Here is a 56,150-nt window from a genome sequence, read left to right on the forward strand (position 1 = left end):
GGCGCAGTCCGACTCGGAACGACATGGTCGACGTCGTACGACACCGGCGATGTCGTTCCAGCGCGCGCGCAACGGTTGCGTCCGCTCGGTTGCGACATGGTCGACGTCGTACGACACCGATGATGTCGCCCGTTGCGCACGCATCGGGCGTGCTTCACCCTCCACAAGCCAGGAGGTGCGGCTCGCCCTCCACAGTTCGACGCACCGCCGACACGCTCCGCGTCCACCGCCGGGAGGCTGTGCCCATGCCGTTCCGTCATCCAGTCCCCGCCGTCGCCGTCGGCGCGGTCGTGGTGCTCGTCGTGTGGCTGCCGTCCGCGGGCACCCGGCGGGCGGCCGGCGCACCGCTGGTCGAGCCCGGCCGACTCGTTGCCGGACTCGTCGCCGGCCAGATCGCGGTGGATTGGACTGTCCTGCCGCCGCTCGAGGATTCCCGCGCCGACCTCGGCCGCGCGTCGGCGGAGGCACCGTGGGTGTGGCCGACCGGCAGCCGGGTGGTCGGCCGGCCGTGGGAGGCCCCGGCGGACGACTACGCAGCGGGCCACCGCGGGATCGACGTCGGGGCACCGCTCGGGACCGTGGTGGTGGCCGTCGACGACGGGACGGTGACGTTCGCCGGGCAGGTCGCCGGACGCGGGGTCGTGACGATCGACCACGGCGGCGGGGTCCGGAGCACGGTGGACTCCGTCGCACCCAGGGTCGCGACGGGCGACACCGTGGCGCAGGGTGACGCGGTGGGCACGGTGTCGGTCGGCCACTGTCCGGCAGCGGACCCGTGCCTGCACCTCGGCGCACGGCTCGACGACCGGTACGTCGATCCGACGCCGTACCTGCCCGCGGCGGCGTGGCCGGTGCTGCTGCCCGAGTCCGCCTGGACGGGGTGAGTCCGGTCAGGCGCGGGGGTGTGCCGTGCGGTAGACCTCGCGCAGCCGTGCGGAAGAGACGTGCGTGTAGATCTGGGTCGTCCCGAGGCTGGCGTGCCCGAGCAGCTCCTGCACGGCACGGAGGTCCGCTCCCCCGTCGAGCAGGTGCGTCGCCGCCGTGTGCCGGAAGGTGTGCGGACCGCTCGGGCCCTCGCCCGGCAGGTCCTGCAGGAGCCGAGCGACGATCCGGTACGCGCCACGGACGCCGAGCCGACCACCGCGGTCACCGAGGAACAGCGCGTCCGCCGCCGGCGCGGCGTTCCGGGCACCGCCGCCCGCCGCGTGGCCGTCGCCCGCCGCGCGGCCAGCGCCCGCCTCGCCAGCGCTCGCCGCGCGGCCATCGCCCGGCGCGTGGCCGTCGCCCGCCTGCGCGCTGGCGAGCAACGCCGGGCGACCACGGTCGAGCCATGCCTCGAGCGCATCGCGTGCGGGCACCCCGAACGGCACGACGCGCTCCTTCCCGCCCTTGCCGAGCACCCGGACGGTCAGCCGGCCACGGTCGAGGTCCCGCACGTCGATGCCGACGAGTTCGCTCACCCGGATCCCCGCCGCGTACAGGAGTTCCACGACCGCGAGGTCGCGCAGCGCGCCGGGATCATCGGTCGCAGCCCGAGCGGCCAATCCGTCGAGCATCGTCCGGACCTGGTCGGACGACACCACGCGCGGGAGGTGCGACGCCCCCTTCGGCGCCCGGAGCCGCACGCCCGGGTCGGACGCGATCCACCCGGACTCGCTCGCCCACCGGGTGAACGCCCGGACCGACGACGACCGGCGAGCGATGGTGGACCGAGCAAGGCCCCGGTGGTCCGCATCCCACAGCCAGTCGCGCAGCAGCTCGAGGCCGAGGTCCGACAGCCGATCGACTCCGCGGGCGGTGGCGAACGCGACGAGCTGCTCGAGGTCGTTGGCGTAGGCGCGGACGGTCTGCTCGCTGAGTCCGCGGCCGTGGCGGGCGTGCGCGAGGAACGCGTCCACCGCCACTGCGAGCCGTTCCCCGGTGCGTTCCGTCACCCGCCCAGCGTAGGTCCGACGTCCGTCATCGACGGCACCATCCCTCGGCCAGTGCCACCACCAGCCCCTCGAGCTGCGCCAGGGCGAGGGCGTCCGCCGTGTCGTCGACGGAGAGCCCGCTCCGACGGGCGATCTCCTCCACCGGGAGCGGCCGCCGGTCGAGTGCGTCGAGCGCCCGCGTGACGTGCGGATCCGACCGGGTCCCGAGGACGAGCACCTCCGCCACCGGCGGCGCGTCGTGGACGACGACCGCGGACACCGCTGCGACCGGGTCGCGGGGCTGGACGACGATCTGCGCGGTGCCGTCGGCGATCAACCGGTGGCACCCGACCGAGGCGGCCGACGCGAAGGGTCCGGGCACGGCGAACACCGGACGACCGAGGTGCAACGCGTGGTGGGCGGTGTTGAGCGCCCCCGACCGAGCAGCGGCCTCGACGACCACCGTCGCCCCGGACAGCGCGGCGATCAGCCGGTTGCGGTGCAGGAAACGCCACCGCGTCGGCCGGGTCCCCGGTGGCGACTCGGACAGCACCCGGCCCCGTCCGAGCACCTTGCGCAGCAGGTCGTGGTTGCCCGCCGGGTAGAACTGGTCGACCCCGCCGGCGAGCACCGCCGTCGTGGGGGTCCCGGCGGCGACGGCGACCCGATGGGCCACGGCGTCGATGCCGTACGCGCCGCCGGAGACGATCTCGACGCCGTCGTCCGCCGCGACGGAGGCGATCTCCGCCGTGGCCTCGGCTCCGGCGACGGTGTTCGCCCGGCACCCGACGATCGCGAGCGCGCCGCGGCAGCCGGCTGCACCGACCGGGTCGTCCAGGTCCGAACGACTCCACAGCACGAACGGCGTGTGCGGCCCGAGGTCCTCCAACCCGCTCGGCCACTCGGGCGTGCCCGGGACGAGGAGGCGCGCGCCGACCGCCGTGGCGGACGCCATGGCCGCGACGGCGCGGTCGCCCGCTCCCCCGAGTCGCGGTCGCCACCGGTCGAACGCCGACTCGAGTGCCGCGCGGACCCGGTCGGGTCCGTCGGCGAACGACGCGTCCGTACCGACCTGCTCGAGGAGTTCGCTGGCACCGCCCACGGCCGCACGACGGACCAGCGCGAGGGACTCGTCCGGTCCGAGCGCCGCGACGAGTTCTCCCGCGACGGCGTCGCCCGGTTCGGCGAGCACGCTCCAGACGACCCGGGCGAGGGTGTCGTCGCCGGACGGCGCGGTCACAGCGCGCTCCGCAGTGTCAGCGCGCGCCGGACCTCGGCGGAGCCCGGACGCTCGACGTCGTCGAGGTCGGCCATCGTCCACGCCAACCGCATGACCCGGTCCCACCCCCGCATCGTCAGCGTGCCGAAGTCGAGTGCCCGGTCGAGGGGTGCCGTCGCGCCCGGCTCCGCGCGGCCCTCAGACCGGAGCCACGGCCCGGTGACCTCGGCGTTGCAGACCCAGCCGGTGCCGTGCAGCCGATCGGCCATCCGACGTCGGGCTGCGGCCACACGCGCTGCCGCCTCGGCCGTGGTGGGCGCGGTGCCCTCCGCCGAGCGGATCGTGCCCGTCGTCACCCGGGGCACCGCCACGCGGATGTCGATCCGGTCGAGGAGCGGGCCGGAGAGGCGTCCGAGGTACTTCCGCACCGTGCTCGGGCTGCACGAGCACAGCGGGCCGCCCCGGGTCCCCGCGTTGCCGCACGGGCAGGGGTTCGCCGCGAGCACGACCTGACACCGTGCGGGGAACTCGGCACTGCCGACGCTGCGGTGGATCGTGATCCGACCGGACTCGAGCGGCTGGCGGAGTGCGTCGAGGACCGCTCGGGGGAACTCGGTCGCCTCGTCGAGGAAGAGCACCCCGCGCGTGGCCCGCGACACGGCACCGGGGCGCAGGAGCCCCGAGCCCCCGCCGATCAGGGCCATCGCCGACGACGAGTGGTGCGGCGCTTCCCACGGCGGTCGCACGCTCCACGACTGGTTGCCGAGGCCACTGACGGAGCGGACGGCCGCGACCTCGAGCGCTGCCTCGGGGTCGAGGTCCGGCAGGAGGCCCGGCAGCCGCTCGGCGAGCATCGTCTTGCCGGCACCGGGCGGGCCGAGCAGGAACACGTGGTGCCCTCCGGCCGCGGCCGCGATGACCGCCCGGACGCCCACGGCGTTGCCGATCACGTCAGCCAGGTCGTGCACGTCCGGACGGACCTCTGCCACGGCGGGCTGCAGGACGGGGTCGGTCTCGACCGGCGGCAGGAGCGCACCGGCGGTGATCGCGCTCGCCCGGAGCGACGGTGTGCCGATCACCTCGACGCCCGGCACGATCCGGGCTTCCTCGACGTTGCCGAACGGCACGACGACCGTGTGGATGCCGGCGTCCCGCGCGGCGATCACCATCGGGATGACCCCGGGCACGGGCCGGACCCGCCCGTCGAGTCCGAGCTCGCCGATGTACGCGACGTCGCGGGAGACCTGCGGCGCGATGCTCTCGGCCCCGAGGACCGCCATGGCGATGGCGAGGTCGAACCCGGAACCACGCTTCGGGATCGACGCAGGGGTGAGGTTCACGGTGATCCGCCGTGCCGGGAGCGGACAACCGGCGACGGCGCTGGCCGACCGGACCCGCTCACGCGCTTCGCCCAGGGCCGCGTCCGGAAGACCGATGATGCTGAAGCCGGGCAGCTGGCTGGTGAGGTGCGCCTCGACCTCGATCACGCGCCCCTGGACCCCGACGAGCGCGATCGCCGACGCGCGCCCGATGTCCGTCGTCACAGCACACCCGCCACGTGCTCGACCCCGACGCGGTCACCGTCGACGTGCACGGCGACGGCATCGATGCGGATCATCCGCGCCGAGACCTCGGGATGGTCCGCGAACCATGCCGGCACGAGGCGGCGCAGTCGTGTGACCTTCGAGGCCGTGATCGCCTCGAACGGATGGCCGGTCGCGTTCCCCGACCGGGTCTTCACCTCGATGAAGCACAGCGTGCAGGACTGCCACGCGACGATGTCGATCTCCCCGCGGGCGCATCGCCAATTGCGTTCGACGACGCGGAACCCGTGGCGTTCGAGCCATTCCGCAGCCTGTTCTTCGCCGAATCGTCCGAGACTGCTGTTCCGCAGCGGTGTTCGTTCCATGTCGTTGCCTCCGCCACGACGATCCCGGGAATCGAAGCGCCATCACGTCGCACCTCGACGATTTGTGGACGGGAACCGGCGGACGACGACTTGTGGAGGACAAGGAAGGACCCCGGTCGGCCGAAGCCGTCCGGGGTCCTGCAGCAGGGGCACTCAGTGTGCGGCTGCGTACGCTTCCTGCACCTGGGTGGAGATACGCCCGCGGGTCGAGACCTTGTACCCGTTCTCCTTCGCCCATTCACGGATCTTGGCGAGCTCTTCCGAGTTGCCGCGCTTCGGCGCCGCCTTCGGAGCAGTCCCACCGGAACGGCGGCCGGAGACCTTGCGCGCAGCGGCGACGTAGTCGGAGATCGCCTCACGGAACTTGTCGACGTTGTCGTCGGTCAGGTCGATCTCGTACGACGATCCGTCGAAGGCGAATTCGACGGTCCGACCCGAGCCGGCGGTGATGGGCGTGTCGTCGAGATCGTCGACGAGTTGAACGGTGACCTTCTGTGCCATGACGTGCTCCTTGTGCAGGGGACGGGAAATCCCCTTCACATTAGCGGGCGGAATGCATTCCGGCACAATTGTCTCGGCGATTCTCAGATTCACCGAAAAGAAGTGAAGATCACTCGTCGAGCGCGAGTTCTTTCGGCAGCTCGAGTTCGCGGGAAGTGAGTTCCTCGACGTTCACGTCCTTGAACGTCAGCACCCGGACGGACTTCACGAATCGGTCGGAACGGTAGACGTCCCACACCCAGACGTCGTTCATCGTCAATTCGAAGTAGAAATCGTGTTCGGTGTCACGGCGGGCGAGTTCCACCTCGTTGGCCAGGTAGAAACGTCGCTCGGTCTCGACCACGTACCGGAACTGCGACACGACGTCGCGGTACTCGCGGTACAGGGCCAGTTCGACCTCGCGGTCGTAGTCGTCGAATTCGTCGTCATCCATCGCGCCCACAGTCTACGGCGACGGGAGCACCGACGACACACCGCGACCGACCCCACACCACAACGCGCGACCGCCCCGCAGCTCGACGCGCGACCGCCCCGCAGCCCGACGCGCGACCGAACGCGCTCAGCCCGCCAGCGCGTCCAACTCGGCGAACCCGTCCAGCGCCACGCTCGACGCCTGGTGCAACCAGCTCTTCCGGTGCAGCGCGTGCGCCCCCACCGACCGGATCGCGTCGTAGTGCGCCGTCGACCCGTACCCCTTGTTCGACGCCCACGCGTAGTGCGGCGCCTCGTCGTGCGCAGCCGCCATCAGCGCGTCACGAGCGACCTTCGCCACGACCGAGGCCGCAGCGACCGAAGCGCAGTCCCGGTCGGCCTTGACCCGCACGACGACCTCGAGCGGGTCGGACGGCAGCCGGAGCGTCACGGGGACGGCACGGGTGAGCCAGTCGAACGAGCCGTCGAGCACGACCACGGCGCCATCCAGCGAGAGGCCGTCCGCCACGAGGGCCCCGATCGCCGAGGCCCCGGCCTGGCCCAACGCCGGCACGATGCCCTGCTCGTCGACCACCGAGGCGGACGCCATCCCCACCGCGGTCCGGGTCCACCGGCGGACGACGGGGTCGAGGGCCTCGCGACGAGCGGCGGTGAGCAGCTTCGAGTCGGCGAGCCCCTGCGGCACCCGGCCGATGTCGAGCGTCACGGCAGCGACCCCGACGGCGACTGGTCCGGCGATCGCGCCGCGGCCCACCTCGTCCATCCCGATGACGGTCACCCGGCCGTCGGCCAGGAGCTTCTTCTCGAGCCGGAGCGACGGCCGGACGGCGGTCACTTCTCCCGCTCCTCCACGCCCGCGAACACCTCGGGGTGCTCGTCCAGCCAGGTCCACCGGCTCGACGGCCACGAGATGACGAAGGCACGGCCGGTCACGTCGGACAGCGGCACGAACCCCTTCGACGGGGTGTCGCCGTTGTACCGCGAGTCCTTCGAGTCGTAGCGGTTGTCGCCCATCACCCAGATGGTGCCCTTCGGCACGGTCACCGAGAAGTCGGTCCCCGAGGCGCGGGTCTCCCCCGTGGGCAGCTTGAGGTACGGCTCCTTGATCGGCACGCCGTTCACGGACATCTGCCCGAGGTCGTTGCAGCAGGACACCTTGTCGCCGGGCAGGCCGATGACGCGCTTGATGAGGTGGTCGTCGCTGTCGCCGGTGCCGAGGCCGACCTGGGTGAGGAGCCAGTCGATGGCCTTCGCCGGCTGGGTCGTCGGCGTCACGCTCGGCACCTCGGACCCGGTGAGCCACCCGCCCGGGTCCTTGAAGACGACGACGTCGCCGCGCTTGAGGGACACCACGTCGGGCACGAGCTCGTTGACGATCACCCGGTCGTTGATCTGCAGCGTGTTCTCCATCGACGCCGACGGGATGTAGAACGACCGGATCAGGAAGGTCTTGACGAGGAACGAGACGAGCAACGCCGCGATGAAGATGATGACGAGGTCGCGGAGGAAGGTGAGGACACCGTTCCGCTTCTTCTCGACACGGGGCCGGCGCCCGGTTTCGTCAGTCGTGTCCGTCATTTCCGCTCTCGTTCAACCACAGGATCCCGTCGCGGACCGCAGGAGTCCACGAAAAAGGGAAAGCCCCCCGTCGATGCACAACCGTACATGGACGAGGGGCCGACAGCGGCGTCCGGCTCGCGGACGCTCACTGTGAAGGCGATCAGGAGTCGCGCTTCTCCTTGATCTTGCGACGGGCAGCCTTGCCGCGGAGTTCGCGGAGGTAGTAGAGCTTCGCACGACGGACGTCACCCTTGGTGACGATCTCGATGTGGTCGATGATCGGCGAGTGCACCGGGAACCAGCGCTCGACGCCGACCTGGAAGCTCACCTTGCGGACCTTGAAGGTCTCGCCGAGGCCGTGACCCTGGCGTCCGATGACGACGCCCTGGAACACCTGGACACGCGAGCGCGTGCCTTCGATGATGTTGACGTGCACCTTGATGGTGTCGCCGGGGCGGAAGTCCGGGACGTCGGTGCGCAGCGACGCTGCGTCTACGTGGTCGAGGAGCTGGCTCATGATTGGGTCACTCTCTGCGGACGCACACGGGTCGCCGCGGATCGAATTCGGTAAGTGAAGGTGTGTGCCCGGTGTCGGCGACTCCCCCGTGGCAGAGTCCAGCCAGGGCACGGCTACCCATCTTGCCACAGCAACCCACGTCCGCAAAACGCGCGAGGATGGTCCCATGATCGAACTCCGCACCCCCGCCGAGCTGGACGGCCTGCGCGCCGCCGGTCGGTTCGTGGCCGACGTCCTCGACGAACTGCTCGACACCGTCGACGTCGGCGTGAACCTGCTCGACCTCGACCGGGTGGCCGCACGGATGATCGCCGACCGCGGCGCGGTGAGCTGCTACGTCGACTACCACCCCTCGTTCGGCAAGTCGCCGTTCGGCAAGAACCTCTGCACCTCGGTCAACGACGCGGCGCTGCACGGCCTGCCGTACGACCGTGTGCTCGTCGACGGCGACCTCGTGAGCCTCGACTTCGCCGCGAGCGTCGACGGCTGGGTCGCGGACTCCGCCGTCACGGTGCAGGTCGGCACCCCGCGCGAGGACGACCAGCGCCTGATCGACACCGTCGAGCGCGCGCTCACCGCGGGCATCGCCCAGTTCCGCACGGGCAACAAGCTCGGCGACGTCTCGTACGCGATCGGTCGCGTCGCGAAGGACGCCGGCTACGACGTGAACCTGCAGTTCGGCGGGCACGGCGTCGGCCGGACGATGCACGGCGACCCGCACGTCCCGAACGACGGCCGGCCCGGGCGCGGTCTGAAGCTCCAGAAGGGGCTGGTCGTGGCGATCGAGCCGTGGCTCATGCAGGGCACCGCCGACCTGTTCCAGGACGACGACGGCTGGACGCTCAAGAGCGTCGACGGCTCGCGCGCCGCGCACGTCGAGCACACCGTCGCCGTGACCGACGCCGGTCCCGAGGTCCTCACCCTGCGTCGCGCCCAGCGCGCCGACGCGACCGCCTGAGGGTCCGCAACCGGCGGCGCACCGAGCCCAGGTGGTCACGTCAGGGCCGGGAGGCGCGGTGCGGGCCGCTCCCGCGCCTCCCGTCTCGCAGTGCGCGGCCGGCGCCGAAGCCGCGAAAGCGACAGGTCACAGCCGTGCGGCGTGGTCCGTGCCGCGAGAGCGACAGACGCCCGCCAGCAGGTGGCGCACTGCTGTCGCTTTCGCGGAGCGCGCGTCCGACCGCCCGCGCGCAGCCGCCCGCGCGCAGCCGCGCAGAGCGCCAGCCGCGCGCAGCGCCAGCCGCGCGCTACGCGTCCGGCAGCAGATCCGGCCGGACGCGCCGCGTCCGCTCCACCTGCTGCTCGTGCCGCCACGCACCGACGCGGGCGTGGTGCCCACTGAGCAGCACGTCCGGCACGTCGAAGCCACGCCAGGACGCGGGCTTCGTGTACGACGGGTACTCGAGCAGCCCGTCTTCGTGGGACTCCTCGACGAGGGACTCGGGGTTGCCGACGACTCCGGGCACGAGTCGCCCGACGGCCTCGATCATCGCCATCGCAGCGACCTCGCCGCCGTTCAGCACGTAGTCGCCCAGCGAGAGCTCGACGACCGTGGCGTGCGCCGCAGCCCACTCGAAGACACGGGCGTCGATCCCCTCGTACCGCCCGCAGGCGAACACGAGGTGGTCCGACGTCGACGCGAGCGAGCGCGCGATCGACTGCGTGAACGGCGTGCCGGCGGGCGTCGGGACCACCAGGGTCGACGAGCCGTCGGGCCGGAACAGCGACTCGAGCGCCAGCGCCCACGGTTCGGGCTTCATGACCATGCCCGCTCCCCCGCCGTACGGGGTGTCGTCGACGGTGCGGTGCCGGTCGGTCGTCCACGAGCGGAGGTCGTGCACGTGCAGGTCGAGCAGGCCGCCGGAGCGGGCCTTGCCGAGCAGCGAGACGTCCAGCACGGAGAAGAACTCCGGGAAGATCGTGACGATGTCGATGCGCACGCGCGCTAGTCCGTCACGGTCTCGGGTCGGGACGTGTCCTCGGGGTCCTCGAACAGGCCCGTCGGCGGCGTCACGGTGACGGTGCCGGCGGCGATGTCCACCGCGGGCACGATCGCCGAGACGAACGGCACGAGGACCTCGCCCCGCGACGGGGTGTCGATGGCGAGGAGGTCCTGCGCCGGCAGGTGGTCGACCCGCGCGACGGTACCGACCTCGACGCCGTCGCGGAGGACCGTCAGCCCGACGAGCTGGTGGTCGTACCAGGCGTCGTCCTCACCGGTCTCGGCGTCGGCGTCCTGCTCGACCCAGAGGATCGCCCGCGCGAGCGTCTCGGCTGCGGTGCGGTCCCCGATGCCCTCGAAGAAGGCGACCGGGTGGCCGTTGTACCAGCGGAGCTCGTCGAGCGCGATGGTCTTGCCGGCCCAGGGCGAGTCGTCCGGGACCTGGAGCGTGAACACGGCTCCGGGCGTGAACCGACGATCCGGGTCGTCGGTGTAGAGCTCGAGCTTGATGCCGCCCTTGAGCCCGTGCGCCTTCGTGATGCGACCCACCCGGAGCTGGGTCGTCTCCCTAGGAATCGGTGTCGACCACGTCGACACGCACCCGCTTGCCGTCGGCGAGAGCCGAGACGAGGGTGCGCAGCGCCTTTGCGGTCCGTCCGGCGCGACCGATCACGCGGCCGAGGTCCTCGGGGTGCACACGCACCTCGAGGACCTCGCCCCGCGCGGAGGTGGAACTGGCGACGCGCACGTCGTCAGGGTGATCGACGATCCCCTTGACGAGGTGCGTCAGCGCGGATTCGAGCAAGGAATTACGCCTCGGTCGTCTCTGCGGTCTCGTCGGCCGACTCGGCCGGAGCGGCGGCGGGGGCCGTCTTCTCCGACTTCGGCTTGAGGACGGCCTTCTTGGAGGAGTCCACGACGAACGCCTGCTTGGGCTCGGCGACCTTGACCTTGGACTCGGTGTCCTTCTCGCCCTTGAACTTGGCCCAGTCGCCGGTCAGCTTGAGGAGGGCCGCGACCTGCTCGGTCGGCTGCGCGCCGACGCCGAGCCAGTAGAGCGCACGCTCGGACTCGATCTTGATGACCGAGGGCTCCTCGGTCGGGTGGTACTGACCGATCTCCTCGATGACGCGACCGTCGCGCTTGGTGCGCGAGTCGGCGACGACGATGCGGTAGTACGGCGCCCGGATCTTACCGAGACGCTTGAGACGGATCTTGACAGCCACAAATGCTCCTGTTGCGTGTTGTTGTGGTTGAACCGGACCGCGGGCGTGGGGGCACACACGGTGGAAGCTCGATGAGACCGTGATCCGCTGGATAGAGGGTCGAGCGGACACGATTCGACCGTTCATTCTTGCAGGTTTCCGAGCGAGAAGCGAGTCGGGACGCGCCGTCAGGGTGCGAGTCGTCGAACCGCTTCGAGCGCTTCGGACGTGGCACGCACCGCGTCGACGCTCCGGGCGTCGCGTGCGCCGCCCACGACGGCGTACGGTACCCCGGCTGCCAGGAGGCTCGGCTCGAGTCCGTCGGACGGCCCTGCGCCCGCCTCGGCATCCGTTCCGAGCGCCCGCTCCTGCCCGGCGCAGACCACCACGGTGTCCGCGGGGACGCCGCGCTCCTCGCCGTGCTCGTCGCGGATCCAGAGCACCCCGGGCTCGATGCGGAGGTACTCCTGCACGCCGCCGACCAGGTGCACGCCGGCGTCCCGGAGCCGGCCGATCGCCACCCAGCGGGAGGTGATGCCGATGCCCTGCCCGAACTTGCCCGAGCGACGGAGGACGGTGACGTCGCCGCCGGGTCGGAGCGTGCGGGTCGCCACGGGGAGCCGCTGCGGCACGTCCCCCACGACGGTGTCGGCGACGTCGAGGTCCCAGCGGACGCCGAACTCGGTGGCACGCCGGGCCTCGTCGGGCGACTCGACGAGGAACGCCGCCGTGTCGACGCCGATCCCACCGCCGCCGATGATCGCGACGGTCCCGGCGGGGACGCCCTCGCGGAGCGCCAGCTCGTAGGACCGGACGTGCGGCAGGTCGGCACCGGGGACGTCGATCGTCCGGGGCACGACACCGGGGGCGAGCACCACGGCCTCGCTCGCGGTGAGGTCCGCGGCCGTGGCGGCCCGACCGAGGTGGATCGTCGCGCCGCGGTCCTCGAGCTCGGCGCGGGCGGCGCGGACCGTCGCCGCGTAGTCCTCCTTGCCGGGCACCAGCGCGGCGAGGTCGAACTGTCCGCCCAGCCGGTCGGACGCCTCCCAGAGGGTCACGGTGTGGCCGCGACGCGCGGCGTCGACCGCGGCGGCGAGCCCGGCCGGGCCACCACCGACGACGTCGACGCGCTTCGGGTCGGTCGTCGGACGGGCGGGGAACGCGACCTCGCGGGCCGCGCGCGGGTTGACCAGGCACGACACGGGCTGGCCGACGATCGAGCGGTCGAGGCAGGCCTGGTTGCAGCCGATGCAGGTGTTGACGAGGTCGAAGGCGCCGGCGAGCGACCGGTTCACGATCGCGGGGTCGGCGAGGAACGGGCGCGCGAGGGCGACCGCGTCCAGGAGCCCGTCGGCCAGCACGGCCTCACCGTCGCGCAGGTCCGTCATCCGGTTCGACGCGATGACCTTCACGTCCGGGTACGCCGAAGCGCGGACGACGCCGGCGATGCGGGCGGCGTACGCGAGCCACGCGCCGTGCGGCACCGCGGCCTGCACGGTCGGCGTGCGGGACTCGTGCCAGCCGATGCCGACCGAGATCCCGTCGAGGCCGAGGGGCAGCAGCTCGTGCACGAGCGCGTCGACGTCGTCGTCGGTCGACGAGCCGGGCATCAGGTCGGCGCCGGAGAGCCGGATCGTCACGGCGAGGTCCGGTACCGCCCTGCGGACGGCGTCGACGACCGCCACCGTGAACCGACGACGCCGGACCGCGTCCCCGCCCCACTCGTCGTCGCGCAGGTTCGTCAGCGGCGACTGGAACTGGTTGATGAGGTAGCCCTCGGACGCCATGATCTCGACGCCGTCGAAGCCGATGTCCCGCGCGGACCGGGCGGCGTCCGCGAAGTCCTCGATGGTCCGCTCGATCTCGGCGGCGGTCAGCTCGACCGGCACCACGCCACGGGCAGCCGCCCACGGCAACGCGGACGGGGCCACCACGCGCTGGGGTTCCCCGTGCCGGTCGACCATGCCGGACGCGAGCGCGTACCGCCCGGCGTGGAAGAGCTGCGCGAGGATCACCGAACCGGCGTCGTGCACGGCGTCGACCGCGGTACGGAAGCGCTCGTCCGCTCCCCCGACGCCGAACACGGCGAAGTCCGGGCCACCACGGGCCTCGTCGCTCACCGCGATGCCGCCGGTGATGATGCACGCGGCACCGCCCGCGGCGCGCTCACGGTAGAACGCCGCCATGCCGGCCCCGCCGTCGTCGTGCACCTCGAGCCCGGTGTGCATCGACCCCATGACCACCCGGTTCGGCAGGGTCAGGGGGCCGAGCGTCCACGGCGAGGAGACGACGGCGAGGTCGGGCATGGCGACGGTGCTCATGCGCCTACTCTGCCGTGTCGGCAGCCGAGTCGGCAGCAGCGTCGGCCGGCGGCAGGACCGCGTCGCGCAGCGGGGACGTCGTGTCCGCCCAGAACGGCGGGGCGATCACGGTCAGGCCGCCGTCGACCGACAGCACCTGGCCCGTGATGTAGCCGGCCTTGTCGGAGAGCAGGAAGTCCACCGCGTCGGCCATGTCGTCGGCGGTGCCGGGACGCTGCAGCGGGAGCTTCTCGAACACGGTGTCGATCGGCGCCTGACCGGGCACCTTCGTGTAGAAGTACTCGAGCGAGTCGGTGTCGATGAGCCCGCCGTTGACCGCGTTCACGGTGATCTGACGGGGCCCGAACTCGACCGCCATGTACTTCATGTACGACTCGCTCATGGCCTTCGCGGCACCGAGCGCGGCGTACGTCGGGAACGCGCGGAGCGACCCGTACGAGGTGACCACCACGATGCGGCCGCCCCTGTCCATGAGCTGCGCGGCACGCTGCGCACCGAGGACGAACGAGCGGGCGTTCGTGGCGTAGCTGCGGTCGAGGTGGTGCAGCTTGAGGTCCGCGACGGGCTTGAAGGCGCTCGCGGCGGCGTTCGCGACGAAGTAGTCCAGACGTCCGTACGTGTCGCGGACGAGGTCGAACAGCGCGTCGATCGACTCGGGCTGCTCGATGTCGACCTGCGCCGTGATCCCGTCGCCGCCCGCGGCCTTGACGTCGGCGAGCGACTCCTCGGCCAGGTCGGCGTTGCCCTTGTAGGTCACGACGACGGTGACGCCGCGCTGGCCGAGCTTCTGCGCGAGCAGGCGGCCGATGCCGCGGGAGGCACCCGTGATGAGGGCGATGGGAGCAGTGGTTGCAGCCAATGTGTTCCTTGCGTTGTCAGGGCCTGGAGGCGCGGTGCGGGCCCGCACCGCGCCTCCAGGCCATGGAGTGGTTGCGGGTCAGAACCCGGCCTGGCCGGTCACGACGGCGCGGCCGACGACCAGCTTCTGGATCTCGTTGGTGCCCTCTTCGAAGCGCTGCGCGCGCGCGTCGCGGTAGACGCGCTCGATGGCGTTGCGCTTCCAGTAGCCCTGGCCGCCGTGCACCTGCAGTGCCTTGTCGGTGACGCGGGCGAGCATGTCGACGGCGACCATCTTCGAGGCGCTGGACAGCGTGCCGGCGTCCGGACGGCCCTCCTCGTAGGCGCGGGCCGCCTCGAGGACGAGGGCGCGCGCGGCGGCGATGTCGGCGTAGTTCTCCGCGACGTAGAACTGGATCGCCTGCCGGCTGGAGAGCTTCTTGCCGAACGTCTCGCGCTTGTTCGCGTACTCGACGGCGAGCTCGTTCGCACGCTCGGCGAGGCCGACGGCGCTCATCGCGACGGACACGCGACTCGGCAGCAGGAAGCCGCCGAGTGCGACCTCGAGGCCCTGGCCCTCCTCGCCCAGACGGGCGGACGCCGGGATCGGGGTCTCGGTGAAGCGGAGGATCGCGTGGTCGGTGCCACGGATGCCCATGGTGTCGGAGTCGTCGATCACCTCGGCGCCGGGCAGGCCGGAGTTCGGCATGAGGAACGCGACGGTGCCGTCCTGGCCCGTGGTGCCCTCGAGGCGCGCGGCGATGAGCCAGTAGTCGGCCTTCACGCCGAACGTGATGAGGTGCTTCTCGCCGTTCATCACGTAGGTGTCGCCCTCGCGGCGGACGGTCGTGCGGATGTCGGCACCCGTGCCCGCGGTCGCCTCGGTCAGCGTGAACGCGACGAGCTTGTCACCGGCGACGCTCGGCTTCACGACCTCGTCGAGCTGCTCCGACGTCGCGTACGGCTGCATGGCGCGCCAGGTGCCGTTGATGACGTGCACGAGCATGCGGATCGACGCGTGCGAGCGCGACACGATCTCCATGATCTCGAGGTAGCGCGAGAACGGGATGCCCCGTCCGCCGAGCTCGGCCGGGGCGGCGAGCGACAGCCACCCCTTGTCCTTGAGCTCCTGGAACAGCTCGGGCGCGACCTGGCCGGTGCGCTCGATCTCCTCCGCCCACTCCTCGCCGCGACCGCGGACCCACTCGGTCACCTCGGCCTTGAGCTCCTGGAAGGCGGCCTCGGTCTGCGGCTCCATGACCATCGTCATCTGTCAGTTCTCCTTCGTCGCGACGAGCGCGGCTGCCTGCTCGCGCAGGACGTTCTTCTGGACCTTGCCGACCGCGTTGCGCGGCAGCTCGGCGATGTACTCGAGACGCTCAGGCCAGTAGTACTTGCTCACGCCGGCCTTGTCGAGCGCGCGCTGCATCGCGGCGAAGTCGAGCTGCTCCGCACCGGCCGCCGGCACGACGAACGCGCAGGCGCGCTCCCCGAGGCGGGCGTCCGGCATCGCGACGATCGCCACGTCGGTGACGAGCGGGTGCTGGTAGAGCAGGTTCTCGATCTCGACGACCGGGATCTTCTCACCACCGCGGTTGATGACGTCCTTGACGCGGCCCGTGATGGACAGGAAGCCCTTGGCATCGACCTTCGCGAGGTCACCGGTCTTGTACCAGCCGTCCTCGGTGAAGACGTCGTCGGTGAGGTCCTGCCGGTCGAGGTACCCGTCGAACATCGTCGGCGAGTGCAGCTCGAAGTTGCCCTCGGTGTCCGCCGGCAGCTCGTGCCCCTCGTCGTCGACGATGCGGATCCGGATGCCGGGCAGCGCGCGACCGTCGTGACCGTAGGCGTCCGCCGGGTCGTCGGTCGGGCTGGAGAGCGCCCCGAGGCAGGTCTCGCTCGTACCGAACGCGCCGAGGATCGCGGTGCCGAGGACCGTCGCGGCACGCTGGGCCAGTGCACGGGGCACCGCGGCGCCCGTCGGCACGAAGATCCGGAGGGACTCGGGCTGTCCGGCCCCGGCCTCGACGAGGTCGACGAGGTCGGTCAGGAACGGCGTCGCGCACTGCACGAACGTGGCCTTCGCGGCACCGAACGCCTGCTCGAGCGCGACGGTGCCGTCCCACACGGGCTGGATGACCTGCGGTGCGCCGAGCCGGAAGGCCAGGAGCATGCCGTACAGGAACCCGGTCTGGTGGGCGAGCGGCGACGGGATGTAGATCCGGTCCTCGCTCGTCAGGCCGGACTGCGCGACGTGCATCGCGGTCGCCAGGCCGAGCGTCCGGTGCGGGTGCTGCACGCCCTTCGGCTCGCCGGTGGTGCCGGAGGTGAAGAGCAGCTGGCAGACGTCGTCCGGGCCGGGCGCGTGGGACAGGATCTGGTCGACGTCCACCTGGACCGAGTCGAGCGCGGTGTCGAAGTAGCGCCAGTTCCACTCGCTCGCGGCGACGCGGTCGGCGGCGTCGGCGGGCAGCGGCGGCTGGTTCGTCGGGCTGTCCGCCTGCCCGCGTGCCTCGGAGCGGAGCACGACCACGTGCTCGACCGACAGGCGGCGCTTCTGGGCCTTCGCCTCGTCGATGACCTCGAGCAGTTCGAGCGCCGGGCGACGCTTCCGGAAGACGTTCGGCAGGAAGACCACGCGGGCGCGGGACCGGGCCAGCGTCATCGTGGTCTCGCGGGGACCGAACACGGGCATGATCGGCGTCGCGACGGCACCGATCTGGATCGCACCGAGGGTGATCGCGACGAACTCGCGCCAGTTCGGCAGCTGCATCGCCACGGACTCGCCCGTGCGGACACCGAGCTCGAGGAGCAGGGCGGAGACCTTGTCGGCCTCGTCCTGCAGCTCGCGCCACGTCGTGTTCACCGGCTCGGGGCCGCCGACCTCGATCACGGCGAGGCCGTCCGGGTCCTGCTGGGAGAGTGCGCGGACCTTCTCGCTGAGGACGAGCGGGTCGGCGTCGACGCCGGCGAGCTCGGGCAGCGCGCTCGTCACCGTCTCCTGCTCATCCCCCAGGTCCGTGCTCTCCGCAGCGGCCTCGGCGGCGTCGATCCGGTCGTCGCGGGCGATCTGCGCCTCGGCGCCGTCGCCGACCTCCATGTCGAGGCCGACCGAGTTCATCGCCTCGAGGAACGTCGGGTAGGAGATCCGGTAGGCACGCGGGTAGGTGAGGGCGGAGACGCCGTCGGCCTTCGACGCGGCGACGGCCAGCGACATCAGCACGCGGTGGTCGTTGAACGAGGACATCGGCGACCCGTGCAGGTCACCCGGACGGACACCGGTGACGCGCAGCTCGTCGGCGCCCTGCTCGGCGCGGCCGCCCAGTCGGTTGAGCTGGAGCATCGCCGCGACGCGGTCGGACTCCTTCAAGCGGATGTGCGCGACGTTCCAGAGCCGGGTCGTGCCCTCGGCGAAGGTCGCCATCGTGGACAGGATCGGCAGCAGGTCCGGGATCGGCTGGCAGTCGATGTCGAGGGGGCGCAGCGGGGAGCCGTCGTGCTCGATGCGCACGAAGCCGGTCTCCTCGTCGATCCGCATCGGGACCCCCATCGCCGTGGCGAGGTCGAGGAACTCGCTCTCCGGGTGGTCGGTCTCGGCGGTGGTGAACGCCGTCATGCCGCGGAGCAGCACGTTCGACTCGCGGATGCCGGCTGCGGCGATGCCGAACGCGGCCGAGCCGATGTCCGGCGGGATCACGTAGTCGTGCGGGGTGGCCTGCTGGTTCGCCGGGATCCGGTACTCGAGCCAGTCGTCGGACACCTCGACCGTGAGGCCGAACTGGCGCATCATGCGCACGGTCAGCTCGACGTACGGCTGCTCGTTGAGCCGTCCGCCGGTGATGTGGATCCGGGTCTCCTCCTCCGCGAAGGGCGCGACGAGGAGCAGGCCGGAGATCCACTGCGACAGGGTGCCGGCGATCTGGACGTCGCCGCCGCGCGGACGCTTCGGCTGCACGGTGACCGGCGGGCAGTCGTTCGTGGCCTCGAGCTCGATGCCCATCTGGGTGAGCGAGGTGAGCAGGGCCTTGATCGGGCGGCGCTGGAAGTACTTCATGCCCGAGAGGGTCATCGGCTTGTCCGCCAGCGACGCGAGCCCCGTCATGAAGTAGAGCGTGGTGCCCGAGGAGCCCATGTTGAGGAGCCCGTCGGCGCCCCGGGAGCCGTGGTCGACGACGTCGGTGGCCTCGTACCGACCGCCGAGGCCGGTGACGTGGTACTCGTTCCCGCGACGCTTGACGTCGACGCCGAGGGCACGGAGCGTGCCCACGGTCCACTCGACCTGCCGGGTCGCACTGATGCCGGAGACGATGCTCGTCCCCTTCGCCAGCGACGCGAGCACCAGCGCGCGGTGCGCGTGGTACTTCGAGACCGGGATGTCGAGTTCTCCGACGAGCGGTGCGTTCGTCCCGCGCACGACCAGCTGCATGCCTACCTCTTCCCTGTTGAGCGTTACTACGGTACGCCCGGTGTGGATCGTCTGTGAATCGGATCCGCACGACCGGGAGTGCGGTTCCTTGTGCGTGTCCGACAAGGAGCCGGGCAGGATGTACAGCATGGACATCCGTTTCACCGAGTCCCGCCCGTCGACCATCGGCGTCGAGTGGGAGCTCCCCCTGGTCGACCGGGACACCGGCGACCTGACCCCGCGTGCCCCCGCCGTCATCCAGGCGGTGCAGCAGCGGCTCGGTGACCACGACCGGGTGACCGAGGAGCTCCTGACGAACACGGTCGAGGTCGTCACCGGCGTCCACTCGCGGGTGAGCGGTGCCACGAGCGAGCTGTCCGGCATCATCGGCGAGGTCGTCGACGCCGCCGAACCCCTCGACGCGCAGGTCATGTGCGCCGGCACCCACCCCTTCGCCGTGTGGGACCAGCAGGAGATCACACCGGACAGCGAGCACTACACGACCCTCATCGACCGCACCCGGTGGTGGGGCCGTCAGATGCTCATCTGGGGCGTCCATGTCCACGTCGGCATCGACGACCGTGACAAGGCGCTGCCGATCCTCGGCGCGATGCTCGCGTACGTGCCGCACCTGCAGGCCTTCACCGCCTCGAGCCCGTTCTGGGCCGGCACCGACACCGGGTACGCCTCGAACCGCGCCCTGATGTTCCAGCAGCTGCCGACCGGTGGCCTGCCGCCGGCACTCGGCGCGTGGGCGAACTTCGAGGAGGTCGTCGACGACCTCACCCGCACCGGCGTCATCGAGGGCGTCAAGGATCTCCGCTGGGACATCCGCCCGTCGCCCGGCTGGGGCACCCTCGAGAACCGCGTCTCCGACGGCATCTCGACCCTGCACGAGGTCGGGGCCGTGACCGCGCTCGTCCAGTGCCTCGTCACCGACATGTCCGACCGCCTCGACGCCGGCGAGACCCTGCCGACCATGCAGCCCTGGTTCGTCCGCGAGAACAAGTGGCGCGCAGCCCGGTACGGCATGGAGGCCGAGATCATCACGAACGCCGCCGGCGACGAGCGTCTCGTGACCGACGAGGTACACGACCTCGTACAGCGGCTCGATCCGGTGGCGGAGCGTCTCGGGTGCCAGCAGGAGCTGCACCACCTCGACACGATGATCGCGGACGGCGCCTCCTACCAGCGACAGTTGCAGGTCGCGCAGGAGAACAGCGGAGACCTCCGCGCCGTCGTCCGGCACCTGGTCACCGAGCTGCGCGACTCGCTCTGACCGTCACCGTCCGACGGACTGGAGGCGCGGTGCCGGCCGGCACCGCGCCTCCAGTCAGTCAACTGGTTGCGATCGCGAGCCGCGTCAGCGACCCAGGAACTTCTGCAGCGACGCGAGCTCTTCCTCGGTCGGCGCCTTGCCGCCCTTGCCGCCGCCGAGCCCGAGACCGGACCCCTTCGGCGCCTGCTGCGGCGCCGCGGCCGCACCCGCGGCGAGCGCCGCACGCTTCGCCGGGTTGCCGACCTTGGACTTCTTCTTGCCGCCCTGCTGCTGCTTCTTGCCGCCGTGCATGCCGGGGATCGGCCCCATGCCGGGCATCTGCGGGACCCCACCGCGCGCGACGGTCTTCATCATCTTCGCGGCCTGCTCGAACCGGTTCACGAGGGCGTTGACCTCGGTCACGGTGGAGCCGGCACCCTTGGCGATGCGGAGGCGGCGGGAGCCGTTGAGGAGCTTCGGCAGCTCGCGCTCCTGCGGGGTCATCGACTGGATGATCGCCTCGGTGCGGACGATCTCGCGCTCGTCGAAGTTGTCGAGCGCCTCGCGCATGCCCTTGGCGCCGGGGAGCATGCCGAGCATGCCCTTGATCGAGCCGGCCTTGCGGAGCTGCTGCATCTGCTCGAGGAAGTCGTTGAGCGTGAACGAGTCGCTCGCGATCTTCTCGGCGACCTTGCGCGCTTCTTCCTCGTCGAAGGCACCCTGCGCCTGCTCGATGAGGGAGAGGATGTCGCCGAGGTCGAGGATGCGGCTCGCCATGCGGTCCGGGTGGAACGGCTCGAAGTCGTCGAGCCCCTCGCCCGTGGAGGCGAACATGATCGGACGGCCGGTCACGCTGGCGACCGACAGGGCCGCACCACCGCGGGCGTCGCCGTCGAGCTTCGAGAGGACGACGCCGGTGAAGTCGACGCCTTCCTGGAAGGCACGGGCGGTGTTGACCGCGTCCTGACCGATCATCGCGTCGATGACGAAGAGGACCTCGTCGGGGTCGACGGCCTTGCGGATGTTCGCGGCCTGCTTCATGAGCTCGGCGTCGACGCCGAGACGACCGGCGGTGTCCACGATGACGGTGTCGTACTGCTGGTCGACCGCGGCCTTGATGGCGTTCTTCGCGACCTTGACCGGGTCGCCGACGCCGTTGCCGGGCTCCGGCGCGAAGACGTGCACGCCGGCCTGTTCGCCGACGACCTGCAGCTGCTGCACGGCGTTCGGACGCTGGAGGTCCGCCGCGACGAGCATCGGCGTGTGGCCGTCCTTCTTGAGCCACTTGCCGAGCTTGCCGGCGAGCGTGGTCTTGCCGGCGCCCTGGAGGCCCGCGAGCATGATGACCGTCGGGGGCCGCTTCGCGAACTCGAGACGCCGCTGCTGGCCGCCGAGGATGCCGACGAGTTCCTCGTTGACGATCTGGACGACCTGCTGCGCCGGGTTGAGCGCGCGGTTGACCTCGTCGGAGAGGGCCCGCTCGCGGACGGCTGCGGTGAACGCCTTGACGACCTCGAGCGCGACGTCGGCGTCGAGGAGCGCCCGCCGGATCTCGCGGACGGTGCCGTCGACGTCGGACGGAGTCAGCCGACCCTTGCTCCGCAGGTTGCGGAAGGTCTCGGTCAGCCGATCGGAGAGTGAACCGAATTGCGCCATGATCCGTCGATTCTACAAGGCCCCGCCCGGACGCTCTCGCCCGTTCACCGCAGGAGGACGCCCTCGGCCAGTTCCACCGTCGTGCCGAGCCCGAGATCGACCACCACCGGAGCCGACGACGGGGCCCGGTCGAGCGTCGGGAACCACTGCCGACCGGACGACACCAGGATGAGCAGCCCGTCGACGTCGCCGACGGGGGCGAAGTCGGGCCCCGCCGGGTCGGCGTAGGGGTCGAGTCCGTGCTGGCGGAGGGCCTCGACCGCCCCGGGGACGTCGGGGACGGCGATGCCGACCTCACTGACCGACACGAGCAGCGGGGCGAGCGGCGCGGGGTGCCCGTCGGCCGGCGCGGCCTGTCCCTCGGCCGGCGCGGCCCGCCCGGCGGCCGGCGCGGCGTCGCCGTCGGGGAGCTCCCTCCGCTCGATGAGCTCGAGCAGCTGCCGGTCGGGCCCCTCGAAGTACACCGACCGCGAGTCCCACCCCGCCGGCCCCTCGAACTCGTCGACACCGTCCGCCCCGAGTACTGTCGCGACCTCGGCCACCCGGCGCTTCGCGTCCGCGAACGTCCCGGTCGGGATCGTGAACGCGAGGTGGTGCGCCCCGGTCATCCCGTCGAGCACCCGGAAGACGAGCTGCGACGACCCGACGGTGACCCGGACCGAGTCGTCGTCGGCGAGCACCGCGCACCCGAGTTGCTCGTAGCAGCGGGCGGTGTCGTCGAGGGAGCGGGTGGCGAGCTGGATCTGGCGGATGTGCATGGCCCCACCCGACACCCTCAACCGCGCTTCAGGTCAAGGCCCGGACTACTGTCCGACGCATGCACCTCCGGGAGATCGACCTCGGCGGCTGGGCCCGTGCCGCTGCCGTCGCACTGCTCTGCGGGTTCGCCGCCGCCGTGTTCGCGTCACGGTTCGCGATCCCGGTGTCGACCGTCGTGGCCGTCGGCATCGGCGCAGGGTTGCTCGTGACCGTCCTCGTCGTCGTCGCCTGGGCCACCATCGGCGGGTACGCGACCCAGCGGGCGCTGCGGGAGTGGGTTCGAGGGGGTCCGGAGCCGGTCGGCGTCCCCACCCGACGGCGGGTCCGGTGGCTCGCGCACTTCATCGACCGGACCAGCTGGTTCGCGTGGCTCGCCGCGGTCCTGGCCGTCCTGTTCCTCGCACCGGCCGTCTCGCAACTGGCCGGTGCGAGCGACTGGCAGGACGTCGTGCTCGCGCTCTTCCCCGGGGTGCTGTGGGCGGGCATCGCGGTGCACGTCTTCGCGGTCGAACGACGCCACCTGCCACGGGCTCGTGCGCTGTACGAGGAGGAGCTCCGCACGGCAACGTGGCAGGACGTCCGCGTGCCGTGACCTCCGGAAACCCGTCGATGCCGTTGTTGGACGGAGTACAGAAACTGTCGTAGCCTGGCGCGCATGCCGGAACTCGACATCGTGCGCCCGTCCGGGTTGCTGGACCACGCCGAGGGACTCGCACTGCAGCGGGCCCTCCACGCCGACGTCGTCGCCGGCCGCTCACCCGGGGCCGTCGTCCTGTGCGAGCACCCGTCCGTGTACACCGCCGGGCGTCGCACCGAACCGTCCGACCTGCCGACGGACGGCTCCCCCGTGGTCGACGTCGACCGCGGCGGACGGATCACCTGGCACGGACCGGGGCAGCTCGTCGCCTACCCGATCGTCCGGCTGGCCGAGCCGCTCGACGTCGTCGCCTGGGTGCGGGATCTCGAGCAGGTCATCGTCGACGCGGCGGCCGCCGTGGGTGTGCTCGCCGAGCGGGTCCCGGGACGCAGCGGCGCCTGGGTCCCCGGCCCGGCCGGTGCCCCGCACGCCAAGGTCGGCGCGATCGGCCTGCACGTCGCCGAGGGGGTGACGAGCCACGGCCTCGCGATCAACTGCACGAACAGCCTCGACGCCTACGCCGCGATCGTGCCGTGCGGGATCAGCGACGCGGGGGTGACGACCCTCAGCCGCGCAGCCGGTCGCACCGTGACGGTCGACGAGATCGTCCCCGTGGTGCTCGACCGCCTCCGCGCCGCCAAGCAGGGCATGCACTCCGGACACCGGATCAGCAGCGCCACGAGCACGCCCGCCACCACGTCCGCACGACAGGAGACCCTCGTATGACCCTCGCCCCTGAAGGCCGCCGGATGCTCCGCGTCGAGGCCCGCAACGCCGAGACCCCGATCGAGACCAAGCCGGCGTGGATCAAGACCCGCGCCACCCAGGGCCCGGAGTTCCGCGAGCTGTCCGGCCTCGTGCGGAGCAAGCAGCTGCACACCGTCTGCCAGGAGGCCGGCTGCCCGAACATCTTCGAGTGCTGGGAGGACCGCGAGGCCACCTTCCTCATCGGCGGCTCGCAGTGCACGCGCCGCTGCGACTTCTGCCAGATCGACACCGGCAAGCCCGAGCCGCTCGACCGCGACGAGCCCCGCCGGGTCGCGGACTCCGTCGCCGAGATGGGCCTGAAGTACGCCACGGTCACCGGGGTCGCCCGCGACGACCTGCCCGACGGCGGCGCCTGGCTCTACGCGGAGACGATCCGCCAGATCCACGAGCACTCCCCCGGTACCGGTGTCGAGATCCTCGTGCCCGACTTCAACGGCCGCCCGGACCAGCTCGGACAGGTGTTCGCCGCGCGCCCCGAGGTCTTCGCCCACAACGTCGAGACCGTGCCGCGCATCTTCAAGCGCATCCGCCCGGCGTTCACCTTCGAGCGCTCCCTCGACGTCATCACGCAGGGACGCGACGCGGGGCTCGTCACGAAGTCGAACCTGATCCTCGGCATGGGCGAGGAGCGCATCGAGATCGAGGACGCCCTGCAGCGGTTGTACGACGCCGGCACGGACATCGTCACGCTGACGCAGTACCTCCGCCCGTCGCCGCGGCACCTGCCGGTCGCGCGATGGGTCGCACCCGAGGAGTTCGTCGCCCTGCGCGAGGTCGCCGAGGAGATGGGCTTCGCCGGGGTCCTCGCCGGGCCGCTGGTCCGGTCGTCCTACCGGGCCGGGCGCCTCTGGGCGCGTGCCACGGTCGCCCGCGGCGGCACGGTGCCGGAGCACCTGTCGCACCTGCTCGACGCGACGCCGGGTCGCCAGGCCGTCTGAGCGGTGGGACCGGACGGACGACGGACGGGAGGCGCGGTGCCAGCTGGCACCGCGCCTCCCGTTCCGCGCATGCGTCCGTGACGGACGCGTCGGTCGCTACGCGCGACCGCGGATGCTCCTGAGCAGCCAGCCGATGACGGCCAGGATGATGAGGACGATCCCGACCCACAGCAGGAACTTCAGGGCACCGACGAAGATGCCGCTGAAGAGCAGGACGAGGCCGACGATGATCGCGATGATCAGCAGAGCGGGCATGTGAGGGCTCCTTCCGTGTACCTGGACGATCCCTGTACTGCGCAGACGGTACCCGGAATCAGCCCACGAGGTTCTGCACGAACACGTGCGGGGTGAAACCGGTGAGGTCGTTGATGCCCTCGCCCTGGCCGATGAGCTTGATCGGGATGCCCGTCTTCTCCTGCACGCTCAGCACGAACCCGGCCTTGGCCGAGCCGTCGAGCTTGGTGATGACGAGCCCCGTGACGCCCGCGCCCTCGATGAACGCCTGCGCCTGCGCGAGGCCGTTCTGGCCGGTCGTGGCGTCGAGCACGAGCAGGACCTCGGCGATCTCGGTCTGCTTCTCGACCACGCGCTTGATCTTGGTGAGCTCGTCCATCAGCCCGGCCTTGGTGTGCAGTCGGCCGGCGGTGTCGATGACGACGATCTCGGTGTTGTCCCTGATGGCCTTCTCGACCGTCTGGTACGCGACCGACGCCGGGTCCTGCCCGGGCTGGGCCGGTCGCACGACCTCGACGCCCGCTCGCTCCGCCCACGTCGCGACCTGCTCGACCGCGGCGGCTCGGAAGGTGTCCGCCGCGCCGACGAGGACCGTGCGGTCGTACGTCTTGAGGAACTTCGCGAACTTGCCGATGGTGGTGGTCTTGCCGACGCCGTTCACCCCGACGACGAGCACGACCGCCGGCCGGTTGCTGAGCTTCAGCGTGGTGTCGAGCTTCGACAGCCGTTCCTCGAGCACCTCGCGCAGCATCCGCTGGAGATCGGCGGGGTCCGTCGTGCCGTAGCGGTCGACGCGCGCGTGGAGGTCCTCGATGATCTCGTCGGCGATGTCCGGGCCGAAGTCCGCACCGATGAGCGCCGTCTCGAGGTCCTCCCACGTGGTCTCGTCGATCGTCTTGCGCTGGAACAGCCCGCGCAGCCGGGAGGACAGTGACCAGGAACTCGCCATGTTCCCAGCTTAGAGCGCGGCGCATGTGGGCAGCGCCCGGTACGCTCGGTGACACGAAGGGGAGTATTCCTCCTCGGTGTCCCCGTCAGTACGGTCCGGAACGATCCGGGCCCGGGGCGCCGGTCGTGGTCGACACATCGTGCGGACCGCGGCGGAAGAGACCTTCAGGCCTCGGCGTACCCACCACCTGGTTGCGCCCATCGACCTGAAGGAAACCCGTGGACGTCCCACTCTTCGTCTGGCTCCTCACCATCGCAGGCATCCTCGCGCTGCTGGTGTTCGACTTCTTCTCGCACGTGCGCACCCCGCACGTCCCGCACATCAAGGAATCCGCGTTCTGGTCGGCGTTCTACGTCGGGCTCGCGATCCTCTTCGGTGTCGGCATCCTCGTCTTCGGCGGCGGACAGGCCGGCGGTGAGTACTTCGCCGGGTGGCTGACCGAGAAGGCACTGTCGGTCGACAACCTGTTCGTCTTCCTCATCATCATGTCGAGCTTCGCCGTGCCGAAGGAGTTCCAGCAGAAGGTCCTGCTCGTCGGCGTCGCGATCGCCCTCGTCGCACGCGGCATCTTCATCGCCCTCGGCGTCACGATCATCGACAACTTCTCGTGGGTGTTCTACCTGTTCGGCGCGCTGCTCTTCTGGCTCGCCTGGTCGCAGGCCCGCAGCGGCAACGACCACGGCGGCGACGAGGGTGACTCCCGCCTGATCCGCATCCTCAAGCGCGTCATCCCGACCTCGGACCACTACGACGGCGACCGCCTCACCACGAAGGTCGACGGCAAGCGCCTCTTCACGCCGATGCTGCTCGTGATGGTCGCGATCGGCCTCACCGACGTGCTCTTCGCGCTCGACTCGATCCCCGCGATCTTCGGGCTGACGCAGGACGCCTTCATCGTGTTCACCGCGAACGCGTTCTCGCTGCTCGGGCTCCGTCAGCTGTACTTCCTCATCGCCGGGCTGCTCGAACGCCTCATCTACCTCGGGCAGGGCCTCGCGGTCATCCTCGGGTTCATCGGCGTCAAGCTCGTCTTCCACGCCATGCACGTCAACGAGCTGCCGTTCATCAACGGCGGTGAGCACATCGAGTGGGCTCCGGAGATCCCGATCTGGTTCTCGCTGGGCTTCATCATGCTGACGATCGCGGTCGCCACGGTGGCGTCGCTCGTGGTGTCGAAGCGTCGCCAGGAGCGCGGGCTCACCCCGACGGGCGAGCCGAAGGAGGCCGTCGAGGCCGACGCGCACTAGTCGCGGCCACACGACGGACGGGAGGCGCGGTGCCGGCTGGCACCGCGCCTCCCGTCCGTCTGTGGTCCCGCAGGCCGGCGGTGCGCCGAGACTCGGCCCTGCGGACAGTTTGGCGGCCGCGAGGGCACGAAACTGTCCGCGGAGCCGAGTCTCGGACTCGGGCCTACGCGACCGCCGGCTCCGGCGACCGCTTCTGCACGCGTTGGCCGACGACGGCGGAGACGCCGTCCTGCCGCATCGAGACCCCGTACAGCGCGTCGGCGATCTCCATCGTGCGCTTCTGGTGCGTGATCACGATGAGCTGCGACGACGCCCGCAGCCGCTCGAACACCGTCAGCAGCCGCCCGAGGTTGGCGTCGTCGAGCGCCGCCTCGACCTCGTCCATGATGTAGAACGGCGACGGGCGGGCGGTGAAGATCGCCACGAGCAGCGCCACAGCGGCCAGGGACCGCTCGCCGCCGGACAGCAGGGTCAGCCGGTCGATCTTCTTGCCGGCGGGCTTCACCTGCACCTCGATGCCGGTGTTCAGCAGGTCGTCGGGGTTCGTCAGCGTGATCGACCCGGAGCCGCCGGGGAAGAGGATCGGGAAGATGACGTCGAACGCCTCCTTCGTGTCGTCGAACGCGGACTCGAAGATCGTCTGCATCTTCTGGTCGAGCTCGTCGATGATCGTCATGAGGTCGGTCCGGGTCTTCTGCAGGTCCTCGAGCTGCTCGGCGAGGAACGCGTGACGCTGTTCGAGCGCCTGGAACTCCTCGAGCGCGAGCGGGTTCACCTTGCCGAGCTGGCCGAGGTCACGCTCGGCCGCCTTGAGCCGTCGCTCCTGCTCGGCGCGGACGTACGGCACCGTCTCGACGTCGGCGGGGTCGACGTCCTCGGTGGCGTCGAACTCGGGCAGGGCGGGGCCGCCCGGGAGCGTCGACTCGGCGTCGACCAGTTCGACCAGGTCGTCGTCGGCGTCGGTCGGCGAATCGGCGTCGGTTGGCGAGTCGGCGTCGGTCGGCGAGTCGTCGGACTGGAGGCGCGGCTCGGCCCCGTCCTCCACCGTCGCCTCCGGCGCGGAGCCGTCCAGGGCCGCGGCGGCAGCTGCCGCGCGCTCGGCGTCGCGGTGCTTCCGGGCGAGGACCCGGGGGTCGATCAGGACGTCCACCGGCACCGGCACGTGCGGCCCGTACTCGGCGACCAGCACGGCCTCGACGAGCCCGAGCTCGCTCTGCGCCCGGTCGAGCACGCCGGACACGTGCAACTTCTTCTCGTAGATCTCCATCTCGAGCGAGTGCACGCCGTCGGTGATGGACTGGAGGCGGTCGCGGAGCTCGCGCTCCTCGTTCCGGATCGTCTGGAGCTCGGTGTTGCGCTTCGACCGCTCCGCCTCTTCGGTGGCGAGCTGCACGCGGGCCTCGGCGAGGGACCGGTCGACGGCACCGAGCAGCCCGGGCAGGTCGGCGAGCACGTCCTCGGCGACGGCGATCTGCCCACGGCGGATCACGGCGAGTCGTGCGGCCTCCGCCGCTGCGGAGCGTTCGGCCTCGAGCTGCCGCTCCAGCTGGTCGGCGCGGGTCCGCTCCGCACGGACACGCTCGCGGACGGTCTCGACCTGGATGCGCTGCTCGATCTCGGCGGCGCGTGCGGCCTCGAGTGCGTCCTGCAGCCCGGGGCGCTCGGACGCGTCGACGACGGGGCGCGGACGGTCGGCGAACTCCTGGCGCGCGCGTTCCGCCTCGGCCAGGGCCGCCTCGGCAGCCTCGACGGCGCCGTCGGTCTCGGCGAGGGCCGCGCGCAGTCGCTCGACCTCGGCGGCGGCGTTCTCCACCTTCGCGCGGGTCGACGCGCTGGTCCGGTCGTACTCCGCCTTCGCCCGGGCGTGGGCGCGCGAGGCAGCGTCCGCGTCGTCCGCCGCGCGACGTGCGTCCTCGACGGCGGTGCGGGCGGCCTGGAGGCGCGTGGCGGCGTCCTCGGCGTCGCGCGCGATCGCGTCGCGGCGGGTCACGGCGTCGTCGCGTTCCGCGACGAGTTCGATGCGCGAGGTCACGCGCTCCCCGCCGCCCGTCACGCGGACCGCACGGACGAGGTCACCGGACCGCGTCACCACCGTGGCCTCCGGGGCGGCGGTGAGCACCGCGTCCAGGTCGACCCCGTCGGTGTCCGCGACCAGCGTGTCCCGCAGGATCGCGGCGATCGCCGGCGGACCCTGCACGAGGTCGAGTGCGCGGCGGACCCCGGCCGGGAGCCGCTCGGGCAGTCCGGACGGCGGGGCGTCGGCGTCGGCGACCACGACGTCGATGCGTCCGATGTCCTCGGTGCGGGCGTGCGCGACGGCGTCGAGCGCGACGGACCGGTCGTCGGCGAGGACGGCGTCGGCGAGTCCGTCGAGGGCGATCGCGATCGCCCCTTCGAACCCGGGCGTCACGCTGAGACGGTCCGCGAGGCGACCCACGATGCCGTCGCGCCCGGCCTCGATGAGTGCCTGCGAACCGTCACGGACGTCGATCGACATGCCGAGCGCGGCGACACGGGCGTCCAGGGCGTCCCGTTCGCGCTCGAGGGCGTGCAGGCGGTCGCGCAGCTCGTCACGTGCTGACTGCGCCGCCTCCTGCTGCTCGCGGGCGGTCTCGAGCGCGGCGGTCAGCGCGTCCTCGTCGATGCCCTCGGACGGGTCCGCGCCGAGTTCGGCGAGGACCGCAGCCGCCCGTTCGGACCGCTCCCCTGCCTCGGCCAGCGCCCGCTCGCGCCGTTCCCGGTCGGCCACCGCGGAACCGCGCTTCGACGTGGCCACGTCCACCGCGGACCCGAGCCGCTGGGCCTCGAGGTCGTGCTGCGAGACGAGGGCTGCCTGGGCGGCGATCCGCTCGTCGAGGGCGTCGAGCGCCGCACGGGCCTCCTGCACCCGCTGCGCCGCCACGGCCGTGCCGCCGGTCATCTCCGCCGCCTGCGCCTCGAGCCGGTCCGCCTCGTTCCGGACGCCCTGCACCTGCTCCGGCGTGATCGTGGGGCCCTGCTGCGGCGCGTCAGCCTGCTGGGCGAGGAACATCAGGCGCTGGTTCGCCAGGCTCGACAGGCCGCGGAGCCGCTCCTGCACACTCTCCAGCCGGTGCACCACCGTGCGGGCGCGGTCGACGTCGTCGCCGACCATGCTCTGCTCGACGTGCTGCTGGCGGGCACGGGTCTGGTCGAGCCGTTCCTGCAGCACGATGCGCTCGGACTTGCGGCCGGCCTCGACCTCCTGGTGCTCGTGGAGCTCGCGGCGCAGGCGGACGACGTCGTCGGCGAGGATGCGGGCCTTGGCGTCACGGGCGACCGCGGCGACCGACTGGGCCTTGCGGGCGACCTCGGCCTGGCGTCCGAGGGGCTTCAGCTGGCGGCGGATCTCCCCCGCGAGGTCGGACAGGCGCGTCAGGTTCGTCTGCATCGCGTCGAGCTTGCGGAGGGTCTTCTCCTTGCGCCGACGGTGCTTCAGGATGCCGGCGGCCTCCTCGATGAAGCCGCGGCGGTCCTCGGGCGTCGCGTGCAGGACCTTGTCCAGCTGGCCCTGGCCGACGATGACGTGCATCTCACGGCCGAGGCCGGTGTCGCTCAGGAGCTCCTGGACGTCGAGCAGGCGGCAGTTCTCGCCGTTGATCGCGTACTCGCTGCCGCCGTTGCGGAAGAGCGTGCGGGAGATCGTGACCTCGGAGTACTCGATCGGCAGCAGGCCGTCGGCGTTGTCGATCGTCAGCAGCACCTGCGCACGGCCGAGCGGACCGCGCGTCGAGGTGCCCGCGAAGATGACGTCCTCCATCTTGCCGCCACGGAGGGTCTTCGCCCCCTGCTCCCCCATCACCCACGCGAGGGCGTCCACGACGTTGGACTTGCCGGAGCCGTTCGGGCCGACGATGCACGTGACGCCCGGCTCGAACGCGAACGTCGTCGGCTGCGCGAAGGACTTGAACCCCTTGATGGTCAGGCTCTTCAAGTACATGCGGTCTCCGGATGCTCTGGTTGGGCGTCAGGCTAACGCGTGCGACGGCGTGGGCGTGGTTGGCACACGGGGCAGATGTGGCTCGATCGGTTCATGAAGGCCTCACGCACGATCGCGGTGCCGCACCGGGGGCACGGCTTCCCCTGCTGCCCGTACACGTGCAACCGCTGCGAGAAGTACCCGGACTGCCCGTTCACGTTGACGTACTGCGCGTCGAAGCTCGTGCCGCCGTCCTCCAGCGCACGGCCGAGGACGTGCCGCACCTCGGACAGGAGGCCGTGCAGGTCGGCGCGGGTCAGCCGCTCGGCCGGGCGGTCGTAGTGCAGCCTGGCCGCCCAGAGGGACTCGTCGGCGTAGATGTTCCCGATGCCGCTCACGACGCCCTGGTCGAGCAGGACGCGCTTGATGCCGCTCGAGCGCTTCCGGGCGGCGGCGATGAAGCGGTCGTCGTCGAACGCGGGGTCGAGCGGGTCGCGGGCGATGTGCGACACCTGCTTCGGGATGCTCCGGCGCCACACGGCGTCGGGATCGACCTCGTCGACGTGTCCGGCGGAACCGGCCGGCGCCCCGTCGATCGTCGGGACCATCTCGTCGATCGCCATCGAGCCGAACGTGCGCTGGTCGACGAACTCGAGCTCGACCGGTGGCTCCGGGGAGCCGTCGCGGTCGGTGCCGGTGGGCTGGACGTCGAGGAGAATCCGTCGGTGCTTCGCCGCCTCGCGCCCACGGCCGAGCAGGATCTGACCGCTCATGCCCAGGTGGGCCACGAGGGCCTCGGGTCGGTCGCCCTCGTGCTCGGGCTGCAGGGGCATCCAGAGGAACTTGCCACGACGGACCGCGGCGGCGATGGTGCGACCGGTCAGGCGGTCGGCGAAGTCCTCGGCCGGACCGTCGTGCCGGGTCAGTGCCCGGTCGTCGACGACGTCCACGTGCAGGACCCGCGCGCCGCTGACGGCGGGTTCGAGGCCGGCGCGGACGACCTCGACCTCGGGCAGTTCGGGCACGCGGTCAGGCCGCCCGGCCGGAGAGCTGCGTCCACGCCTGGAGCGCCGCTGCCATCTCGGCGGTCTTCTTGCTCGACCCGGTGCCGGTGGAGACGTCCTCGCCCTGGAGCACGACCGTGGCGTGGAAGGTCTTGTCGTGGTCGGGACCGGCCTCGGTCACGCGGTACGACGGGTTGCCGAGCGACAGGCTCGACGCGAGTTCCTGCAGGCTCGTCTTCGGGTCCATCGCGGCGCCGAAGCGGTCCGGGTCGATGAGGAGCGGTTCGACCAGCCGGAGCACCAGCGCGGTCGCCGGGTCGGGGCCGGCGGAGAGGTAGGTCGCGCCGATCACAGCCTCGACCGTGTCGGCGAGGATCGACGACTTGTCGCGGCCACCGGTCTGCTCTTCACCCTTGCCGAGCCGGAGGTACTGTCCGAGCCCGATCATGCGGGCGATCTCGGCGAGGGCGACCGTCGACACCAGGCTCGCGCGCCGCTTGGCGAGGTCGCCTTCGTCGAGGTCGGGGAAGGACCGGTAGAGCTTCACGGTCACGGCCTGGCCGAGGATCGAGTCCCCGAGGAACTCGAGGCGTTCGTTGTGCCCGATGCCACCGTGCTCGTACGCGTACGAGCGGTGGGTCAGGGCGAGCTGCAGGAGCTCGAGGTCGATGTCGGCCCCGAGGATGCCCTGCAGACGAACGACGTCCGGCCCCACGGGGCGGGACCCCGTGGCGCCGGACGTCGCTGTCATGCGTGTGGTCCGATCAGACGTCGGCGACCTTGCGGCCCTTGTACTCCATGTACAGGGGCGTGCCGGCGGAGTCCTCGACGACCTTCGCGCGGTGCGGGAGGCTGTAGGTGACCTTGCCGTTCTCGATCGTCTTCACGAGCTGGACCGGCGCGGCCTTCCACTGCGAACGACGGGCGTGCGTGTTGGCACGGGACTGCTTGCGCTTGGGAACGGCCATGGTGGTTCTCTTTCGGTTGGTCGGTGGTCAGTGGCGAGGGGCGGCGGTCAGTCGGCCTGGTCGGCGTCGGACCGCTCCTGACCCTCGGTGGTCTGGGGCGTGGTCGTGCTGGCTGCGTCCGTGTCCTCGCCGCCGCTCGTCGCGTCGTCGAGGGTGATGCCGCTCAACGCAGCCCACCGCGGGTCCAGGACCTCGTGAGCAGGCTGCTCGCCGATGTCGGCCAGTCGCTCGCCCGTCACCGGGTCGAGGCCTGGGCAGTCCGGTCGGCAGACCGGCTGGAACGGCAGCGCCAGCACCACCGCATCTCGAACGACCTGTTCACAATCCACGTGGTCATCGTGAACGAAGAAGTCGAAATCCTCCGAGGCATCATACGCGAACAGCTCGGCGAAATCGACCTCGACGGGCTCGCTGATGTCGATGAGGCACCGGGAGCACTCGCCCTCGGCCTCGGCGCTGGCGTGCCCGGAGACGAGGACGCCCTCGTGCAGGCCCTCGAGCCGGAGGTCGATGTGCATCTCGGCGCCTTCGCGGACGGAGATGACACCGGCTCCCATCGCATCCGGCACCGCGATGTCGAGCGAGTGCTCGCGCATCTCGCCCGGCCGGTGCGCGAGGTCGCGCACGCGCAGGGCGTAGGGGCTGTTCACGTGGGAAGACACGATCGACAAGCCTACATCGCTCGGGCCTGCGAGTCGAGGCGGGGGCGGGCGTGTCCGGTTCCGTGCGTCCGGCGCTCAGCGCCCGGTGTGCTCGTGGAGGGCCGCCGCGACCACCTGCGGCACGTACGGGGTCACGTCGCCGCCGAGGGACGCCACCTGACGGATGAGCGAGCTCGACACGTGGGCGCGAGCGGCCTCGGGCAGCAGGAACACCGTCTCGACGTCGGCGAGGTGGCGGTTCATGATCGCCATCGGGGTCTCGTACGCGACGTCCTCGCCGGATCGGACGCCCTTGACGAGGACCTTCGCACCGACCTGCCGGCAGTAGTCGACGAGCAACCCCGAGGTCCACTCCCCGACCCGGACGTTGTCGGACACGCCCGTCTCGACGAGCGACTCCTCGATGAGGCGGACACGGTCGACCGCGTCGAACATCGCGGGCCGTTTGTCGGGGTTGTGCACGACGAGCACGTGCACCTCGTCGAAGAGCCCCGCCGCACGCCCGATCACGTCGAGGTGCCCGAGGGTCACGGGATCGAAGGAACCGGGGACCACCGCGATCTGCGCCATGCCAGCGACGATACCGGCGTTCAGTTCTTGCCGAGGAACGCGGCGTCGGACTCGTCGAGCCGCCGGGCCAGGGCTTCGCGGAGCGCGGGGTGCCCGTCGAGCTGCGGATCGGGCTCCAACACGCGCTCGGCTTCCTCGCGCGCGTCGACGATGAGGTCGGCGTGCTCCACGACGCGCAGCAGGTTGAGCGACGACCGCCCGCCCGACTGCCGTTCGCCGAGCACGTCGCCCTCGCGCCGGAGCTCGAGGTCGACCCGCGCGAGCTCGAACCCGTCGTCGGACGCCGACACCGCGTCGACCCGTTCCCGCGAGGTCGTCTCGGCCTCGGCCGCGGACACGAGCAGGCACACGCCGGCGTACTGGCCGCGGCCGATGCGCCCGCGGAGCTGGTGGAGCTGCGAGACGCCGAACCGGTCGGCGTCGAGCACGGCCATCATCGAGGCGTTCGGCACGTCGACGCCGACCTCGATCACGGTCGTCGCCACGAGCACGTCGACCGTGCCGGCCGCGAAGGAGGTCATCACCCGGTCCTTCTCGTCCGCCGTCATGCGGCCGTGCAGGACCTCGATCCGGCGGTCGGCGAGGACCGGCATCGTCCGCATCCGTTCCGCCGTGGCGAGCACGGTGGCCGGGGCGCGCTTCGGGGTGTCGTCGCTCGCCGGGTCGGGCTCGCCGTCGTCTTCCGTGTGGGCGTCGTCGATCGCCGGGCACACCACGAAGGCCTGTCGGCCGTCGGCGAGTTCCTCGGCCATGCGGGTCCAGATGCGGGACTCCCAGCCCGGGTGCTCGGCGAGCGGGACCGTGAAGGTCTCGACACCGGCGCGGCCGGAGGGCAGCCCGGTGATCGTCGAGACGTCGAGGTCGCCGAACACCGTCATCGCCACCGTGCGCGGGATGGGCGTCGCGGTGAGGACGAGCACGTGCGGCGGTGTGGCCCCCTTCGTGCGGAGGGCCTCGCGCTGTTCGACCCCGAAGCGGTGCTGCTCGTCCACCACGACGAGGCCGAGCTCGGCGAAGTCGACCCGGTCGCCGAGGAGCGCGTGCGTGCCGACCACGAGCCGCGAGCTGCCGGACGCCGCTGCGAGCAGGGCCCGCCGCCGTTCGTCCGTCGACTGCGACCCCGTGAGGATCACCGGCCGGAGCTCGGCCGCGAGGTCGGGGCCGAGGAACTTCACGATCGACCGGAGGTGCTGCGCCGCGAGGACCTCGGTCGGGGCGATGAGCGCCGACTGCCCGCCGGACTCGGCCACGGTGAGCATCGCCCGGATCGCCACGAGGGTCTTGCCGGAGCCGACCTCGCCCTGCACGAGGCGGTGCATCGGCCAGTCCGCCGCCAGGTCGTGCGCGATCTCGGCGCCGACCGACCGCTGGTCGTCCGTGAGCGTGAACGGCAGCGTGGCGTCGAAGCGTTCGAGGATCCCGCCGGACGAGGCGGAGCGCGGCGTGGCGGCGGTGGCGCGCGCGGCGATCCGGCGCTGCACGAGGGCGGTCTGGAGCACGAACGCCTCGCGGTAGCGGAGGGCGTCCTGCGCGCGCTTGAAGTCCGCGACCTTCTCAGGGCGGTGCAGGAGTTCGAGGGCCTTGCGGAACGGCACGAGGTCGAGCCGGGTCCGCACCCGGGCGGGGATCGGGTCCGGGACGTCGGGCAGCGTGTCGAGCACGATCGCCATCGACTTGGCGATCTGCCACGAGGTCAGCGTCGACGTCGCCGGGTAGATCGGGATCGGCTGGCGGGAGAAGCGGATGGCTTCCTCGGACTCGGGGTCCGCCGTCGCCCGGGGGTCGTCGCGGTCGAACAGCTCGTAGTCGGGGTGGGCGAGCTGCCGTGCGCCGCGGTAGTCGCCGACCTTGCCGGAGAAGATGCCACGGGCACCGGGCACGAGGTCCTTCGTTCGCCAGCCCTGGTTGAAGAACGTCAGGGTGAGCAGCCCCTTGCCGTCACCGATCTTGGCTTCGAGGATCGAGCCGCGGCGCGCACGCATCGTTCGTTCGCGGACGTCGACGACCTCGGCCACGATCGTCACCGACTCGCCGATCGCGAGGGAGTCGAGCGCGGTCAGGGCACCGCGTTCGGCGTAGCGCCGGGGTGCATGCTCGAGGAACTCGCCGACCGTGCGGTACCCGAACGCCTTCTCGATCGCGCTCGCCGTCCGTCCACCGAGGACGGTCGACAACCGCGCGTCGAGCGGTGCGGGGCCGAGGTCCGGCACCGCCGGCTCGGTTGTCGTTCCGGTCGTGACCACACGTCAACGGTACCCGGCGGCACCGACGCGATCCGCGCCTCCTGGACCGCCTGTGGAGAACTCCTGGAGCGCCCGGCGGCCCGCTACGGTGGCTGCATGACCCGCATCATCGCCGGCGCCGCCGGCTCCACGACGCTCCGGGTGCCGAAGTCCGGCACACGGCCGACGAGCGACCGGGTGCGTGAGGCGCTGTTCTCGTCGCTCGAGGCACGCGGGCTCGTCGACGACACCTCCGTCGCCGACCTCTACGCCGGCACCGGCGCCCTCGGGCTCGAGGCGGCGTCCCGCGGTGCGGTCGAGGTCGTGCTCGTCGACCGGGCGTCGGCGGCGGCGCAGGCCTGCCGGGCGAACGCGAAGGCCGTGCAGCAGCGGGTTCCCGGCGTGCGGATCGACGTGCAGCCGCAGCCGGTGCTCGGGTACCTGCGCGGCACCGTCCGGACGTTCGACCTGGTGTTCATCGACCCGCCGTACGACGTCACCGAGCACGAGCTGGCCGAGGTGCTCGAGACGCTCGTGCCCCGGCTCACGGCGGCCGCGGTGGTCGTCGTGGAGCGGAGCAAGCGCTCCCCCGAGCCGACGTGGCCCGCGGGGCTCGAGCCGTTCAGCAAGCGGAGCTACGGCGAGACCGTCGCGTGGGAGGCCGTGGTCGCCGCCGCCTGACGCCGCGCCCGCGCCCGCGCCCGCGAACCGGTCAGCCGGCCGCGCCGTCCCAGTCGGCGTAGGGGTCCCACCCGGTCGTCGGCACGGGCACTCCCCCGCGCACGAGGTCCGCGTCGCCCCGGTCGAGCACGACGCCGATCCGACGGAACCCCCCGGGCAGCGGGACACTGGGCGGGAACGCGGCGAGCAGCCCGTGGTCCTCGCCGCCGTGCAGCGCCACCTCGTCGATGACGGACCCGCTGCCGGAGGCCTCGTCGAGCGCCAGTGTCACCCGGCTGGCCCGGGCGAGCCGTCCGGCGTCGATCGCCAGCCCGTCGGAGAGGTCGAGCATCGCCGTCGCCCCCGCGGACGCCGCGCGTGGCCCGTCCGCGATCGGCGGGACCGGGCGCCGCTGTCGTCCGACGTCGGGGTCCGTGTCCGCGCCGCTCGCCACGACCGCCTCGCGGGAGGGTTCGCCGTCGGCGTCCACACCCTCGCGGAAGAGCCGCGTCAGCCCACGCGCCGCCGGCCCGAGCTCCCCCGAGACGGCGAGGACGTCCCCGGGGCGGGCACCCGAGCGGACGACGGGGGCACGGCCCTCGAGGTCGCCGAACGCCGTCACCGACACCGTGAACGCCGACGACGTGGAGAGGTCCCCGCCGACGACACCGCAGCCGGGCGCCAGGGCGTCGACCGCCAGGCGCACCCCGTCCGCGAAGGACTCGAGCACCGCCACGGGGGTGTCCTGCGGCGCCGCCAGGGCGATCACGAGACCGGTCGGCACCGCACCCATCGCGGCGACGTCGGACAGGTTCGTCGCCGCGGCCTTCCACCCGACGTCCTCGGGTGCGGACCAGGCCCAGCGGAAGTCCGGCCCGTGCACCATCATGTCCGTGGTCACCACGAACCGGCCGTCCGGTGCCGCCACGACCGCGCAGTCGTCGCCGGGGCCGAGCAGCGGCGCTCCGGCGGGCAACCGGCGCACGATGCGGTCGAGGACGACGAGTTCGCCGAGCTCCCCCACGGTCGGTCCGGCCCAGGCGTCGTACGTCGCGTCCACACGAGAACGGTAGCCTGGACGTCGATGGACACCGTGCGCCGCCCCACCCGGAAGACCGCGATCGTGGGCGTCGTGATCGCCGTCGCGGCCGGTCTGACCGGCTGCACGAACGCCGTCGCGATGTCACCGGCGCCCTCCGCCGACGCCGCCGCGTGCGCAGCGGTGCAGGTCCGGCTGCCGGCAGCGGTCGACTCGAAGTTCGACCTGCGGAACACGAACGCCCAGTCGACGGCGGCGTGGGGCGACCCCGAGGTGGCCCTGTACCACTGCGGCGTGGCCGTCCCGACGGTCTCCGACCTGCCGTGCTTCTCGCTCGGTGACGTCGACTGGATCCGGGACGACCGTGGCGGGCAGATCGTCTACACGACCTTCGGGCGGTCGCCGGCTGTCCAGCTCGTCATCGACGCGACGAAGACCACGAACCAGGTCGTGCAGGACGTCACCGACGCGGTGTCGACGCTCCCGAAGGACGGGCACCAGTGCCTGGACCCGTCCGACGTCGACCAGTAGGCCCGGGTCAGCGGACGGCGGCGCGCCCCAGCTCGATGAGCTCGCGGACGAGCTCGCCGTAGGACACGCCCGACGCCGCCCAGCAGCGCGGGTACATCGACAGCGGTGTGAACCCCGGCATGGTGTTGACCTCGTTCACCACGAAGCCGTCGTCGGTCAGGAAGCAGTCGACGCGGGCGAGCCCGGAGCCGCCGATCGCCTCGAACGCCCGGGCGCCGATCGACCGGATCTCGTCGGTCTGCGCCTCGGTGAGCGGGGCCGGGCAGAGCAGCGACTCGTCACCGCCGAGGTACTTCGACGCGAAGTCGTAGAAGCCGTCCTCGGCGACGACGATCTCGCCCGGCAGGCTCGTGCGCGGGACGCCGTCACGACCCTCGAGCACCGCGACCTCGACCTCGCGCCCGATCACCCGCGGCTCGACGATGACCTTGGAGTCGTGCTCGAACGCCAGGTCCATCGCGGCACCGAGCTCGTCGGGGCCGTCCACGCGGGACACCCCCATGCTGGAGCCCGCACGTGCCGGCTTCACGAAGAGCGGCCACCCGTGCGCGGCGATCGCCTCGGCGACATCGACCGGGTCGGCCGACCACTCGCGACGGAGCACGGTCGTCCACGGCGCGACCCGGAGCCCGGCGTGCTCGAGGACCGCCTTGGCGACGTGCTTGTCCATGGCCAGGGCGCTCGCGAGCACCCCGTCGCCGACGTACGGCAGACCGGCGATCTCGAGGAGCCCCTGGACGGTGCCGTCCTCGCCGAACGGGCCGTGCAGGATCGGGAAGACGATGTCGACCGCGATCGTCGTGACGGAGCCGTCCGGGTGCGAGACCACGAGCTCGTTCGTCGCCGGCGACGTCGGGAACGCCACGCGGGTGCCGTTGTCGGGCACGGTCGGGAGCGTGCCGTCACGGAGCGCCCACTGCGCAGGGTCGTCGGGCTGGAGCGTGAACGCCCCGTCCTTCGTGATGCCGATCGGCACGAGGTCGTACTCGGCACGGTCGACGACGTCCATGATCCCGCCGGCGGTCACGCAGCTGATCTCGTGCTCGCTCGAACGGCCGCCGAACAGCACGGCGACGGTCGTCGGTGGCACGGGTGCGATCGTGGGCATGGCACTCCTCTTGCTGGTCGGGGTCGGACCGGTCACTCGCCCTGGGGTTCGTCGGTCTCGGTGAGGTGCGGCGCGATGTTGCGCGGATCGAGCCTACCGGCGAGCACCTCGGCGACCTGCCCCACGATGGGCATGTCGACGCCGTTCGCCGCGGCGAGCTCGAGGATCGGCGCGACCGAGGCGAGCCCCTCGGCGGTCTGGTTCATCTGGCGCACGACCTCGTCGAACCGGTACCCCTGGCCGAGCAGCCGCCCCGCGGTGTTGTTCCGCGAGAGCGGTGACTGGCACGTGGCGATGAGGTCGCCGAGACCGGCGAGCCCGGACAGCGTCGAGGGCTGCGCGCCGAGCGACACCGCGAAGTCGGTCATCTCGGCGAGCCCGCGCGTGATGATCGACGCCTTCGTGTTCTCGCCGTAGCCGACGCCGTCGACGATGCCGATCGCCACGGCGATGAGGTTCTTCAGCACGCCGCCGAACTCGGTGCCGATGACGTCGGTGTTGATGAACGACCGGAAGTAGGGGTTCGTGGCGACGGCGGCCACCGCGCTGGCGGTCTCGGCCGACGACGAGGACACGACGGCCGCAGTGGGCTGCCGACGGGCGATCTCGAGCGCCAGGTTCGGGCCGCTCGCGACGGCGATGCGGTCCTGGTCGATGCCGAGGCCCTGGAGCAGGACCTCGCTCATCCGCAGACCGGTCGCCTTCTCGACGCCCTTCATCAGGCTCACCACGGGCACCCCCGGCGCGAGCAGCGGCGCGATCGCGTCGAGGTTCGACCGCAGGGTCTGCGACGGCACCGACACGTACACCTGCTGGGCGCCGTCGAGCACGGCGGACAGCGACGTCGAGGCGGTCAGGGTGCGCGGGAGGTTGATGCCGGGCAGGTACTCCGAGTTGCGCTTGGTCTCGGTGATCTCGCGCGCGACCTCGGGGCGACGTGCCCACACGACCGTGTCGGCACCGCCCTCGGCGAGGACCTTGGCGAACGTGGTCCCCCAGCTGCCGGCACCGATGACGGCGACGCGCGGCTTGTCGGTCGACTGCATGACCACGCGGATCGCGGCGGTGTCCACCGCTCCGGGGGCTGCGACCGCGGGGTCCGGGTGGTCATCGTGCGGGCGGAGGCCCGGTCGCTGCTCACTCAAACCGGCCGGTCTCCTTCTGGTTGTTCGCCGCCGGGTCCCAGCGGGTCGGGGGTGCCTGCTGCCCGCGGAGCTCCTCGAGCAGCGCGGTGATGTGCCGCATGAGCAGCTCGGTCGCCTCGACGAGCACCTGCTGGTCGATCGGCTTGCCGCGGTACGCCGACAGGTCGACGGGGTCGCCGACGATGACGTCCACACGCGACGGCGGGATGAGCCGGAGCTTCTTGCCGTACCGCGCCATGATGTTCTGCGTGCCCCAGTGGGCCATCGGGATGAGCGGCACGTCGTTCTCGAGCGCGATCCGCACCGCGCCGGTCTTGCCGCGCATCGGCCACAGGTCGGGGTCACGGGTGAGCGTGCCCTCGGGGTAGACGATGATGGCGCCGCCCTGCTCGATCAGGGACCGGCCGCCACCGAGCGGGTCGCTCAGCCGGGTACGGCCGGAACGCTCGACGGGGATCTGGCCCATGCCGGACATGATCTTGCCGAAGACCGGGACCTTGAAGAGCGACGCCTTCGCGAGGAAGCGCGGCGCCCGACGGGACAGCCAGACCGCCGTGCCGACGACGAGCGGGTCGATGTTCGTGAAGTGGTTCGGTGCGAGCACGAACGCGCCCTCGGCCGGCAACCGGTTCGGTCCGTGCCAGTGGTAGCGCGCGGAGAAGCGGAAGGTCGGGATGACCACGGTCGCGAGGATCCGGAAGGCCGTGTTCAGCTCGCCGCGGCGCCACCGGCGCCCAGGGACGGGCATGCCGGTGGTGACCTGCGAGGCGGAGGCGCGCCGCGCCTCCTGGCCCTCACCGTCACCGCGAGGTGCCGGAGCAGCAGTCACCGCGCTAGCCCGCGAAGTCGAAGTCGGCGCCGAGCTTGCGCAGCTTCGGGATGAAGTGCTCGTAGCCGCGGCTGATGATGCCGACGTTCGTGATGTGGGACTCGCCCTCGGCGGTGAGTGCCGCGATGAGGTGGCTGAAGCCGCCGCGGAGGTCCGGGACGCGGACGTTGGCGGCGTGGAGCGTCGTCGGGCCGGTGATGACCGCGGCCTGCTCGAAGGGACGGCGGGCGACGCGACGGTCGTGCCCGGGCAGGCCCTCCTTGTGGACGACGATGTCCGCGCCCATCTCGTTCAGGGCGTCGGTGAAGCCGAAGCGGTTCTCGTACACGGTCTCGTGCACGATGCTCTGCCCGGCGGCCTGGGTCAGGGCCACGACGAGCGGCTGCTGCCAGTCCGTCATGAACCCGGGGTGCACGTCCGTCTCGATGACGACCGGCTTGAGGACCTCGAGCTCGCGGTAGAAGCGGATGCCGTCCTCTTGGATGTCGAACCCGCCGCCGACCTTGCGGAAGACGTTGAGGAACGTCATGAGCTCCTGCTGCTTCGCGCCCTCGACGAAGATGTCGCCGTTGGTCGCGAGCGCGGCGGAGGCCCAGCTGGCGGCCTCGTTGCGGTCGTTGATCGCACGGTGCGTGTAGCCGCGGAGCGACTGGACGCCCTCGATGAAGATGACGCGGTTCGGCTCGACCGAGACGATGGCGCCCATCTTCTGCAGGATCGCGATGAGGTCCATGATCTCGGGCTCGATCGCGGCGTTCCGGAGCTCCGTGACGCCCTCGGCGAGGGTCGCGGACAGCAGGACCTGCTCGGTGGCGCCGACACTCGGGTACGGCAGCTCGATGTACGCGCCCTTGAGGCCGTCCGGGGCGGTGAGGTGGATGCCGTTGACCTGCTTGTCGACGACCGCGCCCATGGCACGGAGGGCGTCGAGGTGGAAGTCGATCGGGCGGTCGCCGATGCGGCAGCCGCCGAGGTCGGGGATGAACGCCTCGCCGAGCTTGTGCAGCAGCGGACCGCAGAACAGGATCGGGATGCGGCTCGAACCGGCGTGGGCGTCGATCTCGGCGAAGTGCGCCGACTCGACGTTCGACGGGTCGAGGATGAGCTCGCCTCGTGCAGGATCGGTGATGCGCACGCCGTGCACCTCGAGCAGCCCGCGGACGACCTTGACGTCGGAGATGTCCGGGACGTCCTTGAGGATCGACGGGGTGTCACCGAGCAGCGACGCCACCATGGCCTTGGTCGCGAGGTTCTTCGCCCCGCGGACCTCGATGCGTCCCACGAGCGGCTTGCCCCCGCGGATGACGATCTCGTCCGACTTGAGGCCCACGCGCGCCCCTGCGGCCGCTGCGTCCTGTACGAGAGAGTTCACTACTTCACCGGCAATGTCTTCGGCCGCCAACGGGAGCGGCGGGATTCGAACTCCGTGATCGAGGTCTCGTCACGGAGGGTGAGCCCGATGTCGTCGAGCCCTTCCATCAACCGCCAACGAGTGTAAGCGTCGATCTCGAAGGGGACGTCCACATCCCCGAGCGACACGCGCTGCGCCACCAGGTCCACGGTCGCCGACACCCCCGGGTTCCGCTCGATCTCGGCCCAGAGCCGCTCGACTTCCGATTCGGTCACGATCGCGGTGACCAGTCCCTGCTTGCCCGCGTTGCCCTTGAAGATGTCGGCGAAGCGAGGCGAGACGACGACCTGGAAGCCGAAGTCACGGAGCGCCCAGACGGCGTGCTCACGCGACGAGCCGGTGCCGAAGTCCGGGCCCGCCACCAGGACCTTCGCGCCCTGGTACTCGGGCTGGTTCAGCACGAAGTCGGGGTCCTGGCGCCAGCCGGAGAACAGGGCGTCCTCGAAGCCGGTCTTCGTGACCCGCTTGAGGTAGACCGCGGGGATGATCTGGTCGGTGTCGACGTTGGACCGCTTGAGCGGTGCGGCGATTCCGGTGACGGTCGAGATCTTGTCCATCAGTGTGCCCCTTCCAGGACGGCGTTCGACTCGGACGTCTCCAGGTCCCACGGGCTGGAGAGCGTGCCGCGCACGGCGGTCGCCGCGGCCACGAGCGGGGACACCAGGTGGGTGCGCCCGCCCTTGCCCTGACGCCCCTCGAAGTTGCGGTTCGACGTGCTCGCGCAGCGCTCCCCCGGCGCGAGCTGGTCGGGGTTCATGCCGAGGCACATCGAGCAGCCGGCGAACCGCCACTCGGCGCCGAACTCCGTGATGACCTTGTCCAGCCCCTCGGCCTCGGCCTCGAGCCGGACCCGTGCGGACCCCGGCACGACCATGACCCGGACCCCGTCGGCCTTCTTGCGGCCCTGGATGATCGACGCGAAGGCCCGCAGGTCCTCGATGCGCGAGTTCGTGCACGACCCCATGAACACCGCGTCGACGGCGATGTCCTTCATCGGGGTGCCGGCCGCGATGTCCATGTACTCCAGCGCACGCTGCGCGGCGGCCTGGTCGTTCGGGTCGTCGAAGTCCGCGGGCGACGGCACGCTCTCGGACAGCGAGACGCCCTGGCCGGGGTTCGTGCCCCAGGTGACGAAGGGCTCGAGCTCGTCGGCGTCGATGAAGACCTCGGCGTCGAACACCGCGTCGTCGTCGGTCGACAGGGTGTCCCAGTACGCGACGGCGTCGTCCCAGTCCTGGCCGGTCGGGGCGTGGTCGCGGCCCTGCACGTAGTCGTAGGTGGTCTGGTCGGGGGCGACCATGCCGGCGCGGGCACCGGCCTCGATCGACATGTTGCAGATCGTCATGCGGCCCTCCATCGAGAGCGCACGGATCGCCGAGCCGCGGTACTCGAGCACGTAGCCCTGCCCGCCGCCCGTGCCGATCTTCGCGATGACGGCGAGGATGATGTCCTTCGCCGTCACGCCCGGACGCAGCGTGCCCTCGACCGTGATCGCCATGGTCTTGAAGGGCTTGAGCGGCAGGGTCTGGGTCGCGAGGACGTGCTCGACCTCGGACGTCCCGATGCCGAACGCCATCGCACCGAACGCCCCGTGCGTGCTGGTGTGCGAGTCGCCGCAGACCACCGTGATGCCGGGCATGGTCAGGCCGAGCTGGGGACCGACCACGTGGACGATGCCCTGCTCCTTGTCGCCCAGGGAGTGCAGGCGGACGCCGAACTCCTCGCAGTTGCGACGGAGCGTCTCGATCTGGGTCCGGCTGGTCGGGTCCGCGATCGGACGGTCGATCGCGAGGGTCGGGGTGTTGTGGTCCTCGGTCGCGATCGTCAGGTCCAGGCGGCGCACCGGGCGGCCGGCCTGGCGCAGGCCGTCGAACGCCTGCGGACTCGTGACCTCGTGCACGAGGTGGAGGTCGATGTAGAGGAGGTCGGGGTTGCCGTCCTCGCCCTTGACCACGACGTGGTCGTCCCACACCTTCTCGGCGAGCGTCTTTCCCATCGGCCCGACCCTTCCTCGTTGTCGTCGATGAACCGCTGTCGCGGCTCGGTCCGGCGAGTCTAGCAGGTTGGTATACCAACGTGCTCCCGCGTCGACCCGGCTGCCTGGAGGCGCGGCTCGACTCCGCGACACCCGTCGCGGTGGGAAGATGGTCGCGACATGACGACACCTGCGCACTCGACCCGGACCATCAACATCGAGGGCGCGATCCGCGCCGCGGTCGCCGGTGGCGCCCCGCTCGCGCTGCTCATCGCCCTGGGGATGCCCGGGTACGCCGCCTTCGCCATGTTCGCCGGGTTCACCGCGATCTTCGGCGCCACCGAGCCCTACCGGCAGCGTGCGGTGACGACCGGTGTCGCCGGCGCGATGCAGGCGGTGTGCATGGCCGCCGGTGTGGGTGTCGCCCTGGCCGGGTCGCAGCTCTGGATGCAGGCGGTCGGGCTCGTCCTCGTGCTCGTCTTCGCCGTCTGCACGCTGAGCGCCCTCCGCTCGATCCCGGCGCAGCCGATCTTCCCGGTGTTCGCGTTCCTCGTCTCGTCGCTCGTGCCGGTCCGGCCGGCCGACGTCCCGGTCATCGCCACGATCATCGCGTGCTCGGTCGTCTGGGCCTGGCTCGTCGCGATGTCCGGCTCCGTCCTGCGCCTGGTGCTGCACCCGCACGCCCCGCACCGGTTCCGGCCGCTGGCGGAGCGCAAGCACCGTTCGCTCGCGGTGCTCCGGACGCCCGCGCTGTGGGAGACCGTGGCCCTCAACGTGGTCGGAGCGCTCGTCGCCGGAGCCGTCGCCGAGACGATCCCCGGGCTCGGGCACCCCTACTGGGCGGTCATCGCCGTGGTGTCGACGCTGCCCGCACTGCGCCAGCGGCACACGGTGTTCCGGGCGTTCCAGCGGTTCATCGGCACGATCGGCGGCACCGTGATCGCGGTGGGCATCCTGCTGTTGGAGCCGTCGGCGTGGTGGATCGTCCTGATCGCCGTCGTCGGGCAGTTCTTCGCCGAGATCTTCGTCGCGCGGCACTACGCCGTGTGCCTGCTCTTCCTCACGCCGCTCGCGCTCGCCGTGTCGTGGCTGAGCTTGCCCGAGGCGCCGGAGCTCCTCGCGCTCGACCGCGTCGCGCAGACCACCCTGGGCGCGCTCGTCAGCGTCGCGCTGCTGTTCGTGGGGCGTGGGATCGAGCGGCGACGCGGTCGCGCGCTGGGCGCGACGAGCGCGATCCGCACCGTCTGACGCGGGCTGCGCGGACAGGAGGCGCGGGTCGGGCCGGCACCGCGCCTCCCGTCCGCAGCAGGCCGCCGCAGACCCGCTGCGGCCGCGTGCGCGGACGCGTCAGTCGCGGGGCTGGATGTTCCAGGCGTCGATGACGGGACGGCCGTGCTCGTACCCGAGCACGCTCACCGAGGCGGTGCCGAGCTTCAGCACGGCGCCGTCCTGCGGTGCGAGGCGGATCCACGCGGCGCCGAGCGCGCGGAGGACGTGCCCGTGGGCGACGACGATCGCGTCCTGCCCCTCGGCGAGGACCGGCCGGGCACGGTTGAGGATGCGCTCGACGCGGACCCGGACCTCGGCGGCGTTCTCGCCGGGGGTGTCACCGGCGGGCACGCCGTCGGTCCAGAGGTCCCACGGGCCGTGCCGGAGGACCTTGATCTGCGGCGTGGTGAGCCCCTCGTACGCGCCGTAGTCCCACTCGTAGAGGTCCTCGTCGAGCTCCGCGTCGACACCGACGAGCGCCGCCGTGTCGCGGGCACGCTGCAACGGGCTGGACAGTGCCAGCGCGAACGTGCGGTCCGCCAGGTACCGGCCGGCGCGCTTCGCCTGCTCGATGCCGTTCTCGGTGAGCGGGATGTCGGTGCGGCCGGTGTGCTGCCCGCTCTTCGACCACTCCGTCTCTCCGTGACGGACGAGGACGAGTTCGCCGGGGCGTTCCGAGGTCATGTGTTCCTTCCGATGAGCAGGCCGAGCGCGGCTGCGCCGACCGAGACGACGAGCATCCCGAGGCCGTTCAGGACGGCGAGCCGGGGCTTGCCGGATCGGAGGAGCTGTACGGTCTCGACGCTCGCCGTCGAGAACGTCGTGTACCCACCCATCATGCCCGTTCCGAGCACCGCGACGACCGGGAGCGGGATCGTGCCCGCCTGCCCGAGGCCCGTCAGGACCCCGAGGACGAGCGATCCGGACACGTTGATGACGACCGTGCCGAGCGGGAAGCCGGACACCCGGGCCTTCACGACGCCGTCGAGGAGGAAGCGCAGCGCCGCGCCGACTCCCCCGCCGACCGCGACGAGGAGCAGTTCGAGGGCGTTCACCGGGCGCCTCCGGACCGGAGCACCGTGGCGAGCCCGATGCCGGCCACGACGGCGAGCAGCCCCGCCGCCACCGTGAGCAGGGCGTACCCGCTGCCGGCGCCCCAGCGACCGACGTCGAGCAGCTGCGCGGTGTCGTCGGCGAGCGTGCTGTAGGTCGTGAAGCCACCGAGGATCCCGGTGCCGACGAACAACCGCAGGCCCCGACGACGCCCGACGTCCGGGCCGCGGTGCGCGAGCGCCTCGAGCAGGAGGCCGAGGCAGAACGCGCCGACGACGTTGATCGCGAAGATCGCCCAGCTGATGCCGTCGTGCGCCGGGAAGACCTCGGCGAGGAGCGCTCGGACACCGGTGCCGATCGCCCCGCCGAGTGCGACGACGCCGAGCATCGACCAGCGGAGGTGGGGTGGACGTTCGTGCACGGTGCTCCTATCGCCGAGCACGCCGGATCGTCTCCGCGCGTGCGGTGTTCTCGGGATAGGGACCGTTGGCGGCTGGCCGCGGTTGGGTCCGGCAGGCCCCACTGCCGGGTCTGACGACCGGATCAGCGTACCGCGTCAGTCCGCGACGGCCGCGATGCCCTCGATCTCGACGAGCTGGTCGTCGTACCCGAGGACGGTCACCCCGACGAGGGTGCTCGGCACGTCGTGGTCGCCCATGGCCTCGCGGACGACCTCCCACGCGGCCACGAGGTCGGCCTGCCGCGTCGACGCGACGAGGACCCGGGTCTGGGCGAGGTCGGCGATCCCGGCCCCCGCGGCGTCGAGCGCGGTGCGGAGGTTCTCGACGCACTGCGCCGCCTGACCGCGGACGTCGCCCACGGCCACGGTCCGGCCGTCGGCGTCGAGGGGGCACGCGCCGGCGAGGAAGACGAGTCGGCTGCCAGCGGGCACGGACGCGGCGTACGCGTACTCCGCGACGTCGCTGAGGGCACCGGAACGGATGAGCTGCACGACACTGGTCACCCCGTCAGCCTCGCAGAGCCGACCGGGACGACGAAAGCCCCCCGGCGGACCGGAGGGCTTTCGTACTGGTGTGACCCCAGCGGGATTCGAACCCGCGTTACCGCCGTGAGAGGGCGACGTACTAGGCCGCTGTACGATGGGGCCGTCACACATGGGAATCCCCCGCCCGGAAGCGGGGGTCATGGTCGTTGTCGGAGTCGGAGGCAAGCCACCTGTGGTGACCCCAGCGGGATTCGAACCCGCGTTACCGCCGTGAGAGGGCGACGTACTAGGCCGCTGTACGATGGGGCCGTTCCGACAACTCGACAAGTATTGCACAAGCCCCGCGCCGTGCCAAAACGAGGCGTGTCGCCCGGGTGCGCCGCCATGCCGCGGCGGGACAACCGCTCCGGTCAGATCGTGAGCGACTCCCCGGGACGGAGGACGACGAGCGAGCCGGAGGGCTCCACGGCCTCGCGGAGACGACCGGTGTGCATGCCGTAGCCGACGTCGGAGAGCGTTGCCTCGTGCACGGGGTAGGCCAGGCGGGGCCCGACCGCGAGGACGTAGTCCATCATCTCGGAGACCTTGAGCCACGGGGCGCCGACGGGTGCGGCGAGGACCTCGACCGGGACGTCGGGGACCGTGTAGGAGTCGCCCGGGTGGAAGAGCCTGCCGTTCACGAGGACACCGGTGTTGTCGACGATCGGGACGCTCGAGTGGATCAGGTTGTGGCGCGTGCCGTGGAACGACAGGTCGAACGGGCCCGCGGTGCGTCGGTCCCCGGCGGTGACGACGTCCACCACGACGTCGTCCGCGACGTCCGCGCCGTCCGCGCCGGCGAGCGCCCGGGCGACACCGGCGGGGCCGATCACGACCGCCCCGGGGTTCGCGCCGAGGATCCGCCGGACCTGCTCGGGCGTGACGTGGTCGGGGTGCTCGTGGCTGACGACGACGGCGACGACCCCGGTGACGTCGACGGGCCGGGTGAAGTTGCCCGGGTCGATGACCAGGCGCGCGCTGCCCTCGGTGACGATCTGGCAGGCGTGCTCGAGCTTGGTGACCTCCATGCGGGCGACCCTACGCGGCGGCGTGGCAGAGCGACGGCGCGGCGCGGCTTGGGTCGAACCACGAAAGCGACGACGAACCAGGCGCGGCGCCCGGTTCGACGTCGCGTTCGTGGTTCGGAGCTCGGCGATGCCACCGCCTACGCGCGGACGGCCCGGGGTGGCCCCGTCGTCGACCGCACCACGAGGTGCGCCGGGGACGCCGGCAACGGCCCCGCGAGCCCGCCGTCGACCTCGGCGAGCACGGCCCGAGCCGCGACCCGACCCTGGGCCACCGGGTCCTGGGCGATGGTGGTCAGCCCGGCGACCTCGCCGTACTCGTGGCCGTCGATGCCGATGACCGAGACGTCCTCCGGCACCGAGAGGCCCGCTCGACGCGCGGCGAGCACCACCCCGAGCGCCATCTCGTCCGACGCGCAGAACACCGCGGTCGGCCACGCACCGTCACGCCCGACACCGCGGCACCCGTCACGCCCGCCGAACAACGCCTCGCCCGCGTCGACGCCGCCCGCGAAGGAGAACCGCCCGTCGAGGATCCAGTCCTCCCGCACCGCGATCCCCCGCGCGGCGAGCGCGTCCACGAACCCGTCCCGCCGCAGCCACGGCACCGCCACGTTCATCCCCGCCTCGTCCTGTCCGCCGACGTAGGCCACGTCCCGGTGCCCGAGTCCGCACAGGTGCTCGACGGCGATCCCGGCCACGGCGACGTCGTCCACGCCGACGTTCCGGAGGCCCGGCGCCGGACCGCCGATCACGATCATGGGGTGCCGCGTGAGTTCGAGCTCGGCGCGCTCGGTCTCGTCGAGCACGAGCGACAGCAGGACGAGGCCGTCGACCCGGTGCCGCAGCATCGACCGTCGGAACGCCCGGTCGCGGTCGCCGCCGGGTCCGCCGAGGTTGTACAGCACCAGGTCGTACCCGGCCCGCCGCAGTTCGGCGTCGACACCGCCGAGCGCCTTGACGTAGAACCACCGGTCGATCACCGGGACGACGACGCCGATCGCGCGCTGCCGCCCCGTGGCGAGGCCGGCCGCCGCCGAGCTCGGTACGTACCCGAGCTCGTCGGCGACCCGTCGCACCTCGTCGATCGTGGTGTCCGCGACCGTCGACATCCCACGCAGTGCGCGGGACACCGTCGACTTCGACAGGCCCGTGACGGTCGCGATCTCCTGGATGCCCATGGACGGTCCCGGGAGGCCCGTCACCCGTCCGACGGCCGCCGCACGTCGGCGACGGGGCCGGTCTGCGCTCGCGCGACCGTCGGCACGCTGCCCGCCCCGGGGAGCGCACTGCCCGCCCCGGGGAGCGCCGTGCCGGGCGCTGCTCCGGGGATCGGGGCAACGCGCCGCGTCCGAGCGGCCCGACGACCGGCGGGCGCCAGTTCGTCCCACCCGACGTGGCGGTGCACCCGACCGTCCGCCGCGGGCTGCACGGCGATGCGGGACGGGTCCGACCGCCACCCCGACGGACCGGCACCGGCCGCGGCGACCGGCGCCGTCGACGGCCGCGCGACCGAAGCGTGGACCGGCGCCGCCCCGCCGACACCGTCGGTCGAACGGGTGCGGCGGAGCACCGACACCCGCCACCGGTCGAGCACCACCACGCCGAGCACGCAGACGAGCAGCGTGAGCGCCCAGCCGAGCGCCGGGCGACCGGTGAGCTCGCAGAACACTGTGGCCCCGAGGAACAGGATGCCGAAGGTGCCGACGAAGCCGATGGCTTCCTCGATCCGGGCCGTGGGCCGGGTCGGTCCGCGCTGTGCCATGGTCGTCAGCCCTTCACGCCGCCGGCGGTGAGGCCGGCCACGATGCGTCGTTGGAAGATGAGCACGAGGACCACGAGCGGGATCGTGACGATCGTGCCGGCGGCCATCACCGCCGTGTAGGGCTCCTGGTGCGGCTGGGACCCGGCGAACGAGGCGATCGCCACGGTCACCGGCTGCGTCGCGTCGCTCGAGAGCTGGGAGGAGATGAGGTACTCGTTCCAGCTCGAGATGAACGCCAGGATCGCCGTCGTGAACACGGCCGGGGCGGCCAGCGGCAGGATGATCCGTCGGAACGCCTGCACGCGGGTGCACCCGTCGATGCGTGCCGCTTCCTCGAGGTCCCACGGCATCTCGCGGAAGAAGCTCGCGAGCGTGTAGACGGTCAGGGGCAGCACGAACGAGATGCTCGGCAGGATCAACGCCTGGTACGAGCCCATCCACCCGATGTCCGTGAACAGCTGGAACAGCGGGGAGATGAGCGCGACGCCCGGGAACATCGACGCCGCGAGGATCGCACCGGCGATGAGCGACTTGCCCTTGAACTCCAGACGGGCCAGGGCGTACGCCGCGCTCGTGCCGACGAGCAGGGCGATGATCGTCACGACGCCGCCGATGAGGAGGCTGTTCGCGAGCGCCCGCCCGAGGTGGTTGCCGAGCGACGTCGAGAACGCCGTCGCGTAGTTGTCGAGCGTGACGTGCGTCGGCCACGGTGTGGCGTCGAACGTGAACCCGACGTCGCGGAAGCTGGTCACCACCATCCAGTAGAACGGCAGGAGGCACCAGACGGCGATGACGATGGCCTGCACGGCGGTGCGGATCCGCGGGCCGGTGTGGCGCTTGACCCGAACGTCGCTGCGGTCGACGGCGATGTCGCGGGCTCGGGCGTTGGACCGGGGACGGTCGGCTGCGAGGGTCACTTGAGCTCCCCCTTCTGCTGGGCGGCCTGCGTCTGCACCACGTTGGCGCCGAGGAACCGCACGAAGACGAACGCGACGATGAAGATCACCAGGAAGGTGATGGTCGACAGGGCCGACGCGGAGTTGAAGCCCTGCCGGATCTGTTCGACGACGAGGATCGACAGGGTCGTGGTGGCGTTGCCGGAACCACCGCCACCGCCGGTGAGGATCGCCGGCAGGTCGTACATGCGCAGCGCGTCGAGCACGCGGAACAGGACGGCGACCATGAGCGCCGGCTTGATGAGCGGCAGGGTGATGAGCACGAAGCGCTGGACGGTGGAGGCGCCGTCCATCTTGCCGGCCTCGTAGACCTCTTCCGGGATGAGCTGCAGCCCCGCGAGGATGAGCAGCGCCATGAACGGCGTGGTCTTCCAGGTGTCGGCGATGATGACCGCCCACCGGGACGCCCACTCGCCGCTCGTCCAGAGGATCTGCTGCCCGATGACGTGGTTGAGCACGCCGTTCGCGTCGAAGATGAAGTACCAGAGCTTCGCGGTGACGGCGGTCGGGATGGCCCACGGCACGAGGATCGCGGCACGGACGAGGGCGCGGCCCTTGAAGTTGCGGTTCATGATGATCGCCATCCACACGCCGATCACCGTCTCCAGGGCGACGGTGACGACCGTGAAGAAGAACGTGTTGCCCATCGACACCCAGAACTGGGAGCCGAGGCTGCCGGGTGGGCAGGTGACGTTCCCGCACTGCTGCCCGAGCCAGTGCACGTAGTTCGTCACGCCGGCGAAGCCGCCCTCGACGAAGAGCTGGGTCGCCTTGTCGAGACCCTGGTCGAGCTGGAACGACTGGATGATCGCGCTGACCACCGGGTAGCCGATGACGATGGCGAGGAGCACGATCGTCGGGCCGATGAGGTACACGGCCCATCGGCCGTGCTCGGCGTTGAGTCCGCCCTTGCGCCGCTTCTGCGGCTCCATGCCCGTCGGGTTGGGGATGGCGGCGGGGATCTCGGTTGCTGCTGACACGTGACGGCCTCCTTGCCGGGTGTCGGAACGCAGGATGGGACGGACGGGAGGCGCGGGGCGGGGTCGACCCGCGCCTCCAGTCCGATGCGGCGTACGCCGCGTACTCGGGTGCTAACTGCCGCTGCTGGTGGCCGTCTTGAGGGCCGCCTGCATGTCCTTCATCGCCTCGTCGACGCTCTTCGATCCCTTGAGCGCGGCGTAGGTGTTGTCCTGGATCGCCTTCGTCACGGCCGGGTAGAACGGCGTGACCGGGCGCGGCTCGGCCGACTCGATGGACTTGAGCAGGGTCGGCAGGTAGGGCAGCTTCGCCGTCAGCTCGGAGTCGGTGTAGAGGTCACCGACGACCGGTGCGAGCGAGCCCTGCGTGGCGAAGAACTTCTGCGTCTCGTTCGACTCCAGGAACTCCAGGAAGTCGTGCGCGGTCGCCTTGTGCTTCGAGTACACGCTGATCGCGGCATTGTGACCGCCGAGCGTCGAGGCGCCGGTGCCGTCCTTGCCGGGGATCGGCGCGATGCCGAAGGTGTCCTTGACCGTGCTCGACCCGTCCGTCTTCGCGAGGCTGTAGACGTACGGCCAGTTGCGCAGGAACAGCAGCTTGCCGGCCTCGAAGGCGGTGCGGCCCTGCTCCTCCTGGTAGGTGATCGCCTCGGCGGGGATGTTGCCGTCCTTGAAGGCGTCGACCAGGTTCTGCAGGCCGGCCTTCGCGTCGGACGTGTCGACGTCCGGCGTGCCGCCCTTGCTGAGGACCGAGCCGCCGGAGCCGTTGATCGCCTCGGAGGCGTTCACGGTCAGGCCCTCGTACTTCGCGAACTGCCCGGCGTAGCAGCCGATGCCGGCCTGCTTGGCGATGTCGCAGTCCTGCATCATCTCGTCCCAGGTGGTCGGGGGCGTCTTGACGAGGTCCTTGCGGTAGTAGAGCAGCGCGCCGTCGGAGGTCTGCGGTGCCGCGTAGAGCGTGTTGTTGTAGGTGGCCGTCTTGACGGTGGCCGGCAGGAGCTTCGACGTGTCGATCTTCATGCTGCCGGTGAGTGGGGTGAGCCAGCCCTTCGCCGCGAACTCGGCGGTCCAGACGACGTCCACGTCGACGACGTCGTAGTTCGCGTCCTTCGCCTGGAAGTGCTGGACGAGGTCGTCGTGCTGCTGGTCGGCCTGGTCGGACTGCTCCTTGAAGGTGACCTTCTCGTCGGGGTGGGCCTTGTTCCACTTCGCGATCAGGGGGCGGACGACGTTCGAGTTGTCCTTGCCCTGCACGTAGGTGATGGGCCCGCGGCTGTCCTGACCGTTCTTGGCGTCGTCCGACGCCGAGCTGCCGCTCGAGCACCCGGTCAGCACGAGGCCGATGACCGCGATCCCCGCTACGGATGCGAACCGCACTTTGGCGCGTGTTGTCTTCACAGTGTCGTCTCCACGTTGAGATCACCAGGCGAGGACGACCGGGTCGACGCTGCCTGGAGCAGGCGACGCTGCCTGCTGGAGGAGGAAGCTACGCCCGCTCTCAGCCGTTCGCAACCGGTTGCAAAGATTCCGTGACCTGCTCGTGACCACCGTGCGCCGTTCGCTTTTCGGGTGTGAGCGCTCACCCTCGTCCGGGGGCTCGTCAGCGCGGCCGTGCGGGGTTCCGCACGATCACCGCCAGCGGCCCCGCTCCCCGTTGTCGCCGCCGCGGCCTGGCACCTACCGTCCACACCATGGCCACCACCAGCACCGCTCGTGCACTCCCCGCACCCCGACGCGTGATCGACGTCGACCTCGACGCACCGCTCCCCCGCCTCGTCGCGGACGGCACGGGCTCGTCCGCGCTGGTGATCGGCTACCGCGGCGGGCGTCCGACGGGCACGCTCGACGTCGAGCTCACCGACGACCCCGCCGACGCCGCCCGTGCGCTCGGATCGCTGCGGGAGACCGTGCTCGCCGACGTCGAACCGGTGCCGGACGCGCTCCTGCCGACGATCTCCGTGGTCGTCTCGACGGTGGTGGACCGCGTCGAGGACCTCGGCGCACTGCTCGACGTCCTCGAGCACCTGGACTACCCCGACCACGAGGTGATCGTCGTCGACAACCGCGTCCGGGTGCCCGCCGACGACCGGCTCCCGGCACTGCTCGCGGGTCGGGGCGTGCGCCTCGTGACGGAGCGCCGGCCCGGCCTGTCCGCCGGCCGCAACGCCGGGGTCGCGGCCGCCCGCGGCGAGGTCGTCGCGTTCACCGACGACGACGTGCGGGTCGACCCGCAGTGGCTGCGCGCACTCGGCGCGCGGTTCGTCCGCGAGGCCGACCTCGACGCGGTGTCCGGCGTGATCCTCCCCACCGAGCTCTCGACGCCCGCGCAGATCTGGTACGAGGCGTACTACGGCGGGTTCAGCGGCGAGCGCACCTTCGCGCCCGTCACGATCGTCCCCGACGACGTCGCCGGCACGATGCGGCACGCGCGGGTGCAGGCGGTCCGCCCGGACGGGTCGGTCGTGAAGCACTTCGCCGTGTACGGCATCGGCGCCTACGGCGCGGGCGCCAACATGGCGTTCCGGCGGTCGGTGATCGACGCCGTCGGCGGGTTCGACACCACGCTCGGCGCGGGCTCCCCGGCCCGTGGCGGCGAGGACCTGGCGATGTTCATCGAGACGCTCTGGCGCGGTGGGCGCATCGGGTTCGAGCCGCGAGCGGTCGTGCACCACCGGCACCGGCAGAGCATCGAGGACCTGCACAAGCAGCTGCACGGCAACGGCGTCGGGTTCACCGCGCTGATGTGCGCCCTCGCCGCCAAGGACCGGCGGCACGTCGCGGTCCTCGCCCGGCTCGTGCCCGCCGCCGCGATGGTGAAGCTCCGCGAGACGGTCGGACGGCTGCGCACCGGCAGC

At 71.5% G+C, this 56,150-nt stretch carries 56 protein-coding genes and 2 tRNA genes (1 of these 58 running past the window's edge); 11 read left to right on the forward strand and 47 right to left on the reverse strand.

What is annotated here, in order from left to right; translation table 11 throughout:
• Positions 1–245: 245 nt before the first annotated feature.
• Complete coding sequence (locus JSX79_RS13085; protein ID WP_229086614.1) at positions 246–884, forward strand: M23 family metallopeptidase; 639 nt, start codon at positions 246–248, stop codon at positions 882–884.
• Positions 885–890: 6 nt separating this feature from the next.
• On the opposite strand, the gene JSX79_RS13090 is transcribed toward JSX79_RS13085, so the two are convergent.
• The 9 genes from JSX79_RS13090 to rplS form a co-directional block, all read right to left on the reverse strand.
• Positions 891–1,934 carry a tyrosine recombinase XerC gene (locus JSX79_RS13090; protein WP_229086615.1) on the reverse strand — a complete coding sequence of 348 codons (1,044 nt, stop codon included), beginning with the start codon at positions 1,932–1,934 and terminating at the stop codon, positions 891–893.
• A 25-nt stretch (positions 1,935–1,959) separates the two neighbouring features.
• On the reverse strand, positions 1,960–3,153 hold the full coding sequence (dprA, locus tag JSX79_RS13095; RefSeq protein ID WP_229086616.1) for a DNA-processing protein DprA: 1,194 nt from the start codon (positions 3,151–3,153) through the stop codon (positions 1,960–1,962).
• Positions 3,150–4,676 (reverse strand): YifB family Mg chelatase-like AAA ATPase, encoded by a 1,527-nt coding sequence (locus JSX79_RS13100; protein WP_229086617.1) that lies wholly within the window; start codon positions 4,674–4,676, stop codon positions 3,150–3,152. The genes dprA and JSX79_RS13100 overlap by 4 nt, the downstream gene beginning before the upstream one ends.
• Positions 4,673–5,041 carry a YraN family protein gene (locus tag JSX79_RS13105; RefSeq protein ID WP_070416397.1) on the reverse strand — a complete coding sequence of 123 codons (369 nt, stop codon included), beginning with the start codon at positions 5,039–5,041 and terminating at the stop codon, positions 4,673–4,675. The genes JSX79_RS13100 and JSX79_RS13105 overlap by 4 nt, the downstream gene beginning before the upstream one ends.
• 153 nt (positions 5,042–5,194) lie before the next feature.
• Entirely contained in the window at positions 5,195–5,635 is a 441-nt protein-coding gene (locus tag JSX79_RS13110) for an Lsr2 family protein (protein ID WP_308061382.1), read from the reverse strand.
• Positions 5,636–5,651: 16 nt separating this feature from the next.
• Positions 5,652–5,975: a DUF2469 family protein gene (locus tag JSX79_RS13115; protein ID WP_070419101.1), complete on the reverse strand. Its 324-nt coding sequence runs from the start codon at positions 5,973–5,975 to the stop codon at positions 5,652–5,654.
• Between the two features lie 126 nt (positions 5,976–6,101).
• Positions 6,102–6,809: a ribonuclease HII gene (locus JSX79_RS13120; protein WP_229086618.1), complete on the reverse strand. Its 708-nt coding sequence runs from the start codon at positions 6,807–6,809 to the stop codon at positions 6,102–6,104.
• Positions 6,806–7,552 (reverse strand): signal peptidase I, encoded by a 747-nt coding sequence (gene lepB / locus JSX79_RS13125; protein WP_229086619.1) that lies wholly within the window; start codon positions 7,550–7,552, stop codon positions 6,806–6,808. The genes JSX79_RS13120 and lepB overlap by 4 nt, the downstream gene beginning before the upstream one ends.
• Positions 7,553–7,694: 142 nt before the next feature.
• On the reverse strand, positions 7,695–8,051 hold the full coding sequence (gene rplS / locus JSX79_RS13130) for a 50S ribosomal protein L19 (RefSeq protein WP_022905818.1): 357 nt from the start codon (positions 8,049–8,051) through the stop codon (positions 7,695–7,697).
• Between the two features lie 166 nt (positions 8,052–8,217).
• Between rplS and map the strand changes: the two genes are divergently transcribed.
• The gene (map, locus tag JSX79_RS13135; RefSeq protein WP_070416401.1) at positions 8,218–9,009 is read left to right on the forward strand and encodes a type I methionyl aminopeptidase; all 792 of its coding nucleotides are present in this window, start codon (positions 8,218–8,220) and stop codon (positions 9,007–9,009) included.
• A gap of 286 nt (positions 9,010–9,295) precedes the next feature.
• On the opposite strand, the gene trmD is transcribed toward map, so the two are convergent.
• The 8 genes from trmD to aroA form a co-directional block, all read right to left on the reverse strand.
• Positions 9,296–9,988: a tRNA (guanosine(37)-N1)-methyltransferase TrmD gene (gene trmD / locus JSX79_RS13140; protein WP_070416402.1), complete on the reverse strand. Its 693-nt coding sequence runs from the start codon at positions 9,986–9,988 to the stop codon at positions 9,296–9,298.
• Positions 9,989–9,993: 5 nt separating this feature from the next.
• Entirely contained in the window at positions 9,994–10,539 is a 546-nt protein-coding gene (gene rimM / locus JSX79_RS13145; RefSeq protein WP_022905821.1) for a ribosome maturation factor RimM, read from the reverse strand.
• Between the two features lie 19 nt (positions 10,540–10,558).
• Positions 10,559–10,795 (reverse strand): RNA-binding protein, encoded by a 237-nt coding sequence (locus tag JSX79_RS13150; RefSeq protein WP_022902329.1) that lies wholly within the window; start codon positions 10,793–10,795, stop codon positions 10,559–10,561.
• 4 nt (positions 10,796–10,799) lie between these two features.
• A complete protein-coding gene (gene rpsP / locus JSX79_RS13155; RefSeq protein ID WP_070416404.1) occupies positions 10,800–11,216 on the reverse strand; it encodes a 30S ribosomal protein S16 in 417 nt (138 codons plus the stop codon).
• 167 nt (positions 11,217–11,383) lie between these two features.
• On the reverse strand, positions 11,384–13,516 hold the full coding sequence (locus tag JSX79_RS13160) for an FAD-dependent oxidoreductase (RefSeq protein WP_229086620.1): 2,133 nt from the start codon (positions 13,514–13,516) through the stop codon (positions 11,384–11,386).
• Between the two features lie 4 nt (positions 13,517–13,520).
• On the reverse strand, positions 13,521–14,375 hold the full coding sequence (locus JSX79_RS13165; protein WP_071296154.1) for an SDR family oxidoreductase: 855 nt from the start codon (positions 14,373–14,375) through the stop codon (positions 13,521–13,523).
• A gap of 78 nt (positions 14,376–14,453) precedes the next feature.
• The gene (locus JSX79_RS13170) at positions 14,454–15,623 is read right to left on the reverse strand and encodes an acyl-CoA dehydrogenase family protein (RefSeq protein WP_229086621.1); all 1,170 of its coding nucleotides are present in this window, start codon (positions 15,621–15,623) and stop codon (positions 14,454–14,456) included.
• A 3-nt stretch (positions 15,624–15,626) separates the two neighbouring features.
• The gene (gene aroA / locus JSX79_RS13175; RefSeq protein WP_229086622.1) at positions 15,627–18,779 is read right to left on the reverse strand and encodes a 3-phosphoshikimate 1-carboxyvinyltransferase; all 3,153 of its coding nucleotides are present in this window, start codon (positions 18,777–18,779) and stop codon (positions 15,627–15,629) included.
• A 118-nt stretch (positions 18,780–18,897) separates the two neighbouring features.
• On the opposite strand from aroA, the gene JSX79_RS13180 reads away from it, so the two are divergent.
• Complete coding sequence (locus JSX79_RS13180) at positions 18,898–20,037, forward strand: glutamate--cysteine ligase (protein ID WP_229086623.1); 1,140 nt, start codon at positions 18,898–18,900, stop codon at positions 20,035–20,037.
• Positions 20,038–20,121: 84 nt separating this feature from the next.
• Here the strand turns inward: JSX79_RS13180 and ffh are convergent, their stop codons facing one another.
• On the reverse strand, positions 20,122–21,672 hold the full coding sequence (ffh, locus tag JSX79_RS13185; RefSeq protein ID WP_022905829.1) for a signal recognition particle protein: 1,551 nt from the start codon (positions 21,670–21,672) through the stop codon (positions 20,122–20,124).
• 44 nt (positions 21,673–21,716) lie between these two features.
• Complete coding sequence (locus tag JSX79_RS13190) at positions 21,717–22,430, reverse strand: VOC family protein (RefSeq protein WP_229086624.1); 714 nt, start codon at positions 22,428–22,430, stop codon at positions 21,717–21,719.
• A gap of 59 nt (positions 22,431–22,489) precedes the next feature.
• On the opposite strand from JSX79_RS13190, the gene JSX79_RS13195 reads away from it, so the two are divergent.
• The 3 genes from JSX79_RS13195 (at position 22,490) to lipA (ending at position 24,774) form a co-directional block, all read left to right on the forward strand.
• Positions 22,490–23,023 (forward strand): hypothetical protein, encoded by a 534-nt coding sequence (locus tag JSX79_RS13195; protein WP_229086625.1) that lies wholly within the window; start codon positions 22,490–22,492, stop codon positions 23,021–23,023.
• A 63-nt stretch (positions 23,024–23,086) separates the two neighbouring features.
• Positions 23,087–23,794 (forward strand): lipoyl(octanoyl) transferase LipB, encoded by a 708-nt coding sequence (lipB, locus tag JSX79_RS13200; RefSeq protein ID WP_229086626.1) that lies wholly within the window; start codon positions 23,087–23,089, stop codon positions 23,792–23,794.
• Entirely contained in the window at positions 23,791–24,774 is a 984-nt protein-coding gene (lipA, locus tag JSX79_RS13205) for a lipoyl synthase (protein ID WP_229086627.1), read from the forward strand. Before lipB ends, lipA begins: the two co-directional genes overlap by 4 nt.
• 96 nt (positions 24,775–24,870) lie before the next feature.
• Here lipA and JSX79_RS13210 read toward each other — a convergent pair whose 3' ends face one another.
• Together JSX79_RS13210 and ftsY are read right to left on the reverse strand one after the other, a co-directional pair.
• Positions 24,871–25,029 carry a DUF4175 domain-containing protein gene (locus JSX79_RS13210; RefSeq protein WP_139199230.1) on the reverse strand — a complete coding sequence of 53 codons (159 nt, stop codon included), beginning with the start codon at positions 25,027–25,029 and terminating at the stop codon, positions 24,871–24,873.
• Positions 25,030–25,087: 58 nt separating this feature from the next.
• A complete protein-coding gene (ftsY, locus tag JSX79_RS13215) occupies positions 25,088–25,957 on the reverse strand; it encodes a signal recognition particle-docking protein FtsY (protein WP_070416414.1) in 870 nt (289 codons plus the stop codon).
• 218 nt (positions 25,958–26,175) lie between these two features.
• Here ftsY and JSX79_RS13220 point away from each other — a divergent pair, with 218 nt between their 5' ends.
• Positions 26,176–27,204, forward strand: a complete 1,029-nt coding sequence (locus JSX79_RS13220) for a TerC family protein (RefSeq protein ID WP_092386739.1) — start codon at positions 26,176–26,178, stop codon at positions 27,202–27,204.
• 163 nt (positions 27,205–27,367) lie between these two features.
• Here JSX79_RS13220 and JSX79_RS13225 read toward each other — a convergent pair whose 3' ends face one another.
• The 7 genes from JSX79_RS13225 to JSX79_RS13255 all read right to left on the reverse strand — a co-directional run bounded on the left by JSX79_RS13225 (position 27,368) and on the right by JSX79_RS13255 (position 36,555).
• A complete protein-coding gene (locus tag JSX79_RS13225; protein WP_229086628.1) occupies positions 27,368–31,162 on the reverse strand; it encodes an AAA family ATPase in 3,795 nt (1,264 codons plus the stop codon).
• A gap of 32 nt (positions 31,163–31,194) precedes the next feature.
• Positions 31,195–32,166, reverse strand: coding sequence for a bifunctional DNA-formamidopyrimidine glycosylase/DNA-(apurinic or apyrimidinic site) lyase (mutM, locus tag JSX79_RS13230; protein ID WP_229086629.1), 972 nt, complete (start codon positions 32,164–32,166; stop codon positions 31,195–31,197).
• A gap of 4 nt (positions 32,167–32,170) precedes the next feature.
• Positions 32,171–32,896, reverse strand: coding sequence for a ribonuclease III (rnc, locus tag JSX79_RS13235; RefSeq protein ID WP_229086630.1), 726 nt, complete (start codon positions 32,894–32,896; stop codon positions 32,171–32,173).
• 13 nt (positions 32,897–32,909) lie between these two features.
• Entirely contained in the window at positions 32,910–33,113 is a 204-nt protein-coding gene (gene rpmF, locus JSX79_RS13240) for a 50S ribosomal protein L32 (protein WP_022905230.1), read from the reverse strand.
• A gap of 47 nt (positions 33,114–33,160) precedes the next feature.
• Positions 33,161–33,763, reverse strand: a complete 603-nt coding sequence (locus JSX79_RS13245; RefSeq protein ID WP_229086645.1) for a DUF177 domain-containing protein — start codon at positions 33,761–33,763, stop codon at positions 33,161–33,163.
• An 87-nt stretch (positions 33,764–33,850) separates the two neighbouring features.
• Positions 33,851–34,345: a pantetheine-phosphate adenylyltransferase gene (gene coaD, locus JSX79_RS13250; protein WP_070416419.1), complete on the reverse strand. Its 495-nt coding sequence runs from the start codon at positions 34,343–34,345 to the stop codon at positions 33,851–33,853.
• Positions 34,346–34,365: 20 nt separating this feature from the next.
• Complete coding sequence (locus JSX79_RS13255; RefSeq protein WP_229086646.1) at positions 34,366–36,555, reverse strand: ATP-dependent DNA helicase RecG; 2,190 nt, start codon at positions 36,553–36,555, stop codon at positions 34,366–34,368.
• A 129-nt stretch (positions 36,556–36,684) separates the two neighbouring features.
• On the opposite strand from JSX79_RS13255, the gene JSX79_RS13260 reads away from it, so the two are divergent.
• Entirely contained in the window at positions 36,685–37,248 is a 564-nt protein-coding gene (locus JSX79_RS13260) for an RsmD family RNA methyltransferase (RefSeq protein WP_070416420.1), read from the forward strand.
• Between the two features lie 31 nt (positions 37,249–37,279).
• Here JSX79_RS13260 and thiL read toward each other — a convergent pair whose 3' ends face one another.
• Positions 37,280–38,287: a thiamine-phosphate kinase gene (thiL, locus tag JSX79_RS13265; protein ID WP_229086631.1), complete on the reverse strand. Its 1,008-nt coding sequence runs from the start codon at positions 38,285–38,287 to the stop codon at positions 37,280–37,282.
• Between the two features lie 24 nt (positions 38,288–38,311).
• Between thiL and JSX79_RS13270 the strand changes: the two genes are divergently transcribed.
• Complete coding sequence (locus JSX79_RS13270) at positions 38,312–38,797, forward strand: DUF3515 family protein (protein WP_071296143.1); 486 nt, start codon at positions 38,312–38,314, stop codon at positions 38,795–38,797.
• 7 nt (positions 38,798–38,804) lie between these two features.
• Here the strand turns inward: JSX79_RS13270 and JSX79_RS13275 are convergent, their stop codons facing one another.
• The 6 genes from JSX79_RS13275 to leuC all read right to left on the reverse strand — a co-directional run bounded on the left by JSX79_RS13275 (position 38,805) and on the right by leuC (position 45,286).
• Positions 38,805–39,905 (reverse strand): D-alanine--D-alanine ligase family protein, encoded by a 1,101-nt coding sequence (locus JSX79_RS13275; RefSeq protein WP_071302178.1) that lies wholly within the window; start codon positions 39,903–39,905, stop codon positions 38,805–38,807.
• A 32-nt stretch (positions 39,906–39,937) separates the two neighbouring features.
• On the reverse strand, positions 39,938–40,951 hold the full coding sequence (locus JSX79_RS13280; RefSeq protein ID WP_070419107.1) for an NAD(P)H-dependent glycerol-3-phosphate dehydrogenase: 1,014 nt from the start codon (positions 40,949–40,951) through the stop codon (positions 39,938–39,940).
• Between the two features lie 91 nt (positions 40,952–41,042).
• Positions 41,043–41,798, reverse strand: coding sequence for a 1-acyl-sn-glycerol-3-phosphate acyltransferase (locus JSX79_RS13285; protein ID WP_071296141.1), 756 nt, complete (start codon positions 41,796–41,798; stop codon positions 41,043–41,045).
• 85 nt (positions 41,799–41,883) lie between these two features.
• On the reverse strand, positions 41,884–43,251 hold the full coding sequence (gene murA / locus JSX79_RS13290; protein WP_071296140.1) for a UDP-N-acetylglucosamine 1-carboxyvinyltransferase: 1,368 nt from the start codon (positions 43,249–43,251) through the stop codon (positions 41,884–41,886).
• Positions 43,251–43,847 (reverse strand): 3-isopropylmalate dehydratase small subunit, encoded by a 597-nt coding sequence (leuD, locus tag JSX79_RS13295; RefSeq protein WP_229086632.1) that lies wholly within the window; start codon positions 43,845–43,847, stop codon positions 43,251–43,253. The genes murA and leuD overlap by 1 nt, the downstream gene beginning before the upstream one ends.
• Positions 43,847–45,286, reverse strand: a complete 1,440-nt coding sequence (gene leuC / locus JSX79_RS13300) for a 3-isopropylmalate dehydratase large subunit (protein ID WP_071302179.1) — start codon at positions 45,284–45,286, stop codon at positions 43,847–43,849. The genes leuD and leuC overlap by 1 nt, the downstream gene beginning before the upstream one ends.
• Before the next feature lie 159 nt (positions 45,287–45,445).
• Here leuC and JSX79_RS13305 point away from each other — a divergent pair, with 159 nt between their 5' ends.
• A complete protein-coding gene (locus JSX79_RS13305; protein ID WP_229086633.1) occupies positions 45,446–46,513 on the forward strand; it encodes an FUSC family protein in 1,068 nt (355 codons plus the stop codon).
• 99 nt (positions 46,514–46,612) lie between these two features.
• On the opposite strand, the gene JSX79_RS13310 is transcribed toward JSX79_RS13305, so the two are convergent.
• The 12 genes from JSX79_RS13310 to JSX79_RS13365 form a co-directional block, all read right to left on the reverse strand.
• On the reverse strand, positions 46,613–47,218 hold the full coding sequence (locus JSX79_RS13310; RefSeq protein WP_070416429.1) for a histidine phosphatase family protein: 606 nt from the start codon (positions 47,216–47,218) through the stop codon (positions 46,613–46,615).
• Positions 47,215–47,589, reverse strand: a complete 375-nt coding sequence (crcB, locus tag JSX79_RS13315) for a fluoride efflux transporter CrcB (RefSeq protein WP_071296136.1) — start codon at positions 47,587–47,589, stop codon at positions 47,215–47,217. Before crcB ends, JSX79_RS13310 begins: the two co-directional genes overlap by 4 nt.
• Entirely contained in the window at positions 47,586–47,975 is a 390-nt protein-coding gene (locus tag JSX79_RS13320) for a CrcB family protein (protein WP_071296328.1), read from the reverse strand. Before JSX79_RS13320 ends, crcB begins: the two co-directional genes overlap by 4 nt.
• Before the next feature lie 168 nt (positions 47,976–48,143).
• The gene (locus tag JSX79_RS13325) at positions 48,144–48,551 is read right to left on the reverse strand and encodes a RidA family protein (RefSeq protein ID WP_229086634.1); all 408 of its coding nucleotides are present in this window, start codon (positions 48,549–48,551) and stop codon (positions 48,144–48,146) included.
• 71 nt (positions 48,552–48,622) lie between these two features.
• A tRNA-Glu gene (locus JSX79_RS13330) sits at positions 48,623–48,695 on the reverse strand.
• Positions 48,696–48,766: 71 nt separating this feature from the next.
• A tRNA-Glu gene (locus JSX79_RS13335) sits at positions 48,767–48,842 on the reverse strand.
• A 101-nt stretch (positions 48,843–48,943) separates the two neighbouring features.
• Positions 48,944–49,600, reverse strand: coding sequence for an MBL fold metallo-hydrolase (locus JSX79_RS13340; RefSeq protein WP_229086635.1), 657 nt, complete (start codon positions 49,598–49,600; stop codon positions 48,944–48,946).
• 137 nt (positions 49,601–49,737) lie between these two features.
• Positions 49,738–50,778 (reverse strand): LacI family DNA-binding transcriptional regulator, encoded by a 1,041-nt coding sequence (locus tag JSX79_RS13345; protein WP_229086636.1) that lies wholly within the window; start codon positions 50,776–50,778, stop codon positions 49,738–49,740.
• A gap of 20 nt (positions 50,779–50,798) precedes the next feature.
• On the reverse strand, positions 50,799–51,362 hold the full coding sequence (locus tag JSX79_RS13350; RefSeq protein WP_229086637.1) for a hypothetical protein: 564 nt from the start codon (positions 51,360–51,362) through the stop codon (positions 50,799–50,801).
• A gap of 5 nt (positions 51,363–51,367) precedes the next feature.
• Positions 51,368–52,180 carry a carbohydrate ABC transporter permease gene (locus JSX79_RS13355; protein ID WP_374475467.1) on the reverse strand — a complete coding sequence of 271 codons (813 nt, stop codon included), beginning with the start codon at positions 52,178–52,180 and terminating at the stop codon, positions 51,368–51,370.
• A gap of 95 nt (positions 52,181–52,275) precedes the next feature.
• Entirely contained in the window at positions 52,276–53,250 is a 975-nt protein-coding gene (locus JSX79_RS13360) for a carbohydrate ABC transporter permease (protein WP_071296132.1), read from the reverse strand.
• Positions 53,251–53,409: 159 nt separating this feature from the next.
• On the reverse strand, positions 53,410–54,672 hold the full coding sequence (locus tag JSX79_RS13365) for an ABC transporter substrate-binding protein (protein WP_229086638.1): 1,263 nt from the start codon (positions 54,670–54,672) through the stop codon (positions 53,410–53,412).
• Positions 54,673–54,986: 314 nt separating this feature from the next.
• Here JSX79_RS13365 and JSX79_RS13370 point away from each other — a divergent pair, with 314 nt between their 5' ends.
• Positions 54,987–56,150 carry the 5' portion of a glycosyltransferase gene (locus tag JSX79_RS13370; RefSeq protein WP_229086639.1) on the forward strand. Its footprint extends 186 nt past the window's final position, so 1,164 of the gene's 1,350 nt are visible here — the first part of the coding sequence; it begins with the start codon at positions 54,987–54,989; the stop codon falls past the right edge of the window.

It is taken from the genome of Curtobacterium sp. GD1 (assembly GCF_020882855.1).
In the GTDB taxonomy this organism is placed as follows: domain Bacteria; phylum Actinomycetota; class Actinomycetes; order Actinomycetales; family Microbacteriaceae; genus Curtobacterium.

Bases quoted from the DNA above. Each gene is read 5' to 3' on its own strand.
- JSX79_RS13085 (WP_229086614.1), top strand. From the start codon at position 246: ATGCCGTTCCGTCATCCAGTCCCCGCCGTCGCCGTCGGCGCGGTCGTG.
- JSX79_RS13105 (WP_070416397.1), bottom strand. From the start codon at position 5,041: ATGGAACGAACACCGCTGCGGAACAGCAGTCTCGGACGATTCGGCGAA.
- JSX79_RS13115 (WP_070419101.1), bottom strand. From the start codon at position 5,975: ATGGATGACGACGAATTCGACGACTACGACCGCGAGGTCGAACTGGCC.
- lepB (WP_229086619.1), bottom strand. From the start codon at position 7,552: ATGACGGACACGACTGACGAAACCGGGCGCCGGCCCCGTGTCGAGAAG.
- rplS (WP_022905818.1), bottom strand. From the start codon at position 8,051: ATGAGCCAGCTCCTCGACCACGTAGACGCAGCGTCGCTGCGCACCGAC.
- map (WP_070416401.1), top strand. From the start codon at position 8,218: ATGATCGAACTCCGCACCCCCGCCGAGCTGGACGGCCTGCGCGCCGCC.
- JSX79_RS13160 (WP_229086620.1), bottom strand. From the start codon at position 13,516: ATGAGCACCGTCGCCATGCCCGACCTCGCCGTCGTCTCCTCGCCGTGG.
- JSX79_RS13170 (WP_229086621.1), bottom strand. From the start codon at position 15,623: ATGACGATGGTCATGGAGCCGCAGACCGAGGCCGCCTTCCAGGAGCTC.
- aroA (WP_229086622.1), bottom strand. From the start codon at position 18,779: ATGCAGCTGGTCGTGCGCGGGACGAACGCACCGCTCGTCGGAGAACTC.
- JSX79_RS13180 (WP_229086623.1), top strand. From the start codon at position 18,898: ATGTACAGCATGGACATCCGTTTCACCGAGTCCCGCCCGTCGACCATC.
- ffh (WP_022905829.1), bottom strand. From the start codon at position 21,672: ATGGCGCAATTCGGTTCACTCTCCGATCGGCTGACCGAGACCTTCCGC.
- JSX79_RS13190 (WP_229086624.1), bottom strand. From the start codon at position 22,430: ATGCACATCCGCCAGATCCAGCTCGCCACCCGCTCCCTCGACGACACC.
- JSX79_RS13195 (WP_229086625.1), top strand. From the start codon at position 22,490: ATGCACCTCCGGGAGATCGACCTCGGCGGCTGGGCCCGTGCCGCTGCC.
- lipB (WP_229086626.1), top strand. From the start codon at position 23,087: ATGCCGGAACTCGACATCGTGCGCCCGTCCGGGTTGCTGGACCACGCC.
- lipA (WP_229086627.1), top strand. From the start codon at position 23,791: ATGACCCTCGCCCCTGAAGGCCGCCGGATGCTCCGCGTCGAGGCCCGC.
- JSX79_RS13210 (WP_139199230.1), bottom strand. From the start codon at position 25,029: ATGCCCGCTCTGCTGATCATCGCGATCATCGTCGGCCTCGTCCTGCTC.
- ftsY (WP_070416414.1), bottom strand. From the start codon at position 25,957: ATGGCGAGTTCCTGGTCACTGTCCTCCCGGCTGCGCGGGCTGTTCCAG.
- JSX79_RS13225 (WP_229086628.1), bottom strand. From the start codon at position 31,162: ATGTACTTGAAGAGCCTGACCATCAAGGGGTTCAAGTCCTTCGCGCAG.
- rnc (WP_229086630.1), bottom strand. From the start codon at position 32,896: ATGACAGCGACGTCCGGCGCCACGGGGTCCCGCCCCGTGGGGCCGGAC.
- rpmF (WP_022905230.1), bottom strand. From the start codon at position 33,113: ATGGCCGTTCCCAAGCGCAAGCAGTCCCGTGCCAACACGCACGCCCGT.
- coaD (WP_070416419.1), bottom strand. From the start codon at position 34,345: ATGGCGCAGATCGCGGTGGTCCCCGGTTCCTTCGATCCCGTGACCCTC.
- JSX79_RS13260 (WP_070416420.1), top strand. From the start codon at position 36,685: ATGACCCGCATCATCGCCGGCGCCGCCGGCTCCACGACGCTCCGGGTG.
- JSX79_RS13270 (WP_071296143.1), top strand. From the start codon at position 38,312: ATGGACACCGTGCGCCGCCCCACCCGGAAGACCGCGATCGTGGGCGTC.
- JSX79_RS13275 (WP_071302178.1), bottom strand. From the start codon at position 39,905: ATGCCCACGATCGCACCCGTGCCACCGACGACCGTCGCCGTGCTGTTC.
- JSX79_RS13280 (WP_070419107.1), bottom strand. From the start codon at position 40,951: ATGCAGTCGACCGACAAGCCGCGCGTCGCCGTCATCGGTGCCGGCAGC.
- JSX79_RS13285 (WP_071296141.1), bottom strand. From the start codon at position 41,798: ATGCCCGTCCCTGGGCGCCGGTGGCGCCGCGGCGAGCTGAACACGGCC.
- leuD (WP_229086632.1), bottom strand. From the start codon at position 43,847: ATGGACAAGATCTCGACCGTCACCGGAATCGCCGCACCGCTCAAGCGG.
- leuC (WP_071302179.1), bottom strand. From the start codon at position 45,286: ATGGGAAAGACGCTCGCCGAGAAGGTGTGGGACGACCACGTCGTGGTC.
- JSX79_RS13305 (WP_229086633.1), top strand. From the start codon at position 45,446: ATGACGACACCTGCGCACTCGACCCGGACCATCAACATCGAGGGCGCG.
- JSX79_RS13310 (WP_070416429.1), bottom strand. From the start codon at position 47,218: ATGACCTCGGAACGCCCCGGCGAACTCGTCCTCGTCCGTCACGGAGAG.
- JSX79_RS13320 (WP_071296328.1), bottom strand. From the start codon at position 47,975: ATGCTCGGCGTCGTCGCACTCGGCGGGGCGATCGGCACCGGTGTCCGA.
- JSX79_RS13340 (WP_229086635.1), bottom strand. From the start codon at position 49,600: ATGGAGGTCACCAAGCTCGAGCACGCCTGCCAGATCGTCACCGAGGGC.
- JSX79_RS13345 (WP_229086636.1), bottom strand. From the start codon at position 50,778: ATGGGCATCCAGGAGATCGCGACCGTCACGGGCCTGTCGAAGTCGACG.
- JSX79_RS13350 (WP_229086637.1), bottom strand. From the start codon at position 51,362: ATGGCACAGCGCGGACCGACCCGGCCCACGGCCCGGATCGAGGAAGCC.
- JSX79_RS13360 (WP_071296132.1), bottom strand. From the start codon at position 53,250: ATGGAGCCGCAGAAGCGGCGCAAGGGCGGACTCAACGCCGAGCACGGC.